The 44,463-nt window shown below is 42.3% G+C and carries 44 protein-coding genes; 42 read left to right on the top strand and 2 right to left on the bottom strand.

Annotation, left to right across the window (positions count from 1 at the left end; genetic code table 11):
• Positions 1-458 (bottom strand): hypothetical protein (locus tag OMHG_RS18555; RefSeq protein WP_161603057.1); only part of this gene is annotated, 458 nt, incomplete at its 3' end.
• A gap of 96 nt (positions 459-554) precedes the next feature.
• Here OMHG_RS18555 and OMHG_RS03555 point away from each other — a divergent pair.
• Positions 555-1,517 carry a nuclease-related domain-containing protein gene (locus OMHG_RS03555; RefSeq protein ID WP_010648387.1) on the top strand — a complete coding sequence of 321 codons (963 nt, stop codon included), beginning with the start codon at positions 555-557 and terminating at the stop codon, positions 1,515-1,517.
• Positions 1,518-1,670: 153 nt separating this feature from the next.
• Here OMHG_RS03555 and OMHG_RS18230 read toward each other — a convergent pair whose 3' ends face one another.
• Positions 1,671-1,934 (bottom strand): hypothetical protein, encoded by a 264-nt coding sequence (locus tag OMHG_RS18230; protein WP_147628999.1) that lies wholly within the window; start codon positions 1,932-1,934, stop codon positions 1,671-1,673.
• Positions 1,935-2,029: 95 nt separating this feature from the next.
• On the opposite strand from OMHG_RS18230, the gene prfA reads away from it, so the two are divergent.
• The 41 genes from prfA to OMHG_RS03345 all read left to right on the top strand — a co-directional run bounded on the left by prfA (position 2,030) and on the right by OMHG_RS03345 (position 44,433).
• Positions 2,030-3,100 (top strand): peptide chain release factor 1, encoded by a 1,071-nt coding sequence (gene prfA / locus OMHG_RS03545; RefSeq protein ID WP_010648384.1) that lies wholly within the window; start codon positions 2,030-2,032, stop codon positions 3,098-3,100.
• A 1-nt stretch (position 3,101) separates the two neighbouring features.
• Positions 3,102-3,980 carry a peptide chain release factor N(5)-glutamine methyltransferase gene (gene prmC / locus OMHG_RS03540; RefSeq protein WP_044476777.1) on the top strand — a complete coding sequence of 293 codons (879 nt, stop codon included), beginning with the start codon at positions 3,102-3,104 and terminating at the stop codon, positions 3,978-3,980.
• 146 nt (positions 3,981-4,126) lie between these two features.
• On the top strand, positions 4,127-4,735 hold the full coding sequence (spoIIR, locus tag OMHG_RS03535; protein ID WP_010648380.1) for a stage II sporulation protein R: 609 nt from the start codon (positions 4,127-4,129) through the stop codon (positions 4,733-4,735).
• 76 nt (positions 4,736-4,811) lie between these two features.
• Entirely contained in the window at positions 4,812-5,213 is a 402-nt protein-coding gene (locus OMHG_RS03530) for a GNAT family N-acetyltransferase (RefSeq protein ID WP_010648379.1), read from the top strand.
• A gap of 185 nt (positions 5,214-5,398) precedes the next feature.
• Positions 5,399-6,421, top strand: coding sequence for an L-threonylcarbamoyladenylate synthase (locus OMHG_RS03525; RefSeq protein ID WP_044476776.1), 1,023 nt, complete (start codon positions 5,399-5,401; stop codon positions 6,419-6,421).
• Between the two features lie 153 nt (positions 6,422-6,574).
• Positions 6,575-7,123, top strand: coding sequence for a manganese efflux pump MntP (locus tag OMHG_RS03520; RefSeq protein WP_010648376.1), 549 nt, complete (start codon positions 6,575-6,577; stop codon positions 7,121-7,123).
• Between the two features lie 285 nt (positions 7,124-7,408).
• Complete coding sequence (locus OMHG_RS03515) at positions 7,409-8,005, top strand: low molecular weight protein arginine phosphatase (protein ID WP_044476694.1); 597 nt, start codon at positions 7,409-7,411, stop codon at positions 8,003-8,005.
• A gap of 23 nt (positions 8,006-8,028) precedes the next feature.
• Positions 8,029-9,318, top strand: a complete 1,290-nt coding sequence (locus tag OMHG_RS03510; protein WP_010648373.1) for a methyl-accepting chemotaxis protein — start codon at positions 8,029-8,031, stop codon at positions 9,316-9,318.
• Positions 9,319-9,405: 87 nt separating this feature from the next.
• Positions 9,406-9,975 carry a TIGR01440 family protein gene (locus tag OMHG_RS03505; RefSeq protein WP_010648371.1) on the top strand — a complete coding sequence of 190 codons (570 nt, stop codon included), beginning with the start codon at positions 9,406-9,408 and terminating at the stop codon, positions 9,973-9,975.
• A gap of 63 nt (positions 9,976-10,038) precedes the next feature.
• Positions 10,039-11,274, top strand: coding sequence for a serine hydroxymethyltransferase (locus OMHG_RS03500; protein WP_010648368.1), 1,236 nt, complete (start codon positions 10,039-10,041; stop codon positions 11,272-11,274).
• 135 nt (positions 11,275-11,409) lie between these two features.
• Entirely contained in the window at positions 11,410-12,039 is a 630-nt protein-coding gene (gene upp, locus OMHG_RS03495; RefSeq protein ID WP_010648367.1) for a uracil phosphoribosyltransferase, read from the top strand.
• Between the two features lie 547 nt (positions 12,040-12,586).
• Positions 12,587-14,782 carry a S8 family serine peptidase gene (locus OMHG_RS03490; protein WP_010648364.1) on the top strand — a complete coding sequence of 732 codons (2,196 nt, stop codon included), beginning with the start codon at positions 12,587-12,589 and terminating at the stop codon, positions 14,780-14,782.
• Between the two features lie 564 nt (positions 14,783-15,346).
• Positions 15,347-15,736, top strand: coding sequence for an ATP synthase subunit I (locus OMHG_RS03485; RefSeq protein WP_010648363.1), 390 nt, complete (start codon positions 15,347-15,349; stop codon positions 15,734-15,736).
• Between the two features lie 110 nt (positions 15,737-15,846).
• Positions 15,847-16,569, top strand: a complete 723-nt coding sequence (gene atpB / locus OMHG_RS03480) for a F0F1 ATP synthase subunit A (RefSeq protein ID WP_010648361.1) — start codon at positions 15,847-15,849, stop codon at positions 16,567-16,569.
• A gap of 44 nt (positions 16,570-16,613) precedes the next feature.
• The gene (gene atpE, locus OMHG_RS03475) at positions 16,614-16,826 is read left to right on the top strand and encodes a F0F1 ATP synthase subunit C (RefSeq protein WP_010648360.1); all 213 of its coding nucleotides are present in this window, start codon (positions 16,614-16,616) and stop codon (positions 16,824-16,826) included.
• A gap of 130 nt (positions 16,827-16,956) precedes the next feature.
• Positions 16,957-17,484 (top strand): F0F1 ATP synthase subunit B, encoded by a 528-nt coding sequence (gene atpF / locus OMHG_RS03470; RefSeq protein WP_010648359.1) that lies wholly within the window; start codon positions 16,957-16,959, stop codon positions 17,482-17,484.
• Positions 17,481-18,023 carry a F0F1 ATP synthase subunit delta gene (locus OMHG_RS03465; RefSeq protein ID WP_010648357.1) on the top strand — a complete coding sequence of 181 codons (543 nt, stop codon included), beginning with the start codon at positions 17,481-17,483 and terminating at the stop codon, positions 18,021-18,023. The genes atpF and OMHG_RS03465 overlap by 4 nt, the downstream gene beginning before the upstream one ends.
• 71 nt (positions 18,024-18,094) lie before the next feature.
• Complete coding sequence (gene atpA / locus OMHG_RS03460; RefSeq protein WP_010648356.1) at positions 18,095-19,606, top strand: F0F1 ATP synthase subunit alpha; 1,512 nt, start codon at positions 18,095-18,097, stop codon at positions 19,604-19,606.
• Positions 19,607-19,744: 138 nt separating this feature from the next.
• Positions 19,745-20,605: a F0F1 ATP synthase subunit gamma gene (locus OMHG_RS03455; protein ID WP_010648354.1), complete on the top strand. Its 861-nt coding sequence runs from the start codon at positions 19,745-19,747 to the stop codon at positions 20,603-20,605.
• 39 nt (positions 20,606-20,644) lie between these two features.
• Positions 20,645-22,045: a F0F1 ATP synthase subunit beta gene (atpD, locus tag OMHG_RS03450; RefSeq protein ID WP_010648353.1), complete on the top strand. Its 1,401-nt coding sequence runs from the start codon at positions 20,645-20,647 to the stop codon at positions 22,043-22,045.
• Between the two features lie 107 nt (positions 22,046-22,152).
• Positions 22,153-22,551, top strand: a complete 399-nt coding sequence (locus OMHG_RS03445; protein WP_010648350.1) for a F0F1 ATP synthase subunit epsilon — start codon at positions 22,153-22,155, stop codon at positions 22,549-22,551.
• A gap of 439 nt (positions 22,552-22,990) precedes the next feature.
• Complete coding sequence (locus tag OMHG_RS03440; RefSeq protein ID WP_010648349.1) at positions 22,991-23,221, top strand: DUF1146 family protein; 231 nt, start codon at positions 22,991-22,993, stop codon at positions 23,219-23,221.
• A gap of 123 nt (positions 23,222-23,344) precedes the next feature.
• Complete coding sequence (locus OMHG_RS03435; protein ID WP_010648347.1) at positions 23,345-24,058, top strand: YwmB family TATA-box binding protein; 714 nt, start codon at positions 23,345-23,347, stop codon at positions 24,056-24,058.
• Between the two features lie 35 nt (positions 24,059-24,093).
• Entirely contained in the window at positions 24,094-25,434 is a 1,341-nt protein-coding gene (gene murA, locus OMHG_RS03430; protein ID WP_010648345.1) for a UDP-N-acetylglucosamine 1-carboxyvinyltransferase, read from the top strand.
• Positions 25,435-25,832: 398 nt separating this feature from the next.
• Positions 25,833-26,657 carry a M55 family metallopeptidase gene (locus tag OMHG_RS03425; RefSeq protein WP_010648342.1) on the top strand — a complete coding sequence of 275 codons (825 nt, stop codon included), beginning with the start codon at positions 25,833-25,835 and terminating at the stop codon, positions 26,655-26,657.
• 54 nt (positions 26,658-26,711) lie between these two features.
• Positions 26,712-27,644, top strand: a complete 933-nt coding sequence (locus OMHG_RS03420) for an ABC transporter permease (protein ID WP_010648340.1) — start codon at positions 26,712-26,714, stop codon at positions 27,642-27,644.
• A 2-nt stretch (positions 27,645-27,646) separates the two neighbouring features.
• Positions 27,647-28,603 (top strand): ABC transporter permease, encoded by a 957-nt coding sequence (locus OMHG_RS03415; RefSeq protein ID WP_010648338.1) that lies wholly within the window; start codon positions 27,647-27,649, stop codon positions 28,601-28,603.
• Positions 28,604-28,611: 8 nt separating this feature from the next.
• Positions 28,612-29,607 (top strand): ABC transporter ATP-binding protein, encoded by a 996-nt coding sequence (locus OMHG_RS03410; protein WP_010648336.1) that lies wholly within the window; start codon positions 28,612-28,614, stop codon positions 29,605-29,607.
• A 17-nt stretch (positions 29,608-29,624) separates the two neighbouring features.
• A complete protein-coding gene (locus OMHG_RS03405; RefSeq protein ID WP_010648334.1) occupies positions 29,625-31,280 on the top strand; it encodes a peptide ABC transporter substrate-binding protein in 1,656 nt (551 codons plus the stop codon).
• Positions 31,281-31,435: 155 nt separating this feature from the next.
• The gene (locus OMHG_RS03400) at positions 31,436-32,353 is read left to right on the top strand and encodes a S66 peptidase family protein (RefSeq protein WP_010648331.1); all 918 of its coding nucleotides are present in this window, start codon (positions 31,436-31,438) and stop codon (positions 32,351-32,353) included.
• Between the two features lie 85 nt (positions 32,354-32,438).
• The gene (locus OMHG_RS03395) at positions 32,439-33,533 is read left to right on the top strand and encodes a mandelate racemase/muconate lactonizing enzyme family protein (protein ID WP_010648329.1); all 1,095 of its coding nucleotides are present in this window, start codon (positions 32,439-32,441) and stop codon (positions 33,531-33,533) included.
• 480 nt (positions 33,534-34,013) lie between these two features.
• Positions 34,014-34,967, top strand: coding sequence for a C40 family peptidase (locus tag OMHG_RS03390; RefSeq protein ID WP_010648328.1), 954 nt, complete (start codon positions 34,014-34,016; stop codon positions 34,965-34,967).
• 2 nt (positions 34,968-34,969) lie between these two features.
• Positions 34,970-35,983 (top strand): ABC transporter ATP-binding protein, encoded by a 1,014-nt coding sequence (locus tag OMHG_RS03385; protein ID WP_010648327.1) that lies wholly within the window; start codon positions 34,970-34,972, stop codon positions 35,981-35,983.
• A gap of 155 nt (positions 35,984-36,138) precedes the next feature.
• On the top strand, positions 36,139-37,290 hold the full coding sequence (gene spoIID / locus OMHG_RS03380) for a stage II sporulation protein D (RefSeq protein WP_010648325.1): 1,152 nt from the start codon (positions 36,139-36,141) through the stop codon (positions 37,288-37,290).
• A 187-nt stretch (positions 37,291-37,477) separates the two neighbouring features.
• Positions 37,478-38,395 carry a stage II sporulation protein SpoIIQ gene (locus OMHG_RS03375; RefSeq protein WP_010648323.1) on the top strand — a complete coding sequence of 306 codons (918 nt, stop codon included), beginning with the start codon at positions 37,478-37,480 and terminating at the stop codon, positions 38,393-38,395.
• Positions 38,396-38,578: 183 nt separating this feature from the next.
• Entirely contained in the window at positions 38,579-39,592 is a 1,014-nt protein-coding gene (locus tag OMHG_RS03370; RefSeq protein ID WP_010648322.1) for an AimR family lysis-lysogeny pheromone receptor, read from the top strand.
• 427 nt (positions 39,593-40,019) lie between these two features.
• Positions 40,020-40,301: a sporulation transcriptional regulator SpoIIID gene (spoIIID, locus tag OMHG_RS19210; RefSeq protein WP_010648319.1), complete on the top strand. Its 282-nt coding sequence runs from the start codon at positions 40,020-40,022 to the stop codon at positions 40,299-40,301.
• 778 nt (positions 40,302-41,079) lie between these two features.
• Entirely contained in the window at positions 41,080-42,081 is a 1,002-nt protein-coding gene (mreB, locus tag OMHG_RS03360) for a rod shape-determining protein (RefSeq protein ID WP_010648316.1), read from the top strand.
• 129 nt (positions 42,082-42,210) lie between these two features.
• Positions 42,211-43,020: a flagellar hook-basal body protein gene (locus OMHG_RS03355; RefSeq protein ID WP_010648314.1), complete on the top strand. Its 810-nt coding sequence runs from the start codon at positions 42,211-42,213 to the stop codon at positions 43,018-43,020.
• 165 nt (positions 43,021-43,185) lie between these two features.
• On the top strand, positions 43,186-44,019 hold the full coding sequence (locus OMHG_RS03350) for a flagellar hook-basal body protein (RefSeq protein WP_010648312.1): 834 nt from the start codon (positions 43,186-43,188) through the stop codon (positions 44,017-44,019).
• 69 nt (positions 44,020-44,088) lie between these two features.
• Complete coding sequence (locus tag OMHG_RS03345; RefSeq protein ID WP_010648311.1) at positions 44,089-44,433, top strand: DNA-directed RNA polymerase subunit beta; 345 nt, start codon at positions 44,089-44,091, stop codon at positions 44,431-44,433.
• Positions 44,434-44,463 lie beyond the last annotated feature (30 nt).

Below are 44,463 nucleotides of genomic sequence, written 5' to 3'. Positions count from 1 at the left end.
GGAAAAAATGGCGGGAGCGCGGAAATATCGGAGAAAGCGCGGAAAAAACGGCAGTAGCGCGGAAATATCGGAGAAAGCGCGGAAAAAAACGGCGGGAGCACGGAAATATCGAAAAAATCGCGGAAAAAACGGCAGTAGCGCTGAAATATCGGAGAAAGCGCGGAAAAAAATGCCAGGACCGCGGAAATATCGGAGAAGGCGCGGAAAAAACGGCAGTAGCGCGGAAATATCGAAGAAAGCGCGGAAAAAACGGCAGTAGCGCGGAAATATCGGAGAAAGCGCGGAAAAAGCAGCCGAACCGCGGAATTATCGAAGAAAGCGCGGAAAAAAACGGCAGTAGCGCTGAAATATCGGAGAAAAAGCGGAAAAAACGCCAGAAACGCGGAAATATCATAAAACGCGTGAAAGCCAGCATCCCGGCGGAAATATTCTCTTCCTAAAAAGCCCTCGTACTGCAATAAAAACCATACCGAGTAAAAACATTAAAATGAAAAGAGGAAATATGCATTTTTTGTAGAATTATAATAATTATAGAAAAGGAGTGATATTTATTTATGTATATAAAGCAACATGACAAATTAAATGAAGTCTTTGCGCTAGAGGCCTTGAACAGGAGAATTCCGGATTATCACCCTATAAAGGAAAAAGTGTTCAGTGATTGGAAAATAAAGAGATCGGAAATCGCTGGTGAAAAGGAGTTGGATTATCCACTTCGGTTCCTGGATGATAGCAAATTTCTTATCCTTCATAACATCCGTTTACAGGATGAAAGTGGTTTTTTCCAAATTGACACACTGATTCTTTCTAAAAAGTACATCTTGATACTTGAAGCGAAGAATTGGCAAGGCACAGTAATATTTGATGAGAACGGCCAGGTTATACGCAAACGCAATAATCAGGAGGAAGAAGGTTTCCCAAGCCCTATTCCACAAGTGAAAGTCCAGATGTTTCGCCTTCAAAAATGGCTCAGACAACTTCAATTCCCCGATATGAAAATTGAAGCTTTCGTAGTAATCAGCTTTTCCAGCACCATAATAAAACCCGCCAATCCCACTGTTAAAATCCCTGAACAGGTAATCCTGAATAATCAACTCTACTTCAAAATCAAAGAGTTAGAGAAAAAATATCGTAAAATGACCGCAAGCATGGAAACCCTAAAGGAGATTTCTCTCGCTTTAGTAAATCATCATACCCCGACAAATGACAATCTTCTCCAAAAATATAAATTGAATAAATCAGATTTAGTCAAAGGTGTATTCTGTCCTGTATGCAATGCCATTCCAATGATACGAAGACAAAACAAGTGGCACTGTACGGACTGCGGGGCATTTTCTTCTAATGCACACATTCGCGCCTTGGAAGACTATAGAAGGATAATAGGAAATACCATTACAAACCTATCAGGCAGAGAATTTTTATTGATCGAATCCCCGGATGTGACAAGACGCTTACTATTGAAAGAGAAGTTAATTAAGTTCGGCAAAACAAAGGGATCAACTTATCAATGGAAAGAATGAGCAAAACGGAAAAATCGGAGTAGCGAAGAAAAAGAACCGGATGCGCGGAAATATCAGGGGAACCGTGGAAAAAACGTCAGAGCCGCGGAATTATCAACGAAAGCGCGGAAAAAATGGCAGGAGCGCGGAAAAAATGGCAGGAGCGCGGAATTATCAGGAAAAGCGCGGAAAAAACGTCAGAGCCGCGGAATTATCAGCAAAAGCGCGGAAAAATCGGAGAAAGCGCGGAATAATCAGGAAAAGCGCGGAATAATCAGCGAAACCGCGGAAAAAGAGCCAGAACCGCGGAATAATCAGGAGAACCGCGGAATTACAAGCGAAATCGCGGAAAAAACGCCAGAAGCGCGGAATTATCACCAAAAAGCGCGGAATTACCAGCCCCCACCCCGACCAAGCCCCCACTAATCCCAGCCTCAACAGTGCTCACAACTCCAGCACCCCCCGCAGCAATTGACCACTTGCACTCGCATATACTATAATTAGAATGTTAATCAGAAAAAGAGGTGTCCGTGATGTTAGACCGTCTACAAACGTTGGAAGATCGTTATAATAAATTGAATGAGATGTTAAGTGATCCGGAAGTAATTAGTGATACTAAAAAGTTGCGTGAATACTCCAAGGAGCAGTCTGGCTTGGAGGATGTTGTTCAGGCTTATCGTGAATATAAAGATGTTACGGGTCAATTGAATGATGCTAAGGAAATGCTTGAGGATAAAATGGATGCGGATATGCAGGAAATGGTGAAGCTTGAAATCGATGAGCTGACCGATTCTAAACAAGAACTTGAAGAGAGAATGAAAATTCTTCTGCTTCCAAAAGATCCGAATGATGACAAGAACGTATTTATGGAGATCCGCGGTGCAGCGGGCGGAGATGAAGCTGCGTTGTTTGCTGGAGATTTATATCGTATGTATTCGAGATATGCTGAAGCACAGGGCTGGAAGATTGAAGTGATGGAAGCAAGTTCCACAGGTGTTGGCGGATATAAGGAAATCATTTTTATGATAAACGGTAAAGATGTATATTCCAAACTTAAATATGAAAATGGTGCACATCGCGTACAGCGCGTTCCTGAGACGGAATCAGGCGGACGAATCCATACATCGACGGCAACTGTTGCTGTTTTACCTGAAGCAGAAGAGGTTGAGGTGGAGATTCATGATAAGGATATCCGTGTCGATACCTTTGCTTCCAGTGGACCTGGTGGGCAAAGTGTTAACACGACAATGTCTGCAGTTCGGCTGACACATGAGCCAACTGGTACTGTTGTGTCTATTCAGGATGAGAAATCGCAAATCAAGAATAAAGAGAAGGCGATGAAGGTACTGCGCGCACGTGTGTATGATAAGTTCCAACGGGAAGCGCAGGCTGAATATGATGAAAACAGGAAATCTGCTGTAGGTACCGGAGATCGCTCTGAGCGTATCCGAACTTATAATTTTCCTCAGAATCGTGTGACCGATCACCGCATTGGGCTGACGATTCAAAAGCTGGACCAGATCATGCAGGGGAAACTTGATGAATTTATCGATGCCTTGATTATGGAAGAGCAAGCAAAGAGATTGGAAAATATCGGTGAATAAGATGACAAAATCATTAAAACAATTCGAAGTCCTTCGTTGGGCTTCTCTTTTTTTAGAAAAGTATGATCGTGAGCCACGTGTTGCAGAAATCCTTTTGCAGCATCATTTAAATGTAACGAGGTCACAGTTTTACATGCTGATGCAAGAGCCTGTATCAGGTGAAATAGCAGAGATGTTCAAGGCGCAGATTGTAAAACATGCCGAAACTGGCATACCTGTCCAGCATCTGACGGGGTATGAGAGCTTTTACGGGAGAGATTTTACAGTCAATGAACATGTATTGATCCCGAGGCCAGAAACCGAAGAGCTCGTCCTGCATATCATTGATTCTGCTGGTCAGCCTGCAAACAGCAATCAGCCACTGACTATCGTTGATATCGGAACAGGGAGCGGGATTATTGCCATTACTCTTGCATTAGAGCTGCCAGAGGCAAAGGTTTATGCATCCGATATATCGAAGGATGCGCTCGCAATAGCTAGACAGAATGCAAAACGGCTGGGAGCGGATGTAACCTTCCTGCAGGGGGATTTTCTAGAGCCAATCATTGATGAACAAATCAAGGCAGATATAATTGTCTCCAATCCTCCTTACATTGCTAGGGAAGAAGCGCCATTATTGTCGGACACGGTAAAAAACTTTGATCCGGAACTTGCGCTTTTTGCTGAGAAGAACGGATTGGCAGCCTATCAGAAAATCATTATGCAGGCGCCGGAAGCGGTTAATGCCGACGCGCTGATTGCTTTTGAAATCGGTCATAAGCAAGGCCGGGCTGTGCGTGCCCTTATCAAGGGAACATTTCCAGGAAGTGCCGTAACGACCATTCAAGACATTAATAAAAAGGACCGAATCGTATCAGCGGTAATAGAGCCAGAGTCCTAACATCAAACGCAGAACCGAAAACGTTCTATAGCCAGCAATCTATCTTTCTGCAGCATAGGAATACCAAAAAAATAATAGAATACTAGTTTAAAAAGGAAATCCCCTGTCCATACTGGCAATTATACAGTTGGAGAGGGGATTTCTAAATGAGAAGGCTTATATTTATCGCACTTATATTTTCAATTTTTTTCTTGGCTCTGCCAGCAAATGGAGTTGGTAAGCAGGAATCTAACAAGCTGGATTATCAGGTTATTCCGGATGAGGCAATTCGTCTGAGAATCCTTGCAAATAGCGATACGGATGAAGATCAGGCACTAAAGCGACTTGTTCGTGATCGGGTAAACGAGCAGATTACGGATTGGGTACAGCATATCACAGATATTGAGGAAGCAAGGGCTTTGATAGAATCGCGTCTTCCGGAACTGGAGATGATTGTAGCAAATACAATAGAAGAATCTGGCAAGGATAACCCATTCACAGTGGAATATGGAGATCAAGTTACTTTCCCAGCGAAGCTATATGGATCTTTCCTGTACCCAGCAGGTGAGTATGAGGCAGTATTGATTACCCTTGGTGAGGGAAAAGGTGCGAATTGGTGGTGTGTACTATTTCCGCCATTATGTTTTCTTGATTTCTTCAATGGTACAACCGTAGCGGAAGCAGAGACTGAAGCAGCGGATATAGAAGCTCCAGAGGAAGAGGAAGAAGAAACAGAGATTAAATTTTTTCTCTTTGAATGGTTTGGGTGGTCATAGTTGCTCTAGTAAATGCATAGTATAGAACAAAAGGAACAGCCTATTTCTATCAAATATATGTATAGAGGTGAAAGCTTTGAAGATAATACCTGCCAAAGATGCGTCCTATGTTCAGTTAGAAGCGTTTTTTGAGAAAAATGTAAATGTTAATAAGAAGCAAGTTTATGAGAAAGGGTATGTTGTTGAGATAAAGCAGAAGATTGAGGGATGTTTCGTTCTGGAACAAGTGGAAGAGAATATCTACTGGCTTAAGCAGCTGTATATTACCCAGACCGAGGCTGGACGGCTTCCATTCTTATTGGAGTCGATTCTGACCCTTGCCAAACAGCAGAACGCAAAAAGTGTCTATGTGCACAGTCATCAGCCAGTTGTGGATATTTTACTGGAGGCATTGCAATTTCATCCACAAAAAGAGCATATGTTTGAGGATAAATATCCAACCAATAAAGGGAGCTGGTGGGCATACAATGTTTCTTAGAAGTTACACACATTATACACAGGTAACTGTGTATAGGTGCTGAAAATATGTTAATAAAATCAGACTTCTGTGGATAACGTTGATTATACTGTGAATAATTTCACTGATAAATCAATGTTATCCACATTTTGCGTAAACCGTTTCTATCCGATAAAATATAACGTAGAAATGAGGTAGCAATTATGATAGAAACAAAGCGCTGGAATATAAAAAATGACAAAACATATAATCATCAGGCCATTGAAGATGCGGCAGAACGTTTAAAGGCAGGGAAAACCATTGCGTTTCCGACTGAAACGGTTTATGGGCTTGGGGCAGATGCAACAAATGAAGCAGCAGTGGCAAAAATTTTTAAAGCAAAAGGCAGACCGCAGGATAACCCGCTGATTGCCCATGTTGCAACAGTAGAACAGCTTAGAAGGCTTGTGGATGACATTCCTGTATATGCGGTACAGTTGATGGAAGCTTTTTCTCCTGGCCCATTAACATACATATTACCGAATAATGGAACCTGCGCAGACAATGTAACGGCTGGGCAAACTACCATTGGTGTGCGTATTCCGGACCATCCGGTTGCACAGGCACTCTTGGAAAGGGCAGATGTCCCCGTTGCTGCGCCGAGTGCCAATCTTTCAGGGAAACCAAGTCCTACTTTGGCTGACCATGTGTGGGCTGATCTTCATGGCAGGATTGACGGCTTGCTGGATGGCGGTCCAACAGGTGTTGGATTGGAATCTACGGTTATTGACTGTACACAGGAAATTCCGATTATATTAAGACCTGGTGGAGTTACAAAGGAACAGCTCGAGGAAGTCGTTGGGACGGTTATGACAGATCCCGGACTTGCCAATGAGAAAGAAAAACCAAAATCGCCTGGAATGAAATATAGGCACTATTCACCTGAAGTACCTTTATGGCTAGTGGGAGGGAAACCAGAACATATACAGACCATCATTAATAAAGAGAAAACGAGGGGAAATCGATTAGGTATTCTTGCAAGCGAGCGGACCGCCGGATTAATCCAAGCCGATGAAATCATATCTCTCGGTACAGACATCACAGAAATTGCCGCCCATCTATATGATGGCTTAAGGAAATTTAAGCAGGGTGATGTCGATATTATCATTTGCGAAGCATTTTCGGAGGATGGCATCGGACAGGCGGTCATGAACCGACTGAAAAAGGCGGCAACGGAATATATCCAATAGCAGGATGGCAAACCTCGAAGTATGAGGAAAATCAAAATCCAAGATTTGGCTAAGCACAAGCACAGCTGCCAATAAGCAATTAAGGCAAAAGACATTCATATGTCCCATCTTACATGCATAGACTTAACAAGCATGTCCAAGGGGGAATAAGGAATGTTTTTTTCTCATGAAATCCTATCAATGATAGTACTTTCAATTGCTCTCGGTATGGATGCATTTTCCGTAAGTCTCGGTATCGGGATGCAGCAGCTGCGGTTGAAGCGCATAGCATTGATTGGATTGGCAATAGGGATTTTTCATATTTTTATGCCGCTTACCGGGATTCTGCTCGGAAAAGCAATATCAAATCAAATCGGTGAGCTGACTGCATTAGCGGGTGGAGCATTGCTGTTTGTCATTGGTGCGCAAATGTTTTTTTCTGCCTTTAATCACCAGTCTGTAAGTGGCTTCCGGCCTGTCGGAGCAGGAATTTTGCTTATCGCGTTGAGTGTCAGCATAGATAGCTTCTCAGTCGGTCTGGGACTTGGAATAACCGGAGTCAAAGTGGTCTTGACGTTAATTTTATTCGGTGCGGCAAGTTGCTGCCTCTCCTGGCTAGGCATGCTCCTTGGACGGAAAGTGCATGGCTATCTTGGTACATACAGTGAATTATTGGGAGGCAGTATCCTTTGCGGCTTTGGATTATATGTCTTGTTTGGATGAGTAATCCTGGCTGATAGTTGGAAAATGGACCACCGGCAACAGAATCAGAATCATTGCTATCCACTTAATGACAAAGTCCCTTGTCACAGTGTTCCCCCTTATCACATTCCTTGATGTTAATGTACTGTACTGGCTATCTGCAGCCAGCACAACGCAGACTATATCTGCGTTCCAGCGGGCTTTACGATATGAAGGAGATTTTCAATATAATTTGGAAATCTCCTTCTTTTCTTTACTGTGAAATATGATATATTTGTCATAGAGTCAATAAACGGGGGTTTCGTAATGAATATATTATTTGTTTGTACCGGGAATACGTGCAGGAGTCCAATGGCAGAAGCTTTGCTGAAAGAAAAAATGCCTGAGGCCAATGTACAGTCAGCTGGGATTTTTGCAGGCAGAGATAGCCGCGCAAATAATAAAGCGGTAGAAGCGATGCAGGAACGCGGAATCCAGTTGAATCACCAATCGCAGCCGGTCACAGACAGTCTCCTGCAGTGGTCTGATATTGTCCTGACTATGACGGCGAAGCATAAGCAATCCATGATAATGGATTTTCCGGAATACCAGGATAAATATTATACCTTTAAGGAATATGTCTCAGAAGCCGATAAAAAAGTATGGAATGAATTAAAAAAGGCCTATGCAGATTATGAAGAAAAACGGATGGATTTTATTCGGAATAATCAATCCAACATGAACCATGCCCAATTGGAACAGCAGCTTCAGGATTATTTGAATGAGGATATCACGCAAATTGTAATGCTTGAATCAAGACTGATCAGCTACGATATTCCCGATCCATTTGGAGGGAATCTCGAAACCTATCAAGCAACATTGGACGAATTGGATGAAAATATAGACCTGTTAATAAAAAAATAAAGAAGTAGCCGGGGGAAGCAGATATGGATAAGAAATATCGGTTTGGTTTGCGCTTTAAATTAATGATCTTCACGACAATTTTGGCAATCATCACCTATACTTTCAGTGCTCTATTCATTTATGTACTATATGATTATGTACAGAATTTCTGGGTAATCCAGCTGGAATGGTATATCATCCTGATTTTGCTATTTGGTATATTTTGGTCTGGTGTTCTTGCGTTCCTGGCAGCAGGTGTCATTACAAAACCAATGGAAACACTGGAAAAAATTGCATCGGAAGCAGCAAACGGCAATTTAAAACAAGAAGTGGATATTCCGAAATCGGATGATGAGATACGATCTCTTGCTATAGCTGTAAGTACGATGCTGCAGAATCTAAATAAAATGGTACATAATATTGATAGGCATTTTGAGAGTACAAATGAAACGGTCATCCAGATGAAGGAAGCTTCCCATGCAGCGACCCAGCATTCAACCTTAATTGGCGGGTCGATCAATGAAATCTCAAAGGGTGCAGAGAGTTCCGCAGAGGCAATTCAGAGTACAGCAGAGGCTGTTGAAGTTGCAACAGGACTGGCAAGAAAGGTTCAAGACAAGGCAGAGCAATCGAAGGAAAGATCAACAGAGATGCTTGGTACGTTAGACGAGAGCAAAAAGGTTGTTTATCAGCTAGTCCAAGGGATTCAGAAATTGGCGGATGATCAGGAGCATTCCCTGAAGGATGTTGATCATCTCAAGCAAAATGCCTTACAGGTGGAGACCATCATTACCCTTGTTGGCGAGATTGCCGAGCAGACGAACTTGCTGGCATTGAATGCGTCTATTGAAGCGGCGCGTGCTGGGGAACATGGCAGAGGTTTTGCCGTTGTAGCCGAGGAAATTCGGAAATTGGCCGATCAGAGTGCTCAGGCTGTGCAGCGAATCTCCGGTTTGATTGAAGCGATTCAGGAAGATGTGAATCTTGTGGTGGAGAAGATTAATGACAATGTCACATATGCCAAGAAAGAGGCAGCAAAAGGTGCAACTACTAATGCTACGATTGAGCAGATGTCCGGATCGGTTAATGTTGTAGCATCTGAGATTGCAATGATAACAAGTCTAGTAGACCAGCAGCTGCAGTCCATTCAGGATACGGTCAGAATGTCGCAGGAGGTTGCAGCAATTGCAGAGGAGACATCTGCAGGAACAGAAGAAGTAAATGCGGCCATCCAGGAGCAAGTGGCAACAATGGAACGGGTGGACAAGCTTGCACATACAATGGAAGAACAGGCACATACCCTAAATAAACAGATCAATCGATTCAAAGTCTAATTCGAGAAAGTCTATTTTGTAACGTGTCACATTCAAGCTGATAGGTATAAAGAAGCTTGACATCATACAAGGATAGGTGAAAGAATAATGGCATATGAAAAGATACAAGCGGATTTAAAATCGATTATAGAAGAATGGATTACAAGTGATTATTTACGTGAAGGAGAGCTGTTTGTACTAGGCTGTTCCACAAGTGAAGTGACAGGCAAGGATATTGGAACCTCGGGCAGTGAGCAGATTGCAGAGGTCCTGTTCGATGAAATGAAACTATTGCAGAAAAGAACAGGAGTACTGCTTGCTTTTCAATGCTGTGAACATCTCAATCGTGCATTAGTGGTCGAGCGGGAAACTGCGGCAAGATACATGCTGGAACAGGTTTCGGTTGTTCCAGTCCGACATGCAGGCGGCTCTATGGCATCCCATGCATATAAGCATATGAAAGACCCGGTGGTCGTTGAATCGATCAAGGCAGATGCAGGAATGGATATCGGAGAAACAATGATAGGGATGCACTTGAAGCATGTTGCTGTACCGCTGCGGTTTGAGCAAAGGAATATCGGAAATGCAAGGGTAAGAGCGGCACGCACCCGTCCTAAACTGATTGGCGGCAGTCGCGCCAACTATGAAGACACGCGTTTGAATGATACTTGCAACTAAATGATTTAGGGGCGAAATCTGCCTCTTATCATATATTTTTTATAATACATAGGGGGCTTTCTAATGGAACATGTACAACAAGCAGATATGGAATTATTCGAAGCAATGCAGGCAGAAAAAAAGCGCCAGCAGGATAAAATCGAACTGATTGCATCCGAAAATTTTGTCTCCCAGGCAGTGATGCAGGCAATGGGATCCATTTTAACGAATAAATACGCAGAAGGATATCCTGGAAAAAGATATTACGGCGGTTGTGAACATGTTGATGTAGTAGAAGACCTGGCCCGCGATCGTGCAAAAGAGCTTTTTGAAGCAGATCATGCCAATGTACAGCCCCACTCAGGAGCACAGGCGAATATGGCTGTTTATTTTTCCGTACTTGAACCCGGTGATACGGTCCTCGGTATGAACCTGAACCATGGTGGGCATCTGACACACGGAAGCCCTGTCAACTTTAGTGGTAAGCTATATAACTTTGTCGATTATGGTGTCGACAAGGAGACAGAACAGCTTGACTACGATGCAATTTTAGAGAAAGCAAAAGAAGTAAAGCCGAAATTGATTGTTGCAGGCGCAAGCGCATATTCAAGAACCATCAATTTTGCCAAATTCCGTGAAATCGCTGATGCAGTAAATGCTTATTTAATGGTGGATATGGCACATATTGCAGGACTTGTCGCAACAGGTATGCATCCAAACCCTGTACCATATGCTGATTTTGTTACAACAACTACACACAAAACATTACGAGGTCCGCGCGGCGGCATGATTCTTTGCAAAGAGGAATATGCAAAGCAAATCGACAAATCCATTTTCCCTGGCATTCAGGGCGGCCCATTAATGCACGTTATCGCCGCTAAAGCAGTGTCCTTTAAAGAAGCTCTATCCGGAGATTTCAAGACATATGCCGAAAACATTGTCAACAATGCCAAAGTACTTGGAGAGGCATTGACGAAGGAAGGAATCCGTATTGTATCCGGCGGAACGGACAACCACCTGCTCCTATTGGATGTGACACCACTTAACCTGACAGGAAAAGTTGCAGAAAAGGCACTAGATGATATCGGAATAACGACAAATAAAAATACAATTCCGTTTGATCAGGAAAGTCCATTTGTAACAAGTGGAATCCGTATCGGAACAGCGGCAGTTACTACCCGCGGATTTGGTGAAAAGGAAATGAAGGAAATTGCCTCGGTTATCTCGCTTACATTGAAGAACCATGATGATGAAGCTAAATTGGAAGAGGCAGCAAAACGAGTGATTGCACTGACTGGGAAATTTCCATTATATGCATAAATTGATGAGGATGCCACGATTTTTCGGGGCATCCTTGTTATGTTTTTCTAACAAGATGCTACCTAAACTTGAAAGCTTGTCTATTTTTAAGTACAATTCTTAAAGATATAACAATTTTGAAGGAGTGATCTGACAATGAGTAATGTTTTCGTATTTGATCATCCGTTAATTCAGCATAAATTAACGTACATAAGAGATAAAAATACAGGAACAAAGGAATTCCGCGAGCTGGTTGATGAAGTAGCCATGTTAATGGCCTTTGAGATTACCAGGGATTTGCCGGTAAAAGAAGTGGACGTTGAAACACCGGTAACAATCGCAAAATCGAAAGAATTGGCCGGCAAGAAAATCGGCCTCGTTCCAATCCTGCGTGCAGGACTTGGGATGGTTGACGGTGTCCGCAAGCTTATCCCGGCTGCAAAGGTTGGACATGTCGGATTATACCGTGATCCCGAGACTTTAAAGCCAGTGGAATACTACATTAAATTACCGTCTGATATCCATGAACGTGAACTCATCGTTATCGATCCAATGCTTGCAACTGGCGGTTCAGCAAGTGACGCTATCGCCTCCCTCAAAAAGCGCGGCGCAAAAAACATTCGACTCATGTGCCTGATTGCAGCACCTGAAGGGGTAGAAGTAATCAAAAAAGAACACCCTGATGTTGATATCTACCTCGCAGCATTAGATGAGAAATTGGACGACCATGGCTACATCATCCCAGGACTCGGCGACGCCGGCGACCGCCTCTTCGGCACAAAATAAAAGAGGTGCCACAAAGGTGCCTGTCACTTCCCGAATTTTGTCGAATAGTATAAGTAAGGCAGCTGTTATCTTATAGGAGATGACAGCTGCCTTATTTTTAGTTTAGTAAGTTTAAACTAGAAACGCGGAATTGAGGTGGAAAGCGCGGAATAACCGGAGGAAGCGCGGAATAACCGGAGAGAACCGCGGAATAAATGGCAGAACCGCGGAAAAACGGAGAGAACCGCGGAATAATCGGCGAAACCGCGGAAAAACGAGCAAAACCGCGGAATTACCATCCAAAAGCGCGGAATAATTCAAATTACCGCGGAATTGCGTCCGCTCCGCCCCTATCCCGCATCCCCGCACGCGCACTCTGGCCTGCTCCGGCCCTATCCGCATCCCCGCACACGCACTCCGGCCGCTCCGGCCCTATCCGCATCCCCGCACACGCACTCCACCCCTTGCACCCCCGCACCCAACCCCAACCGAACCCCAACCCCGTCATCTTCCATGCATAATCCAGCCCGCCTTCACAAATCCTATAGCTAAAAGGAGGCTGCCACCTGTGCGAAAATTCATCATAACTTTAATCCTGCTATTAATCATCCCATCGGCCATCCATGCAGAAGAAGATCTCCAGTCGATTATCATAGAAGTAGAAGGGGACCCAAGCGAGCATAAAGAATACATCGAAGCGTATCATCCATTTATAGAGGTAGTTGCGGTCTATGATACGTTATTCAATGGATTGGCATTACAAGGAAGTCCAGCTAATCTTGAAAAAATGGAATCGCTGGAATTTATCAAAAGCATCCATACTGTTCAGCAGTATGAAGCGCTTGAATGGAGCAGTGCAACCCAGCGTTATGGATCCTTCAGCTGGAACAGCGCAAATTCGGAAATCGAGCAGGCTATTCAGCCAAACGACATCAATACGACCCAATATACAGGAAAGGGAGTAAAAGTTGGGGTCATTGATACCGGGATTGATTATGAGCATCCCGACCTTAAAAATAATTATCAATCTGGATACGACCTCGTCGATTTGGATGATGATCCGATGGAGAGCTTGCCAGAGCAGGGTGTCCCGACATCACACGGCACCCATGTTGCAGGCATTATTGCAGCAGATGGGGATATAAAGGGGGTTGCCCCCGATGCGCAAATCTATTCCTATCGGGCACTCGGACCAGGGGGTGCGGGGACTTCTGTACAGGTGATAGCAGCAATGGAGAAGGCGATTGAAGATGAGGTAGATGTGATTAACCTTTCATTGGGGAATAATGTCAATGTACCGGATTACCCGACGAGTATGGCGGTAAACCGAGCTTCTGAAATGGGGATAACGGTTGTAATTGCGAATGGCAACAGTGGACCGGATGATTGGACAGTAGGTTCTCCGGCGACAGCAGATCAGGCATTGTCAGTAGGTGCTTCCACCATGCCTATGCAAGTGCCTTTTTTGTACGACACATTGGAGGATAAATCGATCCAATTAAGTGAGATGATCGGATCTCCCCCATGGGAAATCATCAGATCCAATCAGCTTATCGAGGCCGAAGCTGGCACCGATGTTTCTCTAAGCGGCAAGATTGCATTGATTCAGCGAGGGAGGATTCCATTTTATGAATTGGCAAAAACAGCAGAAGAGAAAGGTGCAATTGCTGCAGTTATCTATAATAATGAAGATGGTCCATTTCAAGGATCTGTAGATAATGAGAAGGATCCGTTGAATATTCCAGTGGCGACTGTTTCGAAAGAAGATGGTGAATGGCTGAAAACACAAGCATCGAAGCAGCCATTTTACATAGAAACCAGCTATCTCGATCAGGGCAGTACAACAGCACCCTTTAGCTCGCGAGGACCGGTCACCGTAAATTGGAATATCAAGCCTGATGTGCTTGCGCCCGGCACTGCAATATGGAGTACGGTACCTGGAGGGTATCAGCAGATGGATGGAACGAGTATGGCGGCACCACATGTCACGGGTGCGGTCGCTCTCATTAAAGAGGCTCATCCGGAATGGACAAGGGAGCAGATAATCGGTGCTCTGAAGACGACTGCCGATCATTTGAAAGAGCAGGATGCATCCATCCCAACCATTCAAGGAATGGGAGAAATTCAGCCTAAAGCAGCCATCGACACAGCTACCATTATCCATAATCCACAACTGAATCTTGGCATGGTCGATAACTACCGGGAAGAGCTCCGGTATGAGCTTGAAATTGAGAACATGACAGGTGAAAGCCAAACCTATTCCTTTACCTATCCGAAGAAGAAAAAGGGATTATCTTGGGATATACCTGCTTCCTTCACGCTTGAAGCGAATGAGAAAAGGAGCATACCAATTACCTTGAATGTAACAACTACGAGGCTTGAGGAGGGGGTTCATCAGGACTGGCTGACCTTAAATCAAGAAGGGCAGAAATACCATCTGCCATATATATTCGTGAACCAGCATGCAGACCAGCCGAAAACAGCAGGATTTGAATTCACATTAAAAGGCTTTTCTGATGATGTATACCATTACAGTATTTATACTACGGAACCAGCGAGACGTATGGAAGTCGATCTATATAACCCGGAAAGCCTTCAATTTGAGCGGAAATTATTGGAATCGGAAGAATTGGAGACAGGCCTTCATGAAGGGGAAATCACAAAAAAAGAAGCCGGAAAAAGTGGCTACTATCTAGCTATTGTAACGGTCTACCTGGAAGACGGTTCCTATGAAACCAATCAGTCCTTAATCTATATAGAATAGATATTGTAACATTTTAGCGAAAAAAAGCCTTCGTTCACAAAAATGTCATGTTTTAAGACCCGAATTTCATTTATAATGAAGTTTGGGTCAAACCCATGAGACATACTTTGTGTGCAATAGTCAACCATTTTATTCTGGAATCGAAGAATATTTTTGGAAAATGCAGTTTTCCCTTGGAAAATAGGCATTGTTAATTAAATGTTATTTATCTTGGATTCCAATTGACAACAGTGGTCAGGCTATTGTAAACTTGCTTAATGTGGGGTGAAATGCATTGCGTTTTTACTGCAATTATTTTAATAGATTGTCGAACTTTTAGATCTTAAAATTCGCCTCCGCATTACAGTAGCATTTGTTATTTTAAATGACTTCTGTTACATAAAGTGCTGTCATGGTTTGACCGTGCTTCCAGCTGCAGAATGAAGTATAATAATACTGGGAAGTATGGATTGGTACTAGTGGATTCGTTGGTATTGGAAACGGATGCATGAACAGGTTGACGGGATTTCGAATAATTGCAAGCAAAAGCATGTGTCTTTGTTACGGTGCAGGGGAGTAGTGTAAATGATTACTGAATATGATCAAATGATTACCCGGCAACGTAAATGGATGCTCTATCTGATTGCGATTATGGTAATAGGATCCGGTTTTTCATCGTACCAAGAAATATTTAATAGTCTCTTATTAGGCAGTGCAGTAAGCTTCTATAATCTTTGGCTGCTTCAGCACAAAACAAAAGCACTAGGGAAAGCAGTTGTTGAAACTGGTAAAGTGCGCGGAGGACTTGGGACTTTCTCAAGACTCGCTGCAACAATGCTGACTGTGCTGATCGCACTTCGTTTTAATGAAACCTTTCATATTATTGCCGTAGTTTTTGGTCTCATCTCTTCTTACATCGTGATATGCCTGGATGTTGCTTCTCGAATCATCGCAAACAGAAAAAATCACAATTAAACCATTGGCGGGGTAAAGTATGAACGGCTTCTATAGATGATGTTCAATCTGAAGGATTAACCCAAGCATTGAACATTCTCTTATTCAATTAGTGTAAAGGGGTGATAAATTTGGATCATACAGCTCCAATAGTTGAAGACGTCCTTGGCATCTCCTGGCTGGATTTCAATCTGTCCAACGTTTTCATGGTCTTCGTGGTATCGCTGATTGTTTTTATATTTTGCGTGCTCGCAAGCCGGAAACTGCAAATGAAACCAAGAGGGATGCAGAATTTCATGGAATGGGCTGTTGAGTTCGTTAAAGGAATTGTCAACGACACAATGGATTGGAAGACAGGTAAAGTATTTTTACCATTTGGATTGACACTCATTTTTTATATCCTTGTGAGTAACCTTGCGGGTGTGATGACTGTCGGAGTAATAGAACATGATCTATGGTGGAAATCACCAACGGCCGACGCCACGTTGACGTTGACACTGTCAGCAATGGTTGTAGTATTAACACATTTCTATGGTATTAAAGTACGGGGAACAAAAGCGTATTTTAAAGACTATGTAAGCCCGGTGCCATTAATGTTGCCTTTTAAAATAATTGAGGAATTCACCAATACCCTTACATTGGGTCTTCGTCTCTTTGGTAACATCTATGCGGGTGAAGTTCTGCTGGCATTGCTTGTAGGACTGGGAACATCTTCAGTACTTGGTTTCTTTGGTGCAGCATTGCCGATGATTGTTTGGCAAGGATTTAGTTTATTTATTGGTGCCATCCAGTCATATGTATTCGTTATGTTAACAATGGTATATATGTCTCACAAAGTGAGCACTGACCATTAAATAAAAAAATTATTTAGGTTTACTATAAAAGGAGGAAATATTCAATGGAAGCTTTAGCAGCAGCAATAGCAATCGGATTAGCAGCATTAGGTGCTGGTCTTGGTAACGGTATGATCGTTAGTAAAACAGTAGAGGGTATCGCACGTCAGCCAGAATTAAGAGGCGCATTACAAGGTACAATGTTTATCGGGGTAGCACTAGTAGAGGCGATTCCGATCATCGCAGCGGTTATCGCATTTATGGCTATCTTTATGTAAATCGCATTTTTATCAGAAATATAATGGCGAAGTTCATTACTACAGAATCTTCGCCATTCCTTTATGTAACTTTAAGGCGGTAAAATAGAAATAACATAGATGTGAAGTCACGGTGAAAGGAGTGAAATCAGTGCATTCATATATGGATTTTATGACAATCGGAGCTAGTGTTGGTGGATTAAGAGTTGGAGATATGCTCGTGCAATTAATCTGCTTCCTAATCTTATTGGCATTGTTGAAGAAATTCGCTTGGGGTCCACTCATGAGCAAGATGCAAGAACGTGAGGAATATGTGGCTGGAGAAATTGAATCTGCAGAAAAAAGCCGTTTGGAGGCTGAGCAAGCTTCAAAAGAAGCAGCTGCACAATTGAACCAAGTAAAACAAGAAGCACAGAAATTGATTGAAGATGCGAAGACTGCTGGTATCAAGCAGGAGCAGGATATTATAGATTCAGCCAAAAAAGAAGCTGATCGGATTATTCAGGCTGCACAAGCTGATATTCAAAGTGAGAAAGAAAGAGCAATCCAAGCGCTTCAGGATAAAGTCGCTTCCTTGTCTGTACTAATAGCAAGCAAAGTTATTGAGAAAGAAATCAGTGCACAGGATCAGGAGCAATTGATCAATGATTATATCAAAGAGGTAGGAGAAGAGCGATGAGTGAAGCAATAGTTGCCAAACGTTATGCAGATGCTCTTTTTCAACTCGGAAAAGAAAAGAACTCATTGGAACAATATGCAGATGAATTCCGCGTGGTTCGTGAAGTCTTCAAGAATAACAAACAACTCGTTACAATCCTGAAACATCCTAAAATAGATAATGTGAAGAAGAAACAGTTTATTTCTGAAGTGTTTCAAGGCGTTCATATCGATGTTGTCAATACAATCAAATTGGTTGTCGAACGACATCGCACAGACGCCATTCCCTCCATTATCAATCATTTCATCCAATTGGTGAATGATGCAAAAGGAATAGCAGAAGCTACTGTATATTCAGTTCGTGAATTATCAGATTCGGAAAAGCAGCAATTGCAATTATCCTTCTCCAAAAGATTGGGTAAGACTTCAATTAACCTGCTGAACGTAGTAGATCCGTCTGTTATCGGCGGAGTGAAAATCCGTGTTGGAAACACCATCTATGATGGAACAGTAAGCGGAAAACTAAATCGTATTTCTCGAAAAATAGTGTCTGCAAACTAAGAAAGACAACTTGAGAGCGATATTTTTTTACATTTCTAGAATGTAACAATTGATGATAGGGGTGAAATGGTATGAGCATAAATGCTGAAGAAATCAGTACACTAATTAAACAGCAAATCGAAAACTTTGATGCAGATATCGAAGTTAATGATGTCGGCACAGTTATTGAAATCGGGGACGGTATTGCGAGAGCACACGGACTTGATAATGCAATGGCTGGGGAACTACTTGAATTTTCAAATGGTGTAATGGGACTAGCTCAGAATCTGGAAGAAAGTAACGTTGGTATCGTTATTCTCGGACCTTACACTGGTATTAAAGAAGGCGATGAAGTCCGCCGTACAGGACGTATCATGCAAGTGCCTGTTGGTGAGGAATTATTAGGTCGCGTTGTGAATCCTTTAGGTCAAGCAATTGACGGTAAAGGTGCAATCGAAACGGCTAAATCTCGTCCAATTGAAGCAGCTGCGCCAGGAGTAATGGATCGTAAATCTGTTGATGAACCATTACAGACAGGAATCAAAGCAATTGATGCATTGGTACCGATCGGCCGTGGTCAGCGTGAGCTTATCATTGGTGACCGTCAGACTGGTAAAACTACTGTTGCTGTAGATACCATTCTAAACCAAAAAGATCAGGATATGATTTGTATATATGTAGCTATCGGCCAGAAAGAATCTACTGTTCGAAACACAGTTGAAACTTTCCGTAAATATGGCGCACTGGATTATACAATCGTCGTTACTGCTGGTGCATCTGATCCTGCTCCATTATTATACCTTGCTCCATATACAGGTGTTGCAATGGGTGAAGAATTTATGTACAACGGTAAACATGTATTGGTTGTTTATGATGATTTATCTAAACAGGCGGTAGCATACCGTGAACTTTCCCTATTACTTCGTCGTCCTCCAGGCCGTGAAGCATTCCCAGGGGATGTATTCTACTTGCATTCACGTCTATTAGAACGTGCTGCCAAACTTAGTGACGCATTGGGTGGCGGTTCCTTAACTGCACTGCCATTCGTTGAAACACAGGCTGGTGATATTGCAGCATATATTCCAACAAACGTTATATCCATCACGGATGGACAGATCTTCCTGCAGTCTGATTTATTCTTCTCTGGTGTGCGTCCAGCGATTAACGCCGGATTATCCGTATCCCGTGTAGGTGGATCGGCTCAGATTAAAGCGATGAAGAAAGTAGCGGGAACATTGCGTCTTGACTTGGCATCATTCCGTGAACTGGAAGCATTCTCCCAATTTGGCTCCGATCTTGATAAATCAACACAGGCTAAATTGAACCGTGGTCAGCGTACGGTAGAAGTTCTTAAACAAGGGTTGCATAAGCCAATGGTAGTTGAAAAACAGGTTATGATTCTTTTTGCATTAACAAAAGGATACCTGGATGATATTCCAGTGGAAGATGTACTTCGTTTCGAGAGCGAATTGAATGTATGGGTTGAAAGCAATCGCAATGAATTATTCACAACTATCCGTGAAACAGGCAAACTTCCGGATGATGGTGAAATGAGATCTGCTATTGAGGCTTTCAAGAAAACATTTTTACCAACAAATAATTAATGAATGAATGATGCATCTCTATATATAGATGATTATCTTCAATATAGATTTCGAAAAGAGAATAAAGGACCGGGATTCAAGTTAATGTTAGCTTTATTTCCGGCCTCAGCCTCTGACAGGAAAGTGTGGTGAAAAAGCTTGGCATCACTTAGAGATTTGAAGGGTCGAATAGATTCAACAAAAAAGACAAAGCAAATTACTGGTGCAATGCAAATGGTATCTGCTTCTAAAATGAGTAAAGCAGAGCAAAACGCAAAGGGTTTTGTGCCATATGCAGATAAGATTCAGGAAGTTGTAGCAAGTATTGCGAACAGCAATACGGATGTTCAGCATCCTATGCTGACAAAGCGCGAAGTGAAGAAGACAGGATACCTGGTGATCACTTCTGACCGTGGATTAGTTGGTGCTTACAACAGTCATGTATTAAAAAACCTGATGAATACCATTCAAAAACGTCATCAAAGTACAGATGAATATACGATAATTGTAGTTGGACGCAAGGGCTATGATTATTGCAAAAAACGAAATCTGCCTGTTTCCAATAGTATCATTGGTATGGCAGACCATCCAACATTTGCTGACATTAAGGATCTTGCTTCTGAGACAGTCCAAATGTACAGTGATGGGGAGATTGATGAATTAAACATTATTTATAATCACTATGTGAGTGCTATTTCTCAACAGGTTACAGCAAAAAAACTGCTTCCTATCGAGAATCTTCATGAGCATGGTGCAGTAAATAATGATTATGAATATGATCCGAACCAGGAACAGATATTGGAAGTTCTTTTACCACAGTATGCCGAAAGCTTAATCTTCGGTGCATTGCTGGATGGAAAAGCAAGTGAGCATGCCGCCAGTATGACAGCAATGAGAAGTGCAACAGATAATGCATCAGACCTTATCGATGACTTGTCATTGACATATAACCGTGCGCGTCAAGCAGCTATTACACAGGAAATCACAGAAATTGTTGGTGGGGTAGCAGCGCTTGAATAGCACCCTGGCCATGTTGAAAGTAAGTTAGGAGGGAAAACGATGAGCAAAGGACACGTTACACAAGTAATGGGGCCGGTCGTTGACGTAAAATTCGAAGACGGCGAGCTTCCAGCGGTATATAACGCTTTAGTTGTCCGTAATGAAAACAGTGAAGGTTCTGATCTTACATTGGAAGTAGCTCTTCATCTTGGTGATCATAGTGTTCGTACAATTGCAATGTCTTCAACAGACGGTGTAAAACGTGGAGCAGCAGTAGAAAACCTTGGAAGACCTATCTCCGTCCCTGTAGGTGATGTTACACTAGGACGAGTATTTAACGTACTTGGCGAAAAGATTGACTTGGATGAGGCACTTCCAGAAGGAACACGTTTGGATCCAATCCACCGTCAGGCACCTGATTTTGAAAATCTTTCTACAGAAACAGAAATTTTGGAAACAGGTATTAAAGTGGTTGACTTGCTGGCACCATATATTAAAGGTGGTAAAATCGGCCTCTTCGGTGGTGCGGGTGTAGGTAAAACCGTATTAATCCAGGAACTGATCAACAACATCGCTCAAGAACATGGCGGTATCTCCGTATTCGCCGGTGTTGGTGAACGTACTCGTGAAGGTAATGACCTTTACTATGAAATGAAAGATTCCGGTGTTATAGCTAAAACAGCGATGGTATTCGGACAAATGAACGAGCCGCCTGGTGCACGTATGCGTGTAGCATTAACAGGACTTACAATGGCTGAGTATTTCCGTGATGAGCAAGGGCAGGATGTATTGCTCTTTATCGATAATATTTTCCGCTTTACACAAGCAGGTTCAGAGGTTTCGGCACTACTTGGCCGTATGCCATCTGCCGTTGGTTACCAGCCGACACTTGCTACGGAAATGGGACAGTTACAGGAACGTATTACATCTACGGATAAAGGTTCTGTAACGTCAATCCAGGCTATCTATGTACCTGCCGATGACTATACTGACCCGGCTCCAGCTACAACATTTGCTCACTTGGATGCAACGACAAACTTAGATCGTAAACTTTCTGAGCAAGGTATCTATCCTGCAGTGGATCCACTAGCCTCCACTTCACGTGCATTAGATCCGGAAATCGTTGGTGAAGAGCATTATAGAGTGGCAACTGAAGTACAGCGCACACTGCAAAAATATAGAGAGTTACAGGATATTATTGCAATTCTTGGTATGGACGAACTTGGCGATGAAGATAAATTAGTCGTTTCACGTGCACGTCGCATTCAATTCTTCCTATCTCAAAACTTCCACGTTGCTGAGCAATTTACAGGGCAAAAAGGTTCTTATGTTCCTGTAGCTGAAACAGTTGCCGGATTCAAAGAGATACTTGAAGGGAAATACGATGACCTGCCAGAGGATGCTTTCCGTCTAGTTGGACGTATTGAAGAAGTATTAGAAAAAGCAAAAGGTATGGAATAATAGACTGAAGGTGGAAGGTCAGGGATATATCTCTGAATAATGCTCGGATGGATCTATTTGATTAGTTCATCGAGGATTCCTTCTTGCCAGTCTTAGGAGGGGTTACATTGAAAACACTGGATGTGAGTGTTGTTACTCCTGGCGGTCCGGTTTTGGAAGACAGTTTTGACATGATTGTTTGTAAGGCTGAAACCGGTGAAATCGGTATTTTACCTGGCCATATTCCTCTTGTAGCTCCATTGCAAATCAGCGCAGTTCGTCTGAAAAACGGTAATGAGACGCAGAAACTGGCGATTAATGGCGGCTTTATGGAAGTACAGCCAGATAAAGTGACGATTCTTGCTCAATCGGCAGAAAAGGCTTCAGAAATCGATGTAGAGCGCGCGCAAGAAGCAAAAGAGCGTGCGGAACGTCGTCTGCAAGCAAATCAAGACAATATTGACAAAACCCGGGCTGAATTAGCACTCAAACGCGCAATGAATCGCCTGAATGTAGGCAATCAATAAAAGCAAAAGTCCCCAGCAATAGTCATACTTAACGAATCCGTGGCAGAAAGGCAGCAGGTCTTTAGATTGCAGATATCTGCGGCTATTACGGCCAGACTGCCTTTCACTTGGCTACGCGGTGTGTTGGTTAGCATAATATGCAATGGGGACTAGAGTTGGATATGGATGTCTCGGTAGATAAATGATCGACATCATGTCCAATTCAAATGATATAAAAACTCTTATAACTTCATGTTGTAAGAGTTTTTTTAAATGGTTTGAAATGATATCTTCTGTTCTTGTTAAATTCCTCAGTCCTTGTCGATATTTCCCGGGAAATGGAGAGAAGATGGTAGAAATAATAACATGAACTGACGTTTAAATTGCTAAAATACATGACATTGACATATATATGCAGCAATGACAGAGTAATAATAGAACTTTAAAAAAGGTGGTACTTATGTTTTCAATTGGACAAACAGCGCTTATTAGTATGATTTCGCATATCATTTTCATTTATGTCACCTGGCGACTGGTGCTTGCAATGAATTTCGAACCAATCATTAAAAAAGGCCGCACCAAAGAGGGCAGGATGTTCCTGCTGTTCCTTGCAATCGTAATAGGAAGTGGTGTCAGCAGATTTTTCCTTGAAATTTTGAGATGGTCAGGTGACCTTATATATTTATTCTAATATATTTAATCTGATAGCTTTTGTAAATCTCTCAATCTATTGGATTGTCGTAATTTGTATAGTATGTAACGTGATCCCCCTGTCAAAACTATAATTAATAGTTTCGGACAGGGGGATCTTTTGATGAAAAAAACTGCAGTGATATACATATTACTTATCTTACTTACAGCAAAACCAATGGTTAACGGAATGGAAAGGGATGAAATGATTGACTTGGCAACCTTTACGCAGGAGCAGGGAGTAGCGATCGATCATTGGCAAGTAACTTTAAAGGAAACATTGGATATAGAAAAGATAAACCAAATCGTAGAAGATATGAAAAATAGTAGATTAGTCACTATGACAGAGGATGAGAATGTAATAAAATATCTTCTTAGGGACGTTCATAAAGAAGCAGCGATAGACGTAACCTATAGTGTTGTAATTGCAAAGGCCGACCCATACCAAGCAGAGATGATTGCAGTAATAGAAGGATCACAATGGAGCAGTCAAATAGAGGGTGAATACTTGTCAATCAAACGTTTGATCAAGGAAGAATTCTTTACTGAATCCTTAAAAATATTTGCTTGTCTGAAAACTGGAATTGGTGGTATAATGAAGGCTGATGATTTTGTGGAAAGAATCACAAATTATTTCAATTTAGAACATATTGTGACACAGAATGACACAATTGCAAATTCATCGCATGAAAAAGTAATATACGGGTATACAGACTTATGGAAGCAAAATTTTATCATACAGGGTACCCAAATGAATTTACAATTAGCTGTAGTAACTGACGACGACAAGAATCTGACATACACGATAGGAACACCTATCCTAATAAATGAATATTAATATAATGAAATTGGATCTGAAGGAGATTTAAAAACATGGAAAAAATCATCGTAAGAGGCGGACACCAATTGAATGGCACCGTGCGGCTTGAAGGTGCCAAAAATGCAGTACTTCCAGTTCTCGCTGCGAGTCTTATCGCAAGCGAAGGGAAAAGCGTAATCAAAGAGGTACCGGTTTTAGCAGACGTTTATACAATCAATGAAGTATTAAGAAATTTAAATGCTGATGTGGAATTTAACGCAGAGAGCAATACAGTATATGTGGATGCTTCCAATCAGTTGGAAACAGAGGCTCCATTTGAATATGTTCGTAAAATGCGTGCTTCTGTTCTTGTTTTGGGACCATTATTGGCCCGTTATGGACACGCAAAGGTAGCAATGCCGGGTGGATGTGCAATTGGTTCCCGTCCAATCGATTTACATCTAAAAGGCTTCGAAGCAATGGGTGCTGATATTCATGTTGGCAACGGTTTTGTTGAAGCCAGAGTGGATGGCAGACTTAAGGGCGCAAAAATTTATTTGGATATGCCAAGTGTAGGGGCTACTGAAAACATTATGATGGCCGCAGCACTTGCAGATGGGAAAACTGTCATTGAAAATGCTGCAAAAGAGCCAGAAATTGTAGACTTAGCCAATTACCTGAATAAAATGGGTGCCAAAATTATCGGTGCCGGTACAGAAACAATTCGCATTCATGGAGTGGAAAAGCTTCATGGAACAGAGCATGCCATTATACCTGACCGTATTGAAGCAGGTACGTTTATGGTGGCAGCAGCTATAACTGGAGGAAATGTTCTAATTGAAAATGCAGTCAGTGAGCATTTACGTTCTGTAATATCTAAATTGGAAGAAATGAATGTAACAGTCAAAGAAGAAGATAACGGCGTGCGTATCATTGGACCAAATGAACTGAAGTCGACTGATATAAAAACATTGCCGCATCCAGGATTCCCAACAGATATGCAATCTCAAATGATGGCTTTAATGCTCCGTTCTAAAGGAACAGGTGTGATTACAGAAACTGTTTTTGAAAACCGATTCATGCATGTTGAAGAATTCAGACGTATGAATGCAAATATCAAGATTGAAGGACGCAGCGTAATCATTGAAGGATTATCTGATTTGCAGGGTGCAGAGGTTGCAGCAACAGATCTCCGTGCAGCGGCAGCATTAATCTTGGCAGGACTTGTCGGTAATGGATATACACGTGTAACAGAACTGAAGCATCTTGACCGCGGATATGTTGACATCGTTGGTAAGCTGGCATCTTTAGGTGCCGATATCGAGCGTGTAGATGAAAATGGAGATGTCGTACAACCATTAATGCCAGCAGTCGAAGTTGAATATAAGAATGTTAAGCTAGCAGCTGAGCTATAATTCATACAGTAATTAATTTAATAAAATAAGCGAAAACAGGTGAGCCTTATTCTTGAGGGCTACCTGTTTTTTTGTTTGTTTGGAAATGCTTGTTTGCATCAAAGTTATCCACATCTGCATAAATTCGGCTGAGTCAAAACATATCCACAATATGTGTAGTAGACTTTTTTTAAACCTTATAGTGTTTCGTTTTTGAAAGAGCCGCCCAGGAATGCGACAGCCCTGAACGGAATCCAGCCACAGATTCTCATCTATTCATGTAGCCTCTTCAACTTAAATATTCTGATTAATAGTAAAAATTAAACTTCTCAAATTGTTTAATCTATGATAATATTAATAGAAAATTACTAATTAAACAATAAGTTAACAAAATGAAATGAACTGTAGGTGATGACAGCATGAAGCTTTACTTATCTGTGGACATGGAAGGAATCACAGGAATTCCAGACTATACATATATCGATTCGAGTCAGCATAACTACGACCGGGCGAGAAGGATCATGACAGAGGAAACGAATTATGTAATTGATGCGGCATATCAATTCGGCTGTAAAGAGATACTCGTTAATGACAGCCATTCAAAAATGAATAATATCCTGATAGATGAACTTCATCCAGATGCGGCGTTGATTACTGGGGATGTTAAGCCACTATCCATGATGCAGGGGCTCGATGGCAGCTATGCTGGGGTTATGTTTATCGGATATCACGCCCGTGCTGGACAGCCTGGTGTCCTATCGCATTCCATGATTCATGCCGTTCGCAACTTTTATATTAATGACCACGTAATCGGGGAAATGGGATTTAATGCCTATGTTGCTGGTTATTTCGGTGTTCCCGTCCTATTGGTGGCAGGAGATGATCATGCAGGTCGAGAGGCAGAGGAGCTGATTCCCAATGTGACAACAGCCGTAGTCAAAGAAACCATTTCCAGGTCCGCTGTCAAGAGCATGTCACCAGTAAAGGCAGGTGAATTGCTGACAGGAAAGGCTTCTGAAGCATTGGAAAATAGGCAACGTGTCAAACCGCTTATTCCACCTTCTGAGCCGGTATTAAAAATTGAATTCAATAATCATGGACAGGCAGAATGGGCAAATCTGATGCCGAAAACAGAGATTATACCTGGCACTACCATTGTCAGATATGAGGCAGCAGACATATTAGAGGCATATAAAGCAATGCTTGTTATGACGGAACTCGCCATGCACACAGCATTTTCATAAGAGAGACAGCTGGATATAGATAACATAAGCAGGTAACTTCGGGGGTGGAAAAACATGCTGAAATACATATTGAAACGTTTTTTGATTATGCTGCTGACGCTATGGATCATTATTACGTTAACCTTTATTTTGATGGTTAGTATACCAGGATCTCCATTCAATAGTGAACAATCGTCAAATGAGGCGATACAGGCCAATCTTGAAGCACATTATAATCTCGACGAGCCATACCATGTTCAATATTTGCTATACCTCAAGTCAATCGTCACATTTGATTTTGGCCCCTCTATTAAACAGCCGAATCAATCTGTAAATGACTTACTCTCCAGAGGATTTCCGATTTCATTTGAGCTTGGTATCATTACCATTTTCGTTGCCGTAATATCAGGAATCATACTAGGAATCATCGCAGCATTGAAACATAACGGATTCATCGATTATCTATCAATGGGAGTTGCGGTGCTGGGTATATCAATACCGAACTTCATTCTAGCTACATTGCTGATCCAGCAATTGGCAGTAAACCTGGAACTCTTGCCTCCAGCGACATGGTCCAGTCCGAAGCATATGATTCTTCCGATCACAGCACTTGCTACAGGGCCAATGGCAATTATAGCAAGGTTGACCAGGTCCACGATGCTGGAAGTGCTGACACAGGACTACATAAAAATGGCCCGTGCAAAAGGGCTGTCCCCATGGAAAATCATCTTTAAACATGCACTTAGAAATGCATTGATGCCGGTAATTACCATAATGGGGACTTTGCTTGCCAGTATCTTGACAGGGACATTCGTTATCGAACAGATCTTTGCCATTCCAGGAATGGGAAAATACTTCGTTGAGAGTATTAATCAGCGTGATTATCCTGTAATTATGGGCACGACCGTTTTTTACAGTGCCTTCCTGATCATCATGCTGTTTCTGGTCGACATTGCTTATGGGCTGCTGGATCCGAGAATCCAGCTTCATAAAAAGGGAGGGGAATAATAATGAAACCCGCTAACGAGATGAAAGCAGCACATTCTCCATCCCAAATACCGGATGAATGGTTCAATCGCAAGGATAAAGATTCAAGAGAAGCCGAAGCAGTATCCAGACCATCGCTTTCCTATTGGCAGGACGCATGGAAGCGGCTTGTGAAAAATAAAATGGCAATGCTTGGTCTGATATTTTTGGTGCTTCTGACCTTCATGGCTATTTTCGGTCCTATTCTATCTCCTTATGAGGTAAACAAGCAGGACCTGCCAAGCCAATATCAGCCCCCATCTGCAGAGAATTGGTTTGGAACGGATAATGCAGGCAGAGATGTCTTTACCAGAACATGGTATGGTGCCAGGATATCGCTCTTTGTCGGATTGATGGCCGCCATTATTGACGTAACGGTTGGAATCATCTGGGGCGGCATCTCCGGCTATAAAGGCGGCCGGACAGATAATGTCATGATGCGAATTATTGAGATATTATATGGCCTTCCGTATTTGCTCGTCGTTATTTTACTGTTAGTTGTGCTCGGGCCAAGTTTATCGACAATCATTATTGCACTGACCGTTACGGGGTGGGTCGGAATGGCCCGAATTGTGCGGGGGCAGGTACTGCAGATAAAAAACTACGAACATGTTCTCGCGTCCAGGTCATTTGGTGCCAAGTCGTCACGGATTATCAGGAAAAATTTACTTCCAAACACAATGGGCCCAATCATTGTCCAAATGACATTGACCGTTCCATCGGCAATTTTTGCTGAAGCATTTTTAAGCTTCATTGGACTTGGAATCCAGGCGCCATATGCCAGTTGGGGTGTCATGGCAAATGATGCATTAGGCGGCATTATATCGGGGAATTGGTGGACATTATTCTTCCCTGCATTCTTTATCTCCTTTACGATGTTTGCTTTCAACGTCCTTGGTGATGGACTGCAGGATGCGCTTGATCCGAAATTAAGGAAGTAGGTGACAACATGGAAAAAATTCTGGAAGTGGAAAATCTCCACGTTACGTTTACGACATATGGCGGAACCGTAAAGGCTGTCCGGGGTGTCGATTTTCATCTGAATGAAGGGGAAACGCTGGCAATCGTAGGAGAGTCCGGCTGTGGGAAAAGTGTAACCTCCAATGCAATCATGAGATTGATTCCAGATCCGCCCGGCAAGATCACAAACGGAACAATTCTTTTTAAAGGGGAAAACCTAGCTGCATTTTCGGAGAAGAAGATGCGTTCCATTCGCGGTGTCGATATATCGATGATCTTTCAAGATCCAATGACTGCGCTGAATCCTACGCTAACCATTGGCACACAGCTGATGGAGGGCCTTCAGGAACATCGGAATGTGTCTGGTAAAGAGGCGAGAAAGAAAGCCATCGAGATGATGGATCTGGTAGGAATCCCAAATCCTGAAGAAAGGCTGAAGCAATATCCGCATCAGTTCAGCGGAGGTATGCGTCAGCGTATCGTGATTGCCATCGCATTGATTTGTGAACCGGATTTATTGATCGCTGATGAACCGACAACCGCCTTGGATGTAACCATTCAGGCACAGATACTCGAGCTATTTGAAAAAATTCAGGGTACCACAGGGGTTTCTATCATTCTGATAACCCATGATTTGGGGGTCGTTGCAAAAATTGCTGACCGCATTGCTGTCATGTACGCCGGGAAAATTATCGAAACAGGGACAAAACGTGAGATATTTTATAACCCTCAGCATCCATACACACAAGGTTTGCTGAATTCAGTACCAAGATTGGATTTGGCTGAAGAACGTTTGACTCCGATTGACGGAACTCCACCAGATTTATTCTCACCTCCGGACGCATGCCCATTTGCTGCCAGATGTCCATATGTGATGGAGGTGTGTGATAAAGTTTATCCCGCAAAGACGGAGCTGACAGGTTCACACCGAGTGAATTGCTGGCTTCAGGATGATCGGGCTAAACAATTGATAGCTGTTAAATAAAAAAAGGGGGAAAAGCAATGAAGAAATTACTGCTATTATTACTCGCACTACTAACGGTAGGTTTCCTTGCAGCCTGTACCGCAAATGAAGATGCAGGCCAAGAAGAGCCGGCAGAAGGTGCTGAATCAGAGGGAGCAGAAGAAACAGAAGGAGCCGAAGAAGGTGGTGAAAAGGTGCTTCGCTTGAACAATGGTGTGGAGCCCACTTCACTTGATCCATCCATTGGCTTCGACGCAGTTTCCTGGGATCCATTAAACAACCTGATGGAAGGTTTGACACGTCTTGATCAGGAATCAGTTGCAGGACCTGGAGCAGCGGAGGACTGGGATATCTCGGAAGATGGATTAACCTATACATTCCATATTCGCGAGGATGCAAACTGGTCCAATGGTGACCCAGTTGTAGCAGAGGATTTTGTCTATGCATGGAAATATATGCTTGATCCAGAGACAGCTTCCGCAGCGGCATTCCTCGGTTACTTTATAAAAGGTGGAGAAGCCTTCAACTTAGGGGAAGGCTCTGCAGACGATGTAGGTGTATCAGCGATTGACGAGAAGACGTTGGAAGTAGTACTGGAGGCACCAACTGGATTCTTCTTGGATGTTTTGACAAATCCTGCATTTTTCCCAGTTAACCATGCCGTGGCAGAAGAAAATCCAGAATGGTTTGCTGAAGCAGAAAGCTTTGTATCGAATGGTCCATTCACGCTTGAATCATGGGAGCATGAACAGGAAATGGTATTTGCTAAAAACCCAGAGTATTGGGATGCGGATACAGTGAAGCTGGATAAGGTCCACTGGGCTATGGTAAACGATACAAATACACAATACCAAATGTTTGAAACAGGTGACCTTGATACAGCAAGTATTCCTCCAGAATTATCGGATGATTTAATTGATGGTGACAATGTATATATTGGCGATTATGGCGGTTTGGAATTTTTCCGCTTCAATACAACTATGGAACCTTTCCAAAATAAGAAAATCAGACAGGCATTCGCTTATGCCGTCAACAAACAGGATATCGCAGACTATGTTGTGAAAAATGGTGTTGAACCAGCATATGGATTCGTATCTCCTGGATTCACTACGCCAACTGGTGAGGACTTCCGTGAGGTAAACGGAGAACTTGTGCCATATGACGCAGAATCAGCAAAGCAGCTGCTTGAAGAAGGTATGGCAGAGGAAGGGTATGATGAGCTTCCGCCGGTTGTATTATCCTATAACACAAGTGATACCAATAAAGCTGTTGCTGAAACAATCCAGAGCATGTTAAGCGAGAACCTTGGTGTTGATGTAACTCTGGAAAACCAAGAATGGAATGTATTTGCTGAAGCTCAGCAAAATCTGGAACTGCAATTCTCCCGCAGCTCATTTATCAATGATTACAGTGATCCAGTAAACTTCTTGGAAAGCTTTATCACAGATTCCTATATGAACCGTACTGGCTGGTCCAATGCAGAATATGATGATCTGATTGCCAAGGGAAAATCAGAAACAGATGATGAAAAACGTTATGAATATCTATACGAAGCTGAAAAATTATTGGCTGAAGAAATGCCGGCAATGCCAATCCGCTACTACAACACAGTAGTTCTCGAAGCGGATGGGGTAGAAGGCATCCTCCGCCACCCAGTAGGCTACTTCGACCTAAAATACGCGGATAAGAACTAAAGCGAGTTCGGTCGCTTAGGGGCGAGCAGGGGTTATTAAAATAACAGAATGAATTTGGGTATGGCTCATTTACAATATGTATGTGGGCCACTCCCTTTTTATCTACATATGATTTAGTCTATATCCTACATAATTATTGGGAAGCAGGGTTGCAGATGATACATCCAGCTCGATTGAAAAAAGGGGATACGATAGGGGTTGTTGCCCCGGCAGGTCCACCTAATATAGAAAATCTGAACAAGGCCATTCCGTTTTTTGAGGAAATGGGCCTGCGTGTGAAGCTGGGCAGGAACATCGAGTCGGTTCGCGGATATTTGGCAGGTACGGATGAAGAACGATTGGAAGATTTTCATGACATGATTGCCGATAGAAAAGTTAAAGGCATCTTTTTTGCCAGTGGTGGATATGGATCGGCACGGATCGCCGATAAAATTAATTACCATTTAATTAAAGAAAATCCCAAAATCATTTGGGGTTACAGTGATATTACCTTTTTACACACAGCAATACGGCAGCAGGCAGATTTAATTACATTTCATGGACCGATGCTTGCTTCTGATATAGGAAAGAACGACTTTGATAAATTTTCCGCTCATATGTTTCATCAGCTATTTGAACCAACTGAACTGAGTTATTCTGAGAAGATTGCACCTCTGGAGGTATATACCCAAGGGAATGTGCAAGGCCAATTGGTTGGCGGGAATCTATCATTAATGATTAGCACGCTTGGCACGGCCTATGAGATTGATACGAAAGATAAAATTCTTCTCTTGGAAGACGTTGGAGAAGAATCATATCGAGTCGATAGTATGTTAAACCAACTAAGACTAGCTGGGAAAATCTCAGCTGCAGCGGGAATAGTGATTGGCGATTTTGCAGATTCGCACTCACAAGCAGAGCCTACATCAACATTACAGCAAGTGTTTGAAGATTACTTTTCAGATTTCCATGGTCCTGTAATGGGAGGGTTTAAAATAGGGCACTGCCTTCCACATTTCGCCATCCCGCTCGGAACGACTGGAGAACTTTCAACAATCCGAAAAACATTGCTAATAGGGCCAGGCGTGAAATAGACGCAGATTCCTACTTCGTAATTACGAATCTAATTACTATTTAATGGCAAGCGATGGATTACAAAATAGGCAGGAGGTAAGCAGCTTGAAAATAGCCTCAATTGAAACCTTTCGGGGAGCAATTCCGTTACATACACCCTTCAAAACAGCTTTAAGAACGGTAACAATCGCAGAAACCTTAATTGTGAAAGTAACCTGTGATGACGGTACAGTCGGCTGGGGAGAAGCACCACCAACACATGTAATCACAGGAGACAGCCTTTCCGGGATTGAGTACGCGATTAACTCTATATTTAAGCCGCTGCTCGTTGGTGAATCTCTCTACAGGCGGGAGGCTCTATTCGAAAAGATAGAAGCAAGCATGGTCCACAATACCAGTGCAAAGGCGGCAATCGATATTGCCCTGCATGATTGTATAGCAAAGCTTGCAAAGATGCCGCTTTACCAGTTTCTCGGGGGGGATCATGAAAGACTTGAGACCGATTATACGGTGAGTGTCAATAGAGCGGAAGAAATGGCAGCTGATGCAAGGAGATATGTCAATGATGGCTTCCATGTATTGAAAATTAAAGTTGGTAAGGATGAAATTGCAGAAGACGTAAAGCGGATTCAGGCGATCAGGAAAGAAATCGGAACTGACGTATTAATTCGATTGGATGCCAACCAAGGCTGGAAGGCAAAGGAAGCTGTCAGGGCAATTCGCCAAATGGAGGACTTGGGACTTGATATCGAGTTAATTGAACAACCGGTAAAAGCACATGACTTTGATGGTCTGAAGTATGTCACCGATCATACTGATACACCAATCATGGCCGACGAAAGTGTATTCTCGCCAATCGATGCAAGGCGAATATTGGAAATGCGTGCAGCAGATATGATCAATATTAAATTAATGAAAGCAGGAGGCATTCACCAAGCTATGAAAATAGCAAAGCTTGCCCACAATTATGGAATAGAGTGCATGGTTGGAAGTATGATCGAAACAAAGATTGGTATCACTGCTGCAGCACACTTTGCAGCCAGTCAACCGAACATCACCCGCTATGATTTTGATGCACCATTAATGCTGACTGGCGATTTGGCGACTGGCGGCATTGTATATAAAGGGAGCAATATTGAATTAGGCAATGAACCAGGATTGGGTGTTAAGTCAGTAAACACTTCCTTCCTGGAAGGATAGGTAAATAATAAAATAAGGAAAATGGTGGACAGTGCTGAAAAATAGGAATTCACAATTGGTCTGAGCAATACTGTTCGTCCTTTAAAAGGGTACAGTATTGCCGAAATGAAAGAAATCCCAGACAAAGCTTGTCAGCCTTCCAATAAAATAAAACAAACGTTTGATCAATACCTAAAAAGGCTGTCTGTCAACATTTTCCCGTCTTTCTGGAAATAAAAAAATCTGCATCATGCATCCATTCCAAAGGGAGAAAGAAAAAATAAAACAAACGTTTGATCAATTCCCGAAAAGTGCAGTAATGTCACCAATATTCCAGTATTCGCAAAAAATCTCGATATGGATTAAACCTTTGGCCTTTATATCCTTTGGAAGAAATAGATAAGATTGAAAGACCTCTGATCAGTGAGAACCACCAAAGGCAAGAGACAGGAAAAAATGAAAACTCCTAAACAACACTCCAAGCGAGAAAGGGGAAAGAAAATGATTAATCAAACGTTTGATCAATTTCCGGAAGATCTATGGATAACCGCGGTACAGGTAGCGACTGTTTGGACGGAACCTTCCTCTGCCAGAAAGATAGACAAAGATGGCACCGCAAATCCAACCGATATTGATAGTTGGATCGCTCATCTGGACTATGCAGCAAGTCTAGCATTATGTAATGAAAATAGGGTGCAGACACAAATTTTATATGGGGAGCCAGTCCTTGTTACAGAAGTAAAAGAAGACTGGGCACATGTGGTGATACCTTCACAGCCCTCGAGTAAAGATGTACGTGGCTATCCGGGATGGGTACCTATCCAGCAACTGAAGAAACTGCCGAAAGAGGAGTGGATTGCATCTGAATATGCTGCTGTCATAAAAGACAAGACATGGCTCGAAACAGCAGGCAGTGAAAAATTGATGAAGATTAGCTATTTGAGCATCTTGCCTGTTAAAGAAACCGGCACTTCCCGCATTAAAGTGGGTACACCACATGGCGACCATTTTCTGCCAGCAGAGGATGTATATATTTTCTCTGCAGAAGAGGGAATGAAAAATGGAAGTGGAATGGATATTGTAAAAGCAGGTGAAGCCTATCTGAGTCTTGATTACTTTTGGGGTGGAATGAGTTCATTTGGCTACGATTGCTCGGGACTTGCCTATGCAGCACATAAAGCGAATGGCTATCAGATTGCCCGTGATGCCGGAGACCAGGCTGCTTCAGGAAAAGAAGTGGAATTCAATCAGCTTGAACCCGGAGATTTGCTTTTTTTCGCTTATGAAGAAGGCCGGGGAAGGCTTCATCACGTTGGAATATATTATGGCAATGGGAAAATGCTCCATTCTCCGCAAACGGGGAAGGGGATAGAAATTACAAGACTTGCAGGAACAAAATATGAAAAGGAACTTTGTGCAGCAAGACGATACTGGCAAGAAGCAAAGGAGAATTAGTGATGGAAGATAAAATACTGGAAGTAAAGGGCCTGAAAAAATACTTCAATATGGGGAAAGACAGTACGCTTCAAGCGGTCAATGATGTAAGCTTCCATGTGAATAGGGGCGAGACGTTTGGTCTGGTTGGCGAATCAGGATGCGGCAAGTCAACGATTGGGCGGACGATTATGGGGCTTTATCATAAAACGGACGGAGAGGTCATTTTTGATAATGAAAATGTCCATGAGCTGAAGAAAAAGGAACAATTTGAATTCCATCAGAAAATGCAAATGATTTTCCAGGATCCATATGCATCACTTAATCCAAGATCAACCGTCAGGGAAGTTATATCAGAACCAATGGAAATCCATGGCTTATATAAAACTAAAAAAGAATTGCTGAATCGGGTATATGAGCTGCTGAAGGAAGTCGGTCTGAACCGTGACCATGCAAACCGCTATCCGCATGAGTTCAGTGGCGGGCAGCGGCAGCGGATAGGGATTGCACGTGCATTGGCGCTGAACCCGGATTTTATCATTGCGGATGAACCGATTTCGGCTTTGGACGTATCTGTCCAGGCACAGGTTGTAAATCTGATGAAGCAATTGAAAGAAGATAAAGGACTGACATTTTTATTTATTGCACATGACCTTTCCATGGTAAAGCAATTCTCGGACCGAATCGGCGTCATGTATCTAGGGAATCTGGTGGAGCTGACGGAAAGCAGTGAACTCTATGAGAAACCACTACATCCGTATACACAGGCACTGCTCTCGGCCATTCCCATTCCGGACCCGGATATCGAGGAAAAGAGAGAAAGAATAATCTTACAAGGGGAATTGCCAAGCCCGATCAACCCACCAAGCGGATGTGTTTTCCGCACACGTTGTCCTATGGCAATGGAGGTCTGCTCTCAGGTCAGGCCAGTATGGCAGGAAGTAGAACAGAAGCATTTTGTTGCCTGTCATCTATATGATAAATCATTAAAAGACAAAACCCCGCTCAGAGATCAGCCGGAGATAGCGCCACTATAATAGGGCAGTCTCCCCCTTTAGACTTTGTGAAAAATGGAGGTCTATTTTTCTTCCTCACTGTATAAATTGATTAGTAGGGAAGCTAGAATAGCTGGACCAATCCATACATTGCAAAGGGGGAAAGCTGTGAAAAGACACCACGCAGTGCCAAAAGCATGGAAGAAAAAGAAATCGTCGTTAAAGAAACAAATAATGAAAAGCCAGCAAAAAAATTATCCTATAAAAATGAACAGGTTACTCCGGTCCGGAAGATTATACCTTTAAAAAACAGAAAGACAAGGTACTTTAATCCAAGAAGACACCGCCCGTGGAAATTGACGACCTCAATCATACTAGCTGTCTTGCTCCTATTTATTCTGGCATTCCCATCCATGATTGTTGCCTTCTTTGGGGAGAACAAGCAGAATGAAATTGCTTCATTGGAAAAAGAGACGGACGCTGCCGTCGAGATTGGATCATCTCCATTTTCAGTAGCCGTCATGCGGTCAAACGTTGAAAATGTAGAAGATATTCCGCTCGAGACTTACGTTGCAGGAGTTGTGGCTTCCGAAATGCCAGCCGAATTTGAACTTGAGGCACTAAAGGCACAAGCACTTGCAGCCCGTACGTTTACCGTAAATCATTTGCTCCATGGAGAAAATGCTGCCAAGTACGATCTGACGGATACCGTTCAGCATCAGGTATATAAAAGCGAACAGGAACTGCAAAAGGATTGGGGCAGTGAATATACAGCAAAGATGAATAAGATAAAAGAAGCAGTAAATGCCACAAAAGGGCAGATACTAACCTATAATGATGCACCGATTACCGCAGCATTTTTTTCCACAAGTAATGGATACACCGAGAATTCCGAGGATTATTGGGAGAATGAAGTATCCTATTTAAGGAGTGTTGAAAGTCCGTGGGATGAAGAGTCCCCTAAATTTCTGGGACAGCAGACATTCACAATCACGCAAATTGAATCGGCACTGGAAGTTGAATTGCCGAAGGATGCCCCGCTGCTTATCGAACTGGAAAGAACAGAAAGCGGCCGCGTCAGTGAACTTGGAATCGAAGAATATTCGTTCACAGGAAGAGATATCAGGGAAAAGCTTGATCTTAAATCCAGCGATTTCACCATCAAACAGAATAACGGCCATTTGATTTTCACAACGGAAGGCTTTGGACATGGGATAGGCATGAGTCAGTATGGTGCCAATGGAATGGCTAAAGAAGGAAAAACATATGAAGAAATCGTTCACTACTTTTATAAGGATGTAAAAATCAGTACAATCAATGAAACAGCCCCAACCCTCGTCGCTAAGTAGGCGGGGGTTTCTGCTGCCTTTAGCAAACTGCCGCCATATCAAGGCATTTCATCAGGGAATTTCTGTCTCCGGTAACCCCTTACCTTCCCCCAAACGAATAAAAAAATCCATAAATTTAATAAATTTTTTTATCCAGATGTATATATTTTGATTTTTCTGCTCACAATGGTTGCAGAGGTGATTAATTATGAGTGAAGAATTCAAAGGCGGGCCAAAAAATAAATGGAGCCGCATTTACCGCAAGAAATGGTTTTTCCCAGCTGTCTACTTGACGATTGCAGCACTTTTACTATCGGTTGTGGTGTGGTATCAAAACATGGATAATCAAGTCCCCGATGCTACAGACGATCAGGAACAGTCAGGCGATTACAGCCCAGTCCTGAATGATGATGAGGCGCAAACGGTACTAGATCAGCAAGAATTAATACAAATGCCGGTAGTTAATCTGGATGAAGCAGAAATCGTAACTAAATTTTTTGACTACAACGCAGAACAAGAAGACCGTGAGAATGCTTTGGTACTCTACAATAACAGATTCTATCAAAGCACAGGGGTTGACATCGCAGCAGCAAACGCAGAAGTATTCGATGTAGTTGCAGCACTTAGTGGAACAGTGGAAGAAGTGAAAGAGGATCCGTTGTTAGGTAATGTTGTTATTCTATCACATGCAGATGAAGTGAAAACCTATTATGCTAGTCTGGATGAGGTCAGTGTTACTGCAGGATCCGATTTGAAGCAGGGTGACAAGGTAGGTACAGCAGGCAAGAACCTTTTTGGTAAGGACAATGGAACACACGTACATTTTGAAATCAGAAAAGACGGAAAAGAAATGAACCCGGAAACTTATTTCAATCAGCCGGTAAGCAGTCTTGAAAGTGTATCTGAGGAAGCTGAAGGTGATTCAGCTGTAAATGAAGAAAGTGATGCCGCTGAAGATGCAGAAGCAAATGAAGAAACCAATGCTACAGAAGAAGATTCAGAAGCAAACGAAGAATCAGATGCAACAAATGATTCGGAAGAAGAGTCCCCAGAATCTGGCGAAGATGAAACAGAAGAAGATCCTGAGGAAGAAACAGACGATTCTACTGAGAATGATAATGCGTAATAAAATATCCCGATACCTTAATGGTACCGGGGTATTTTTCTTTAATCAGAAAAAAATGAATACGCCTTCATGCATAAATTGTCGAACGATAACTAATTTTTCTGCTAGAAAATTATGGTAAGATAATATTGTTTTTAAAATAGAGGGAATTTTCCTTCAGAAGGAAAAGGAGGTTTATAAAAAATGATTATAAAACAAATGCCACCCTGTTCACATCGAACAATCACAGATTTGATCAACATGTTATGTGCCGAATATGGTCCAGAAGCCGCACAGGATATGATGGTAGAAAACTGTCTCGATTCCCCCTCAAAAGATATCCAGAAAAAAGGAATGGAATACTTATATATGCATGGATATTTTCCAGAACTGAAACAATTGATTCAGAAGAACCGGCAATCGGATGACCCATCCAACAGGCTTTGGGGAACTATCTACCATATAATGATTCGACAGACCCTAAGAGAGATAAGTCCACACAAGACAATTCAGCTTTTGCAGCATTTTAGAGAGCGCTATTCGACAAAAGAGCCTGAATTATTATTCCTGATCGACTTAATCCGCGAAAATGCCTATTATCAAATGCCCCAATATGATAGGATCGGCAAGATTATGGTAACACACCAGCAATATTTCGCTTTGATGGAGGATAGAAGCATGGTGAGTTATTTCAAGATCAGAGTATACAAAATAAATGTCATCTACCATTTGATGCGAAATGAACTGATCATGGCAAGAAAATATGCTTACCGAGTGCTGAACTCACTTGATAGTCCGCTTATCCATGCCGGTATCCATCTTCTGCTGGGAATATCCTACACATTCGATACATATGAAAAGGGAATGTATCATTTAAAGAAATCGTTTGAGCTTGCTAAAGAAGTTAAATTGAATTATTTAACAGAGAGTCTAAAGAATTTTTATATTCCATTTCTTTCGGCACATTTTAAAAAAGTAGATAACATTACGACAAAGGATAGAGGGGAGCAGGCCCATATAGAGCTTGCTAAGGGAAATCATGCAAAGGTAATCGAAATACTGGACCATTTACCGGAAAAAGATGCCTTTCAGCTTTACTATTTAGGCAAGGCAAAAGAGGACAAGTCCCTATTGATAAAATCATATAATCATTTTATTGAGAAGAGAAGTGATTATTTCTTCTGCAGACTACCGATAAACGCTTTCAAGGAAATGTAGAATGGTTCCTGCAAAAAGGCTGCTGTAATTGTCATGATTTAAAGTGACAGTACAGTGGCTTTTTTGTTTGTACAAAAATCCCCTGTACTTTGCCTAAATCAACGGAATCTATAAAGAAAATCAAAATACATCTTGTCCCCTCCATGAATTGTACAAATTTAATCATAAAGCATGATCTACTCTAATAAGATGTTACAAACCATGCAATCGAATTGTCTGAGGTGAGAGCTCGTGTAACGTTATAGGCTTCTTCATACTGCATGCTCCACATGGAATATTTACCCCACAGCCGTTTTTGTCATTTGTTAAACAGGTGATACATACCCAATATTCTTCTTTGCAGCGCTGTTCACTAAAATCTTATACACAAAGTAACACCAGTCTCGACCAGCACCTCGGAATTAATCAACTTAGGGAGGCGAACGGTGTGCATGATTACATCAAAGAGAGAACGATCAGGATAGGAAGGCATGTCGTGGAGACGAGAAAAACGGTCCGAACGATAGCGAAAGAATTTGGTGTCTCCAAAAGCACAGTTCATAAGGATTTGACAGAACGCTTACCAGAAATAAATCCAGACCTGGCAAATCAGGTGAAGGAAATTCTCGAATACCATAAAGCAATCCGTCATTTAAGGGGAGGCGAAGCGACAAGGCAAAAATATAAAATCGACGGTCAAAAGGAAGCGCAGGAAAAACCAGCAGGCTGAGAAGCTTATGCCAAATAATCAGTTTGTGATGCAAGTATAAATAAACCGATTTTGATTGACTGAACGAAGAAAATCAAAAAACATTTGATTCAGTTATGAAAGAAGGCCCAATTTGTAAGTAATGTTAATTCCAGATTTTTGCATATGTGCATATGATAGAAACTGACGTAACGGCGACATCCGATTTCCGCTCCGGGCAGTCGCTTTCCGCGGGCACCGCTTCAGCTTCCTCAGAAGCAATACCGGCTTCTTGCGGGATCTTCAGCTGTTGCTTTTCCCGCTGGAGTCGATTGCCCTGCGCTCCAATCAATCAGATTAATAATTGAATATCTAGTGATTGGTTCAAGGAATATGCAACCTATCAAAAATAATGAAAAAGCACAATGAGAGAAAAAAGGTCGACCTCGGATAAAAAGATAGGAAATGCGAATTAGGAATTCACACAGATAAAGAAAATATCCATAAAATCAATGAAACAAACCGATATGATAAAATCAGCAGGGATAATTATCCAGCATAACTGGATGTGCCTGCTGTATTTTTTCGTCCTTCCCCAGGTAAGTCACCTTAAGTTAAAACACTGCAAGAGCAAGGAATTCCGACAAAAATCGTGTTATAGATTGCCTCTCTCCAGTCAATGGAGAAAATATTCATCCATTTTACTTCGAATTTTTTCCAAATCTGCAGTTAATTGTTGTAATTTGTGGTAAAATATTATAATAGTAGCATTTTGTCAAATTGACGGTGCAAGATAGTAACGCTAGGAGGATCTAGATACATGTTTTCTAGAGATATTGGAATCGACCTTGGAACTGCCAACGTTTTGATTCACGTAAAAGGTAAAGGAATTGTATTAAATGAACCATCAGTCGTCGCAATGGACCGAAACACAGGCAAGGTGCTTGAGGTTGGAGAAGAAGCACGCCGTATGGTTGGACGTACACCAGGAAATATTGAAGCAATCCGCCCGTTAAAGGATGGAGTTATCGCTGACTTCGATGTAACAGAAGCTATGCTAAAGCATTTTATAAATAAAATTAATGTAAAAGGGATTATTTCTAAGCCGAGAATGCTTATTTGCTGTCCGACTAATATTACAAAGGTCGAACAAAAGGCAATTAAGGAAGCGGCAGAAAAATCCGGCGGCAAGAAGGTTTATTTGGAAGAAGAACCGAAAGTGGCTGCAATTGGGGCTGGAATGGAAATCTATCAGCCGAGCGGAAACATGGTCGTTGACATCGGTGGAGGGACTACAGATGTCGCAGTTCTTTCCATGGGTGGCATTGTGACCTCCGAATCGATCAAGATGGCTGGAGACAAATTTGATATTGAAATTCTTCAATACATCAAGAAAAAGTACAAGCTTTTGATTGGTGAACGAACAGCCGAAGAGATTAAGATTAATGTCGCTACTGTCTTTAAAGATTCCCGTAAAGAAACAATGGATATCCGCGGACGTGACATGGTAACTGGACTTCCAAGAACGATTACAGTTGAATCTGGCGAAATCGAGATCGCATTAAGTGAATCTGTTGCATTAATTGTACAGGCAGCTAAATCCGTCCTCGAACGTACACCACCAGAATTATCTGCTGACATCATTGATCGAGGCGTTATTCTAACAGGCGGCGGCGCTTTGCTGCACGGTATCGACCAGCTCTTGGCTGAAGAACTGAAAGTCCCTGTATTTATTGCCGAAGATCCTATGGATTGTGTGGCAAAAGGAACTGGTATCATGCTCGAGAATATTGATAAAATCGAACGCAGAAAAATAGGCTAAATACATAACAGGTCCCCCAGCTGATGCTTTGGGACTTGTTAAACCATTTTCATAATTGATATACCCGGATTGATTATCATGTAAACCTACTATTAGAAAAAGTTTTACCGGATAAAGGAGGAGAATGACTTGTTAAGAGGTTTTTATACAGCCGCAAGCGGAATGATTACGCAGCAGCGCCAGACGGAAGCACTTTCCAATAATATTGCCAATGCGAATACTCCAGGATATAAAGCCGACCAGACAACAATACGCGCCTTTCCGGAACTGCTGTTGAGTGAAATGGGTTCAGAAAAAACCATTCCAACAACCCAGGGGGGACTCAATCTCCCTGTTCAGAATACAGTGGGCTCCATCAACACAGGTGCCTATGTTCAGGAAACAGTACCGAACTTTAAACAAGGGGATGTAAGAGAAACCAATATCTCTACAGACCTGGCAATTATAAATGGCACAATACCAGATGAATCCGGCTTTTTATTTTTTAATGTACAAAACGAAGCGGGAGAAGTCAGATACACTCGTAATGGGAATTTTACGGTTGATGGAGAAGGTTTCCTTGTTACAAATCAGGGTTACTATGTACTTGATCAGGCGGGTAATCCAATCCAAACAGATGGAATGGAATTCACGGTAACTCCTGAAGGAACACTGCAGACAATGGATCAGGCAACACAGCTTGGAATCTCCTATATGGAAAATGTAAATGACCTGACTAAAGAGGGGAACGATATCTTTGCAGGTGAGGCTGATGCTATACCGGCTGGGACGACTTTTTCCATCCAACAGGGGACCTTGGAGCAATCAAATGTGAACACAATGCAGACAATGACAGATATGATGAGTTCTTACCGTTTGTTTGAAACAAATCAGCGTGTATTAAGAGCATATGATGAAAGTCTTGGCAAAGCCGTTTCTGAAATTGGACGAATCGGCTAATCCATTCGGAACCAGCTGGATGGAAGGCAGCGGACGTAGCTGACCATTGACAGGGTATCGGGTTGATAGGTTTTATTCTTTATCAGACGGAAGCTGCGTAGGTCCAGAACAATTGCCCCAATTGCCTCGTTTTACAGTAATACCTTAACTTAAGGAGGGACACTTATGTCTCAGATGATGATGCAGGCAGCAGTTACCATGAACCAGCTGCAGCAAAAACTCGATTTGATCGGGAATAATATGGCGAACAGCCAAACAACCGGATATAAAACCCGTCAAGCTGATTTCTCCTCTCTGCTTGTTCAGCAGGTAGCGAATTTAAATGATCCAGCGAATGCGGACGGGCGCCTGACTCCTGACGGCATTCGTGTCGGATCAGGAGCACGATTAGGCTCAACAAATATTGATCTGAGTCTCGGCTCGCTTGTTGAAACAGGACGGACGCTAGATGCCGCTTTACTTGAGGATAATCATCTATTTGAAATCCTGGTGAGCGAAAATGGCCAAGAAGAAACACGATATACAAGAGACGGTTCCTTTTATCTCAGTCCTGTTAACAATAATCAGGACCTTATGCTGACTACAAGTGATGGGAATCCTGTCCTTGGTCAAAACGGTCCGATTGTCATTGCAGAAGGGTTTGATGCCATCGATATTCGTGAAAATGGTGAGATTGCCGTGTCACGTGGTGGACAAACAGCTGTTGAAGCACAGCTTTCTGTTGTGGAAGCAGTTCGGCCTAGATTATTGGAAGCAACCGGTCAAAATATGTTCCGCCTCCCTGACACTGAAACGCTTGGGTTTGATGAAGCTGAGATTCTTCAAGCGACCAATCCAAATGCCAAAGTTCTGGAAAGCGGTACACTAGAGCAATCCAATGTAGATATTGCTCAACAAATGACGGACTTAACAATTGCACAGCGCTCGTATCAGTTTAATTCAAGAACGATTTCCATGGGAGATCAAATGATGGGCCTCGTAAATCAATTAAGATCCTAATCATGTTATGATAGATGAAATAAAATTCGAATAATCTCTATGAAGAGTTACTTGTAAGGGAGCAACAAAATGGCTACAAACCAATCAGAAAAACAATCAAGAAGAGCTTTGAAGGAAGAAAAGGATGCTGCAGCTTCCATGTCTTCCAACAAAGCAGAAGCAGAAAAAAAGGACAAACAGACACGTAAGCAGCAAAAAACAAAACAGAATGAAGAAAAAAGGAAAAATAAAATACCAAGACTTCGTATTTTTCCAATCTGGCTGCGTATTATAATTGTTTTAATTATTGCTGCCGCTGCCCTGGTTGCTGGATTAATGATTGGCTATGGAGTTATAGGTGACGGTGTTCCAACAGATGCTCTAAAAAAAGAAACGTGGCAGCATATTATCGATATCGTTACAAAGGTTGAATAATCAACCCAAATACGAAAAGCTGTAAAAAAG

It is taken from the genome of Oceanobacillus massiliensis str. N'diop (assembly GCF_000285495.1).
GTDB lineage: Bacteria > Bacillota > Bacilli > Bacillales > Amphibacillaceae > Oceanobacillus > Oceanobacillus massiliensis.
The sequence above is the reverse complement of the archived record's forward strand: the minus strand, read 5'-3'. Positions and strand labels throughout refer to the sequence as shown.

Coding starts and splice junctions, on each gene's coding strand:
- atpD (WP_010648353.1), top strand. CDS start 20,645: ATGAGCAAAGGACACGTTACACAAGTAATGGGGCCGGTCGTTGACGTA.
- OMHG_RS03390 (WP_010648328.1), top strand. CDS start 34,014: ATGATTAATCAAACGTTTGATCAATTTCCGGAAGATCTATGGATAACC.
- OMHG_RS03420 (WP_010648340.1), top strand. CDS start 26,712: ATGCTGAAATACATATTGAAACGTTTTTTGATTATGCTGCTGACGCTA.
- upp (WP_010648367.1), top strand. CDS start 11,410: ATGAGTAATGTTTTCGTATTTGATCATCCGTTAATTCAGCATAAATTA.
- OMHG_RS03465 (WP_010648357.1), top strand. CDS start 17,481: ATGAGTGAAGCAATAGTTGCCAAACGTTATGCAGATGCTCTTTTTCAA.
- OMHG_RS03400 (WP_010648331.1), top strand. CDS start 31,436: ATGATACATCCAGCTCGATTGAAAAAAGGGGATACGATAGGGGTTGTT.
- OMHG_RS03510 (WP_010648373.1), top strand. CDS start 8,029: ATGGATAAGAAATATCGGTTTGGTTTGCGCTTTAAATTAATGATCTTC.
- OMHG_RS03485 (WP_010648363.1), top strand. CDS start 15,347: ATGATTACTGAATATGATCAAATGATTACCCGGCAACGTAAATGGATG.
- OMHG_RS03415 (WP_010648338.1), top strand. CDS start 27,647: ATGAAACCCGCTAACGAGATGAAAGCAGCACATTCTCCATCCCAAATA.
- OMHG_RS03385 (WP_010648327.1), top strand. CDS start 34,970: ATGGAAGATAAAATACTGGAAGTAAAGGGCCTGAAAAAATACTTCAAT.
- OMHG_RS03520 (WP_010648376.1), top strand. CDS start 6,575: ATGTTTTTTTCTCATGAAATCCTATCAATGATAGTACTTTCAATTGCT.
- OMHG_RS03515 (WP_044476694.1), top strand. CDS start 7,409: ATGAATATATTATTTGTTTGTACCGGGAATACGTGCAGGAGTCCAATG.
- OMHG_RS03435 (WP_010648347.1), top strand. CDS start 23,345: ATGAAAAAAACTGCAGTGATATACATATTACTTATCTTACTTACAGCA.
- OMHG_RS03505 (WP_010648371.1), top strand. CDS start 9,406: ATGGCATATGAAAAGATACAAGCGGATTTAAAATCGATTATAGAAGAA.
- OMHG_RS03410 (WP_010648336.1), top strand. CDS start 28,612: ATGGAAAAAATTCTGGAAGTGGAAAATCTCCACGTTACGTTTACGACA.
- murA (WP_010648345.1), top strand. CDS start 24,094: ATGGAAAAAATCATCGTAAGAGGCGGACACCAATTGAATGGCACCGTG.
- OMHG_RS03500 (WP_010648368.1), top strand. CDS start 10,039: ATGGAACATGTACAACAAGCAGATATGGAATTATTCGAAGCAATGCAG.
- OMHG_RS03440 (WP_010648349.1), top strand. CDS start 22,991: ATGTTTTCAATTGGACAAACAGCGCTTATTAGTATGATTTCGCATATC.
- OMHG_RS03425 (WP_010648342.1), top strand. CDS start 25,833: ATGAAGCTTTACTTATCTGTGGACATGGAAGGAATCACAGGAATTCCA.
- prmC (WP_044476777.1), top strand. CDS start 3,102: ATGACAAAATCATTAAAACAATTCGAAGTCCTTCGTTGGGCTTCTCTT.
- mreB (WP_010648316.1), top strand. CDS start 41,080: ATGTTTTCTAGAGATATTGGAATCGACCTTGGAACTGCCAACGTTTTG.
- OMHG_RS03555 (WP_010648387.1), top strand. CDS start 555: ATGTATATAAAGCAACATGACAAATTAAATGAAGTCTTTGCGCTAGAG.
- OMHG_RS03345 (WP_010648311.1), top strand. CDS start 44,089: ATGGCTACAAACCAATCAGAAAAACAATCAAGAAGAGCTTTGAAGGAA.
- atpA (WP_010648356.1), top strand. CDS start 18,095: ATGAGCATAAATGCTGAAGAAATCAGTACACTAATTAAACAGCAAATC.
- spoIID (WP_010648325.1), top strand. CDS start 36,139: ATGGAAGAAAAAGAAATCGTCGTTAAAGAAACAAATAATGAAAAGCCA.
- OMHG_RS03350 (WP_010648312.1), top strand. CDS start 43,186: ATGTCTCAGATGATGATGCAGGCAGCAGTTACCATGAACCAGCTGCAG.
- prfA (WP_010648384.1), top strand. CDS start 2,030: ATGTTAGACCGTCTACAAACGTTGGAAGATCGTTATAATAAATTGAAT.
- OMHG_RS03405 (WP_010648334.1), top strand. CDS start 29,625: ATGAAGAAATTACTGCTATTATTACTCGCACTACTAACGGTAGGTTTC.
- OMHG_RS03370 (WP_010648322.1), top strand. CDS start 38,579: ATGATTATAAAACAAATGCCACCCTGTTCACATCGAACAATCACAGAT.
- OMHG_RS03375 (WP_010648323.1), top strand. CDS start 37,478: ATGAGTGAAGAATTCAAAGGCGGGCCAAAAAATAAATGGAGCCGCATT.
- spoIIR (WP_010648380.1), top strand. CDS start 4,127: ATGAGAAGGCTTATATTTATCGCACTTATATTTTCAATTTTTTTCTTG.
- atpE (WP_010648360.1), top strand. CDS start 16,614: ATGGAAGCTTTAGCAGCAGCAATAGCAATCGGATTAGCAGCATTAGGT.